The sequence below is a fragment of the Streptomyces sp. NPDC005141 genome, assembly GCF_053599975.1.
Genome location: NZ_JBSFYW010000038.1, coordinates 1 through 56,484, shown reverse-complemented (window position 1 = coordinate 56,484; position 56,484 = coordinate 1). Strand labels below are relative to the sequence as shown.

Here is a 56,484-nt window from a genome sequence, read left to right as displayed (position 1 = left end):
CGATGGAGCCTTCCAGGGCGTACACGGCGGGGCTGTCGCCGAACTGGTAGGCCACGGTGGTCAGCAGACCGTGCTGCGAACGGACCAGCTCCGTACCGGTGTTGAGCACCAGGAAGTTGCCGGTGCCGTAGGTGTTCTTGGCTTCGCCGGGCGCGTAACAGACCTGTCCGACGGTGGCCGCCTGCTGGTCGCCGAGCACCCCGGTGATGGGGATGGAGGCGCGCAGGGGCCGGGAGGTGCGCGTCGTACCGAACGCCTCGGGGTGGGACGAGGGGTTGATGCTGGGCAGCATGGCCCGGGGGACACCGAAGAAGCCCAGCAGCTCGTCGTCCCAGTCCAGGGTCTCGAGGTCCATCAGCATGGTGCGGCTGGCGTTGGTCACGTCGGTGGCGTGGATGCCGCCGTCGGGACCGCCGGTCAGGTTCCACAGGACCCAGGCGTCCGTGTTGCCGAAGAGGGCGTGTCCTTGTTCCGCCGCTTCGCGGACGCCGTCGACGTTCTCCAGGATCCACTGGATCTTGCCGCCGGAGAAGTACGTCGCCGGAGGCAGCCCCGCCTTGCGGCGGATGACGTCGCCCTGGCCGGAACGCTCCAGGGCGGCGGCGATGGAATCGGTCCGGGTGTCCTGCCAGACGATGGCGTTGTAGTACGGACGGCCGTTGCGCGGATCCCAGACGACGGTGGTCTCCCGCTGGTTGGTGATGCCGATCGCCGCCAGGTCCTCCGCGGTCAGGTTCTTGTGCCGCAGAGCGTTCTGGATCACCGAGTTGGTGCGTTCCCAGATCTCCACCGGGTCGTGCTCGACCCACCCGGAGCGCGGAAGGATCTGGGCGTGTTCCATCTGATGCTTCGCCACCTCGTTGCCGGCGTGGTCGAAGATCATGAATCGGGTGCTGGTGGTCCCTTGGTCCACCGCGCCCACGAAATCAGCCATGGGTTGCCGCCTCTGCTGTGGGGGTTGTGGGCGTCAGGGCTTGGAGGGCGGGATGCGTCCCGCGGGTTCGGCCTCCGCCGTGGGCAGGAACCGGCCGACGAAGAGCTTGTACACGCCGGCGCCGAGCACGCCACCGATCAGCGGACCGATGATCGGCACCCAGAAGTAGATGTTTCCGTACTGATCTCGCCAGGCCCCTCCGTATCCCGTGATGAAGCTGGCCAGTCGGGGACCGAAGTCACGTGCCGGGTTGATCGCGTAGCCCGCGAGGGTGCCCCACGCCATACCGATGCCGACGACGAGCAGGCCGATGATGAACGGGCCCATGTTCGCGCCGGGAGGGGTGTTGAGCAGGTCCGTGACAGCCATGATCACCAGCAGCAGAATGGCGGTGCCGATGATCTGGTCGCGGAACGCGCCCCACTCGTGGACCGGCAGGTTCGGGTTGCCGTTGGCGGGCAGCGTCGAGAACACGCCCTGGGTCTTGATGGTGTGGCCGGGGTCGGCCTTCGCGAGCGCGTCCGTGTAGTTCCAGCGCACGATGAGCGCCGCCACGAAGGCGCCGATCGTCTGGGCCACCACATAGGGTGCCACCTTGCGCCAGGGGAATCCCTTGAACGTGGCCAGGGCGAGGGTCACGGCGGGGTTGAGGTGCGCGCCGCTCAGGCGTGCGGCGACGTAGACACCCATCGTGACGCCGATGCCCCATGCCCACGCGATGCTGTCGTGGTCTCCCAGACCGCCCGGTGGTGTCGTGAGTGCTCCGCCGGCGACCACCTGGGCCACCACGCCGCACCCGAAGAGGATGAGAATCATCGTGCCGAGGAACTCGGCGGACATTTCGCCGATCAGCCCCGACTTGAACCGCTCAACCATGGAAGCCCGCTTCCCGCCGGTCCAGAACCGGCCGTCTACATGCCACCTGAGCCTTTCCTCACATCAGCATAGGATGATCAAGAGATAACCGCATCAAAAGTGAAATATTCGCTTCCATCCCCTTGGTGTCGGTTGGGTAGATTGTGTCGGCATGGGCACGGGACGCGTCAGGCCGGGACCGTGACGATGCCGAGCGGCTCACTGGTGGGCTGCCGCGATCCACCCGCGGGCTCGGCCGTGATTCCTACGGCGCTGACGTCGTCCAGGGAACCCTGGAGCACCTGGGCGTGCGCGCCGCCGGAGCCGGGGAGCAGGCCCGCCGGGCGAAGGTCGCCGGATTTCGCGGCGTACCAGAGTTCGTAGACCTGGTCGTCGCCGAGGCGCGGCAGGTCCGAGGCGATGAAGGCCGCCCGGCCCTGCGTGCGGGAAGCGACCACGCTGATGTCGGCTCCGTCCGGCAGCTTCCGCGTGCTGATCGTGGCGTCCCGGGCGGTGAGGATGTCGGTGAGGGCGGAGGCCCGCGCCTGCGCGTGAGCGACTTCCGTACGCGCGTCGTCCGCCTGGGTGTGCTGCCACGCGGCGAGGCCGCCGAGCGCGGCCGCGAGGACGAGACACGCGGCCAGGACCAGGCGCAGCGCCCGCCGGCGGACCGGAACCCTCCCGGGGAGCCGCTCCTGACGGGTGTGGGCGATCCGGTCGAGGACGTGTCGGCGCAGCTCGGGGGAGGGGGTCGCGTCCTGGTCCGAGGCGAGTCGCAGGGTGACGGCGGACAGCTCGGCCACCTCCTCCCGGCACGCGGCACACCCGGCCAGGTGGTTCTCGAAGGAGGCTTCCTCCGCTGCCGGAAGGGCGTGCAGCACGTACGCGCCCACGGACTGGTGCGGGTCTTCGGCGGCGTTCATGACCTGGCCTCCAGACAGGTGCGGAGCCGGCGCAGCCCGGAGCGCATCCTGGACTTCACGGTCCCCGCCGGAGTGGCCAGGCAGGCGGCCACCTCCAGATAGGTCATGCCCTGGTAGTAGGCGAGCACCAGCGGCACGCGTTGATGCCGTTCCAGGGCGGCGAGACAGCGTCGGACGCGATGGTGATCCTCGTGCCGCTCCACCGCCTCGGCCACCTCGTCGAAGGGGCGGTCCTCCGCGAGCAGCGCGCTGCGCCGCTCGCGTGCGGTGCTGGCCTGGACGTGCCGGACCCGGTCGACGGCCCGTCGGTGCGCCAGGGCGAGTACCCATGCCCGGGCGCCACCGAGTTCGGGGCGAAAGCGGTCCGCGGTCCGCCAGATCTCCACCATCACGTCCTGTGCCACCTCCTCCGACTGCGCCTCGTCCCGCAGCACACGGCAGATCAGGCCCTTGACCGGCCGCGCGAGGGTGTCATAGACGTCGGCGAACGCGTCCTGGTCGCCCTCTGCCGCACGCTTGAGCCGGGCGTCCAGCCACTCCTCGGGCGAGGAGTGCCGTCGCGCGCCGTGTCCGTCCTGGCCGCTCTTGGACATCGCTCAGAGAATCCGTCCGTCGCTTCCTTCTCGTCTGGCTCGACTCTCCGTCCCGGCGGGCTCCTTCGCAGCGCGAGAGGGCCGTTCGCCGACGGGGTGCACACCGGTCGCCGCGCCGCCAGGGCCGCGCCGAACGGCGTCGTCACCGCCCGCCGTCGCGTACGGAGCGGATGTCGTCACCCTGTATTCGTAGACACCCGGCCCCGCGTATGAGCAGGGGGCGCCGCGATGTCGTCGCACCCGGCGACGAGTCCCGGCGCGGGGCGACCGGCCACGGTCCTCTCCTCTCGAAAACTCGCACCAAAAATTTATGCGGGTCTATCCTCATACGTACCTTTCATGGCTCCGAATACCTTGTGTTCCGCACATCGTGAGCCTCGGAACGTACCGACAGGTTCGGCGCGAACACCCGTGACACCGGCTCCCGTTGTGCATGTCCATCACGTTTTCGAGGGAGGTGAGTCCGATGACCACACGCATCAGCGTCCGGCGGCTGCTGGCCGGGGCGGCCGCGACGGGTCTGCTGGCCGGCGGTGCCGCACTGGGCATGTCCGGTACGGCCGCCGCGGCTCCGGCACCGGCGTCCGCGCCTTCAGTGGTGACCGGTGACCACCATGATCACCACGACCGCTGCGAGTGGAAGAAGGGCCACTGGGAGAAGAAGTGGGTTCCGGGGCACTGGGAGAAGAAGTGGGTCCACCACGACACCTGGCGCCACGGCCATCACAGCCACGAGTGGAAGGCCAAGTGGGTCTACGTTCCCGCCCACTGGGACCACGTGTGGGTCAAGGGCCACTGGGACTGCCACCACCACTGAGTGCTCCGCACGGGGAGTGAGGACGGACCGGGCGCGACCACTCCGCTCCCGGTCCGCACCGTGCCAGCTTCCGCTGGTGCTCCGCCCCGTGCCGGTTTCCGCTGACGGCGACCCCGCCGGAAACGAGGTGGAACCCGGTGTTCCCGCTGGTTAGGCTCGCCCGATGACCACACGCACTTTCCGTATCACCGTTCGCGGAGTCTTCGACGGGCTCACCGCCGACCAGCGCGCGGACCTTCTGGCCCGCGCCTTGGAGCATGACGTCCTGCAGGCGTCCTTCACCCCCGAGGGGCACCTCAGCTACGACCTGGCCGCCCGGCCGGCCTTCACCTTCCGCTTCCTGGACTCCGGAGAAGCGGAGGAGGACATCCTGGAGGCGGTCGAACGCGCCGAAACAGCGGCGACCGGCTGGCTGACCGAGCGGGGCTACGGCTTCAAGAGGCTCAGGTCCCAGGGCGAGGACCTCTCCCAGGCACCCCTCGGCAAACGGCAGCGGCGGGCCATCGCCCAGAGCGTCCAGAACACCCCCTGACCCCTCGTACCTCATCGGCGACTCATGCTCCCGATATGCTTGAGTGGTCAAGGAGGTGTCAATGAGTAGTGAACTGGACGCGGCACTGCGCCTGGTCAGGGCGCAGGCCACCCTGGTGAAGCGGTTCGACGCGAGCCTCGGCGGGCTGCACGGGGTGAGCCTGGCCGATTTCACGATGCTGCTGCGTCTGTCCCAGGCCCCGGGCGACCGCATGCGCCGGGTGGACCTGGCCGAGGCGCTGGGGCTGACGGCCTCCGGTGTCACCCGAGGGCTCGTACCCCTGGAGCGCATCGGGCTCGTCAGGCGGGACGCGGACGCCCGTGACGCCAGGGTGGCCTACGCGGCGCTGACGGAGACCGGCCGGGAGCGGCTGGCGGAGATGCTCGTCACCGCCGATCACGTCGCCGAGGAGATCTTCGCCGAGCCGCCGTGGACCAAGGAGGAGGCGGCCCGGCTCGCCGGGCTCCTCGGCCGCCTCGGCGGCACCGGCCTCGCCCGCCACGAGACCGGCGGCGGCTGAGTCTCCGGCCGCCGCCGGTCTCGACCGGATCACCCGCGGCCGGGAGGCGAGGGACCGCCGGAAGGGCGGTGTGTCCGGTGACGCCTTGCCTGTCTCGTGACCTCGGCGCACGCTGGTGGCATGGGAGCTCGCGACGGCCCGACGCTCATCACATCCGTTCAGCGGGCCTTCCGCCTCATGGAGGCGGTGAGCGCACACGAGAACGGCGCGCCCGCCAAGCAGCTGGCACGCGAGACGGACCTGCCTCTGGCCACCGCCTATCACCTGCTGCGGACCCTGGTCCACGACGGCTACATACGCAAGCTCGACGACGGCGGATTCATCCTGGGCGACAAGGTGCAGACGCTGCACACCCGGGGCCGCGATCAGGCGCTGCTCAGCCGTGTCCGCCCCGCACTCGCCGCTCTGCGTGACGAACTCGCGACCGCCGCCTACCTCACCTTCTACGAGGAGGGCGAGATCAGGGTCGCCGAGATCGTCGACGGCCCCCGGGCACCCAGGGTCGACCTCTGGGTCGGATTCGAGGACGCGGGCCACGCCACCGCGCTGGGCAAGTCCGTCCTGCGAGAACTGGACGAGGAATCCCGCAACGACTACCTCGCCCGGCACGCCCTGCCCGACCTGACGCCGCGCACCATCACCAGCCGTCCGGAACTGCTGCGGCGGCTGGCCTCCTCGCCCGTGGCCCCGGCCGTCACGGACCTGGAGGAGTACGCTCTCGGCACGGTCTGCGTCGCCGTGCCCGTCTACAGCGGCGACACACTCGGCTCGCTCGGTGTCTCGCTCCCCGCCGATCGGCTGCCCCGGCTCGAGGCGGTCCTGACCCGGCTGATCCCCACCGCGAATCGCGTGACGAGGGGCCTGTCGCTCACTATCTGAAATCCCTGTGCTTGTGGTGCCCGCCTCGAACGTCTTTCCTGAGTAAATCGGACATTTCAGGGATGAACCCAGGTGAGGACTGCGGACGAACATGAGTCAGGCCCGAGAGCACGGTAGCGAGCACTGGCGGAAACGGACGTTCTGGAACCGGAGCGTCGGTTCCGGGGCGGCGGGCCGCAAGCGCGCCGCCGCCCATCTCGCCTTCGGTACCCCCGTACTGCCCTTACTGATCGTCGGCGCCATCGTGCTGGTCGACCTGGCCGGCGGAGCGGGCGTGGTCTGGCTGCCGCTGCTCGCGGCGGGGCCCGCGCTGGCGGCCACCACCAGCAGGCCGTACGGAGTCCTCTGTGTCGGCCTCCTGGCCGCGGCGCTGAGCGTGATGCTCGGAACCCGGGACGGCGTCCCGGGTGACGAGCTCGCTGCCGTTCTGTCCGCGCTGGCGGCCGTGACCCTGGCGAGTGCCCTGGCCAGTGCGCTGCGCTGGCGTCGGGAGCGGGTCCTCGCCGCTGTCCGTTCGGTCGCCGAGGCGGCCCAGCATGCGCTCCTCGCGCCCATACCGTCGAGTGTCGGGCCGTTCCAGGTGGCCGTCCGCTACAGCGCCGCCGCGGCGGAGGCCCGGATCGGCGGGGATCTCTACGCGCTGGTGCCCACGCCCTACGGAGTCCGAATGATCATCGGCGATGTCCGCGGCAAGGGGCTGCCGGCCGTGGGCACGGCCGCGCTCGTGCTCGGCGTCTTCCGCGAGGCCGCCTACGACGAGCCCGATCTCCTCGCCGTCGTCGCGAGGATCGAGCGGAGTCTGGCGCGCAACCTGGGGTACGACGACTTCGTCACCGCCGTGGTCGCCGGGTACCCGGAGCCGGGCCGGCTGGAGGTCGTCAACTGCGGACACGCACCGCCGCTCCATGTGCGCGCGTCCGGAAGCGTCTCCTCGGTGGACCCCGTCCACCCCGCTCCGCCTCTCGGGCTGCGGGCCCTCACGGGTGAGACCCCGAGCCTCCAGGTACTGCCCCTGGCCGACGGTGATCAGCTCCTGCTCTACACCGACGGGGTCACCGAGGCACGCGACCACGGCCGCGAGTTCTACGCCCTCGCCGAAGGACTGGCCCGGCATGTGTCCGACGAGCCTGCGTCCACCCTCGCCGCGCTCGAAGCCGAGCTCCAGAGCCATGTGGGCGGCCGCCTGCACGACGACGCGGCTCTGCTCCTGCTCCGCAAGCCGGCCGCTCCCGACCGGGCACCCGAGGTCGTCACGGGCAACGCCGTCACGGGCAAGGTCGTCACGGCCAGTGGTTCCGTCACCCTCCCCTCCCCGCCTCGGCCGCCTTCGGCCGGCGCGGGTGTGGGCTGCGGCCAGAACGCGGAGTAGCCCGTCCGGAACGGTTCAGTGCCGGGCGAACTGGAGCCGGGTCGGTTGAACGGTGTCGGGTCGCACCGCCAACCCGCCGACGGTCAGGCGTTCACCGTAGATGTCGGTGATCCTGATCGTGCCCCCACATCCGGCTCCGTCCTCGGCGAGGAAGTAGTTGTAGTCGGTTCGGGGCAGCCGTCGCCATCCGTCAGCGGTGCGGAGCTCGAGCCGGGCCACCGGATTCCGGTGGCCGATCGCTTGGATCGCGCACCACCAGCGGCTGGACCCGCTCTTGTACCGGACCGCGATCGTGCCGGAGACGCTGGGGCTCAGCAGCTTCCACGTGATCGGGATCCGGCCCGCCGAAGGACTGGCGAGTTCGGCGAAGGCCTCGGCGCTGAGGTCGAGCTGCCCGGGGGCGCAGGGCAGGGGGCATTCGTTGGTGATCCGGACCGTGACGGACGCTCCGCCGGCCGCGCGGACGAGGACGTACGCTCCGCACGCCTTGGACGTCTCGTAGTCGGTGTGGTTCATCGCCGCGGTCATGACGTCGGCGCTCGGGCCGAACGAGCAGGCGCCGTCGCCGTTCCCGGCGTCGTACGTGGTGGCCACTCCCCGGTAGCCGACCCCGGGGCGAATCCGTCCCGCCCGCGATGCCACGGAGGCCGCGGTCCGGGAGGTGGCCGAGGCCGGCGGCCGCGCCGGCGCGCCGCTGGCACCGGCCGCCGCGGACGGGGAAGCCGTCGCACTCGGCGACCGGGGCGCCGTCGGGGACGCCGGCCCGGACGGTGCCCCCCGCTCGGACGTGGCGGTCCCTCGGGAACCGGTGGCGGTCGCGTCCGCGGCGTGCCCCGCATCGGCCTGGTGGCCTGGGCGGACCGCCACGACCAGGAAGACGAGAGCGGCCGCCGCGATCACTGCCACCGGGGTGACGGTCAACAACCGGAGCCGGTGCCTGCGGCGGCGCGCGGCCTGCCTCGTTTCCTTCATGCGTGTCCGTTCGGAGGATCGAGCCGATGGTGTGCCCATCAGTGGCCGCGGGAAGCGAAAAGGTTGCCGCCCGATTCCCGTTCGTTCCGGGCCGGGAGAGTGTCGCAGGAGAACACGCACGGCTCTGTGCGCCGACAGTCCGCCTCGGCCTTGTGGCGCGTCATGTCTCCTACGGAAGACGCGCCGATGTGGTCACGACTGCCGTATCCGGCGGACCCCCTTTCGGCCCCGGGCCCGGCCCGGCGCTTCGATCCGGCGATGAGTCACCACGGACAGCGGCAACAGCACGGCGAAGAACGCCGCTTCGAGTACGAGACTGTCCCGCCGCCACCGGCCGATCGTGCTGTCGCTCACCGCCAGCAGTACCGGATGCACCAGGTAGACCGAGTAACTGATCGTTCCCAGTCCCGTCAGCCAGCGCGGGAACCGGAGGCGGCGCAACGCCAGACCGGCACCGAAGGTGAGCACGGCCAGCAGGAAGGCCGCGATCCAGCCGCGCCGCGCGAAATGGGCCCCGTCGCCGTGCCCGTACCCGCTTCCCACCGCGCAGATCAGCACGACGACGGCCGTGAAGGCCGTGCCCAGCCAGGTGCTCTCACCCCGTTCCGCCCGATGGACGGCGCTGCCGAGGAACATCACCGCGAGGATCACCAGGCCTTCCCAGAGGGGAACCGTGCCGTTGAACGTAACCAGGACCAGCGCCAGGACGCCCCCCGCCATGCCTCCGAACACCCGAAGCGCGGGCGACCCCGAACTCGCGCAGCAGATGGCGATCACCAGGACCGTCGTGGCGAGCGCGACCAGCGGGCCGGCGCCGACCGCGGCGGACAGCGCGGAGGCCGGCGGCACGACCCCCGCCGCCACGCTCACGGCGGCCAGCACGCCCAGGCCGACGGCGACGGTGGCCGAACACCGGTGCAGACGGACCGTGAAGAGGGCGACGACCAGCAGATAGAAGGCCATCTCGTACGAGAGCGTCCACAGGACGAGAACGACACTGGGCGTTCCGAGCAGCTCCTGGAGCAGGGTCACATGGGCGAAGGCCACGGTCGCGGGATTCAGCCCGGCGAAACGCGCGTGCTGGTCCGCGATGCCCAGCAGGGCGAGGGCCATGACCGAGCCGACGACGGCGGCCCACAGCGGGTAGATGCGGAAGAACCGTCCGACCCAGAAGGTCCGGACGCAGCCCCGGCGTTCGAGCGACGCGGGGATGACGTAGCCGCTCACGAGGAAGAACACCATGACGCCGTACCGGCCGATGTTCACTTCGGGCATCACCTGCCCGCGGAGTTCCGCCATGAAGGCGTACGACGAGTGGTCGAACGCGACGAGAAGTGCGGCGATGCCGCGCAGCGCGTCCAGCCAGCCCGACCGCGACGGAGCGGCGGGCCCGTCGGACGCGGAGGGATGCGACGGAACGGAGGGGCGCCGCTCCAGCGGCGGAGGAACGGGAAGTGCGGGTTCCATGGAGTTCCATACCTGGACCGAGTCCTGTGTGGTGAGGGGTTCGTAAGGCCGGCCGTGAGGCGGGCATGTGGAGGGCATGCAGGGGTCACGCACATGCGCGGGGCATGCGGGGAAGAGGACATGAAGAGGACATATGGAGGGAGGAGGCGGGTCCGGTGGTCCGTCCGGGTTCGCGAAGCCTTCGCTGTGCCCATCGAAGTGCGGCCGCGGGGCGGCGGAACAAGGGACACGCGCTGATGAGGCGGCTTTCGCCGGGATTGACTACACGCTGATCAGCGGTTGTGCGTAGTGGGCGGGCCGCGGTCGTCCTCGACATGGCGAGGACGACCGCGACGACCGGCTCCCGACGTGACCGTCCGCCGTATGCCGTGCGGCGCCCGCTGTCCGCCGTCCGCCGTGTGCCGTCCGCCGTGTGCCGTCCGCCGTGCGGCTCGCGCCGTACTTCGGCCGATCGGGCGGCGAACCCCGATCGCGGAGGGCTCGCTAGTCGTTCCGCGGCGCGGCGGGCCTCACCGGGACGCAGGGCTTGATCTCGCCCTTGGCCGTGTAGGCCTTGACCCTGTGCGGCCGGGCCGAGCCGCTGAGGTTCACGAGGACCAGCGCGTTGCCCGGGTGCAGGGTCATCTCCCGGTTCCACTGAAGGGTGAGGACGGGAACCCGGTCGCCCTGGTCGTCGACCCCCCCCAGACCACCGTGTCGTGCTCGCAGGCGTAGCCGGGAGCGAGGACGGTGACGGTGACGTCGATCTCGTTCGGGCGCAGTGCCCGTGCCGGCTCGCGCTGTGGGCACGTTCCGGTGGCAGAGCTCAGCGGAACTGCCCTTCTCGTGTGGGGCAGTTCGGCACCCGCTCCAGGATTCAGGCGTCGTTCCGTGCCCGGGTGCCCGCCGTGCCGCGCGCGCTGCCGGTGCTTCCGGGAAGGAGCGCCGCCGCCGTGAGTCCGATGACCCCGAGCACGGCGAGGGTGACCATGGCCGCGGCGTACGAGCGGGTGGTGAACCCGGCCACGAGGATCGTGCCGGCGACGGCGGTGCCCAGCGAGGAGCCGAGGTTCGACACACTGCGGGACAGGCCGGAGATCTCGCCCTGACGGTCCTCCGTGAAGCTCGACTGGACGATGTTGACCGACGGGGTCAGCATCACGCCGAGGCCCAGTCCGAGCAGGAGGAGCCCGGGAGCGAAGGACCAGGGGCTGGAGAAGCTGTTGACCATGGCGATCAGGACGACGACGCCGGCGATCGAGACGGCGAAGCCCGCGATGATCAGGGTGCGTTGGGGGTACCGCCGGGCGAGTCGTTCGGCGGCCAGGGAGGTGGCGAGCAGACCGAGCGTGGCGGCCGTGAAGATGACACCGGTCGCGATGGCGTCGTAACCGCGCACCGCTTGGAGGTAGGCGGCCACGGTGAACGACGATCCCATGAGCAACAGCCATTGGATGTTCTGGGTGATGAGGCCGAGGTTGGAAGTGCGGTTGCGGAACAGGCTGGTGGACAGCAGCGGTTCCTTGCCGGCCGACTCGCGGGCACGCACGGAGCGGAAGAACCACAGCAGGGTCAGCGCTCCGAGGGCGAGCAGGCCGGTCATCAGCCAGACGTTGTTGTCGGCGGCCAGGATGCCCATGACGATGAGGACCAGGCCGGTGGCCGACAGGACGGCTCCGACGGTGTCGAAGGGGCGTGTCGGATCCGGGGACAGCGGGTCCTCGAGGTGGCGGCTCAGCACGATGATCAGGGCGATGATCAGGGCCTGGAACACGAAGGCGGCCCGCCAGCTGATCCACGAGGTGATGAGCCCGCCGATGAGCGGACCCGCCGCCGCACCGATGCCGCCCAGCGCCATGATTGCGCCGAAGGCGCGGGCGCGGGAGTTCATGTCGTTGAAGAGAAGAGTCGTGAGGATGTAGACGGGCGGGATGAGCAGCGCCGTTCCGACGCCTTCGAGAATCGAGTTGCCGAGGATGAGAACACCCAGGCCGGGGGAGACGGCACTCAGCAACGCGCCGATCCCGTACACCGTCAGGCCGGCGAGGAAGCAGCGTTTGCGGCCGTAGCGGTCCGTCAGCTTGCCGCCGGGAATCATCAGCGCGGCCATGACGAGCAGGAAGATCGTGATCGCGATCTGCACACCCTGCACGGTGGTGTCGAGGTCCTCGCTGATGTCGTTGATCATCACGTTCATGTTGGAGCCGGCGAAGCTGCAGATGAACTGTGCGAGGGCGAGCGGGGCGAGAATCCTGCGCTGCGCCACCGACGGCGGTGTCGACGCGCCTGTGTCAGCCATCGCCATTCCTTATGACCGCCGGACGTGTGGTCTGGGTGTAGCTCTCCTACGCTCATAGACTGCGCCGAACGTCGGCGGACCGCACGTGGACGCGGGCAGACCGGTGGACCGTCCCGGCCGGCGCTCTGTGCGGCGGGCAGGCGAGGTCTCCGGGGAAGACCGTTGACCAGGGCCGGGAGTGGACCTCGACCCTGAAGGGCGCGGGCGTCGTACTGACCCCACGCGGCTGAACGGTCCGGACACCGGGCCCCAGCGACCGGTTCCCCGTTCAGCCGGACGGGTGAGCAGGCCGCTCACCCGGCCGGACGGGCCTTACGGACTCCTCACCGCCGCCGGGCGCTGCCTCCGCCCCGGAAGGCGGGGTGGTCGCCCAGACGGCGTACGTAGTCCAGGAGCCGGGGGAACGAGCGGAGGGTTCCCTCAGGGTCCAGTTGACTGAGGGCCACCCACACGTCAACGTCCGCCGCCGTCAGGGTCTCGCCCAGAACATGGGGCCGCGAGGCGAGTTGGCAGTCCAGCAACTCCAGGGCCGCGGAGAGTTCCGAGGGCTGGGCGGACGGGGTGACGTCGCGGTCCAGCAGGTCGCGGAGAGCCTCGATGTCCGCGGCGAGGGCCGGCGGGCGCAGCGTCGAAGGGCAACCCGCGCCGTGACCGGAGAGCAGACCCGCGAGATCGCGGAGGATGTCGGGGGTATGGTTGCTGACGATGCGTCCGCTCCACCGGTCGCACAGCGCGGGCGCCGTCAGCGGTCCGTCGTAGTGGTGCTCGGTGGCCTCGTAGGCACGGCGCAGCGAGGTGAAGGCGTCAGGTGTCTCGGTGGGGCGCGTCAGGAGCGTGGTGGCCACGGAGTCCTTCAGACCGAGCAGGTCGAGGGTGATCGCGATGCGCAGCGAGAGCGGACAACTCTCCGACAGATACAGCTCGTAGCGGTGCGGTGCGGGGTAGAAGCCGCCGGCCAGGCCGACGCCGATGCGGCTGTCGACACGGTGGGGGCGGGCGGAGGATGTCGCCACCTCGATGCGAAGCTCCGAGGGGGACGAAACCTGGTCACAGGGACGTGAGTTGGCCGTGCTGGAAGTGCGCGAAGCTGTCTCGGGCATGACTCTCCCTTGGGGAACGAGGAAGCCACCGCCGCCTTGTGGGCACCAGCGGCCGAATGCGGAACGACTGCGCTCGTCGCACCGGTCCGGATCGAACGGACCGGCTGCGGATCAGTAAGCGCTGGAGACACGCAACAGATCGATGTGCAGGCGCCTCGTCAAGCCGTTCTTGGGCATTCCCCACCGGTCCTACTCCGGGGCTCGCGAGACGCGAGACCACGCTTGCCCCGCCGCGCCGGCGGGACCCGGTCGTCACCCGGGGCACCCCGTCGCGGTGGAAGGGTTGCCTGTCAGCGGGCCGGGGCCGATGACCACAGGAGCGGGACGAACCCGCACCGTGGGCGCTGACAATCGTGACCGTCCACGCCAGTCTCGGTGCGCTCTGTGATGCCGTCAAGAAGGCCGGGCACGCGGTCTCACCTGGTGGGCACCCGCATTGACATTCTTTTCGGGGCGGGCCTAACGTGCGGCCCACAACGGAATGCCCCAGGACCGGAGAAACGATGGTGACGGCGATGCACGCAGCTGATGGGACGACCGCATGGCGGCGCCTCGGCCGCGTGGTGCTGTGCGCCGACCGCTCCGTCGACCTGCTGCGTGTCAACAGCGCGCTGTGTACGGCCGTGTGTCGCACCCTCTGTCAAGGCTGACGGCTCTTCCGCTGAACCGCTGACGACCACCGCTGTAGCGGTGTGCCCCTTCTCCGTCCAGCCCCCGTTTCCCTGTGCGCCCGTGCCCTCGTGTCGTGCCGAGCCGTTCCGGCTGCGCGTCACGCTGCCGTTCGCCGTGGTCCGGGGTGTCCGAATCCGCTGGAGCTCTCCATGAGTGAATCTCCGGGCATAGCTGTGTCCTCCGGATCAGCGCCGCCCGCCGAGGCGATCCCCCGTCCCGACGTCCCCGCCGCTCCGAAGCCCCTCGCGGCTCAGCGGGTCCTTCCGCTCCGGCGCCCCGGCCGCTGGATCATCACGGCCGTCGTGCTCGTGCTGGTCGCCCAGATCACCCACGGCCTGGTGACCAACCCCTTCTACCAGTGGGACCGCTTCCAGTACTGGTTCCTGCGCCCGACGATCCTCGACGGCCTGCTCATCACCCTCGAAGTCGCCATCTACAGTGCGGTGTTGGGCTTGCTGGGTGGCGTCCTGCTGGCGCTGGCCCGGCTCTCCCCGAGTCCGGTGCTGCGCGCGGTGAGCTGGGTCTACACCTGGCTGTTCCGCTCGGTACCGCTCATCGTCGTCCTGCTGTTCCTGTACAACTTCAGCGCGCTGTACCAGACGTTGAGCGTCGGTGTGCCGTTCGGTCCGGCCTTCTTCACCTTCGACGAGTCCCGCCTGGCCACCGACATGGCGGTCGCCGTCATCGGACTGAGCCTGAACGAAGCGGCGTACGCCTCCGAAGTGGTGCGCGGCGGAATCCTCTCCGTCGACCAGGGCCAGCACGAGGCGGCCTCCGCCCTCGGCCTGCCGAAGCGCTACCAGTTCGCGAGGATCGTCCTCCCGCAGGCGCTGCGCTCCATCACCCCCAACTACGTCAACCAGTTGATCGGCCTGATCAAGGGCACCTCGCTGGTCTTCTACGTGTCCCTGCTGGACCTGTTCGGCTCTGTGCAGACCATGGGCAGCACCTACCCAGGTGACATCGTGCCGCTGCTCCTCGTCGCCACCGCCTGGTACCTGATCCTCACCAGCGTCGTGTCCGTCATCCAGTTCTACGTCGAGCGGCACTACTCGCGGGGCGCGCTGCGCACCCTGCCGCCGACCCCACTGCAGAAGGTACGGAACGGTCTGCGCGACGTGCGGGCCCGGGTCCGGAGGGAGACGGCGATATGACCGGCGAAGCCCGTCGGACGACGGTGAAGACCAGGACGGTCCCGGAGGACCAGGTGGCCGACACGGCGGCGGCCGAGATCATCGGAGCGCTCGACATCCAACCCGCCGCGGTCGAGGTGCACGACGTCCACAAGTGGTACGGCGCCCACCAGGTCCTGGACGGTGTGGAGTTGACGATGCGTCCCGGAGAGGTCACGGTCATCCTCGGACCGTCCGGATCCGGCAAGTCCACTCTCCTTCGGGTGATCAACCATCTGGAGAAGCCCGAGATCGGTCACGTCAGCCTGAACGGTGAGCTGATCGGCGTGCGCCGGCACGGCGAGCGTCTCAAGGAGTTGAGCGAGCGGGCCATCCTGGGACAGCGCAGCCGGATCGGGTTCGTCTTCCAGAACTTCAATCTCTTCCCGCACCTGACCGTGCTGGACAACGTGGCCGCGGCCCCGGTTGCCACCGGAAAGCTGTCCAAGCCGGAGGCTCAGGAACTGGCCCGGGATCTGCTCGGCCGCGTGGGGCTGGCGGACAGGACCGGCGCCTACCCGCGGCAGTTGTCGGGCGGTCAGCAGCAGCGCGTCGCCATCGCCCGCGCCCTCGCCCTGCGGCCGGGCGTCATCCTCTTCGACGAGCCGACCTCGGCGCTCGACCCCGAACTGGTCGGTGAGGTACTCGAAGTCATCAAGGACCTGGCCAGGAGCGGCACCACCCTCGTCATCGTCACGCACGAGATCGGCTTCGCCCGAGAGATCGCCGACCGGGTCGTGTTCATGGACGACGGCCGGATCGTCGAACAGGGTCCGCCCGCAAAGGTGTTGGACCATCCGCAGCAGGAGCGCACCAGGGACTTCCTGAGCAAGGTCCTCTGACCCACGGGCCGACGGGCGGACAGCGCGGCCCGTCAGCACCGGCCTGCGCCCAAGCCGCCGGCGGTGGACGAGGCCGCATCGCCCGGCACCGACCTCCGAACTCGCGCTCCATCGTGCGCCGTCACGCACGTCCACCGATTTCGCGGCCCGCAGGGACCGCGCCCCCCACACCCTCACCGCACCCACCCGACAAGGAAAGCCATGCGCACCCTCACCCTGAACAGCAGAATTCTTCGCGGCGTCACCGCCACCGCGGCCGTCGCCTCCCTCGCCGCCGGGCTCGCCGCGTGCGGGGGTGACAGCGACGCCGCCACCCGGACCGAGGGCGCCTCGGCCGGATCGGTCACGGTCGGCGCGCTCTCCAACGGCGCAGGAGAGGAGACCGAGTTGAAGGTCGCCGAGGTGAAATCGATCAGCGCCGAGCTGCCCAAGTCCGTCGCCAAGAGCGGCACGCTGCGGATCGGCGTCGGCGCCCTGCCCGCGGGGTTCGCGCCGCTGGCCTTCGTGGGCGATGACCAGAAGACGCTGACCGGCGCCGAACCCGACCTCGGCCGGCTGGTGGCCGCGGTCCTCGGGCTGAAGCCGGAGGTGAAGAACTCGACCTGGGAGAACCTGTTCGTCGGCATCGACAGCGGCAAGGTCGACGTGGCCTTCTCCAACGTCACCGACACCGAGGAGCGCAAGAAGAAGTACGAGTTCGCCTCCTACCGGCAGGACAACCTCGGCTTCGAGGTCCCGAAGAAGAGCACCTGGAACTTCGACGACGACTACCGGAACCTGGCCGGCAAGACCGTCGCGGTGAGCGCCGGCACCAACCAGGAGAAGATCCTCCTGGAGTGGAAGACGAAGCTGGCCAAGGAAGGCAAGAAGCTCAACCTCAAGTACTACCAGGACAACAACGCCACGGCCCTGGCGCTGTCCAGCGGAAAGATCGACGTCTCCTTCGGCCCCAACCCCGGTATCGCCTACCACATCACCCAGACCGCCAAGACCCCCAACCCGACGCGCAACGCGGGCAAGTTCTCCGGCGCCGGCGCGACGCTCCAGGGCTTGATAGCCGCCACCTCGAAGAAGGACAGCGGGCTCGCCAAGCCGGTCGCCGACGCGATCAACTACCTGATCAAGAACGGCCAGTACGGCAAGTGGCTGGACGCCTGGAACCTCTCCAACGAGGCCGTCGACACCTCCCAGGTCAACCCGCCCGGCCTGCCGCTCGACAACTCCTGAACCACCGCCCCACCTCAAGGGACTCCGCCGCGCCGCGGCGGAGTCCCGGGGCGCGTCCGGCCGCGTTCCAGATACGGAGAACCCGCACCGCCATGTCCACCAGCGTCCACCCCGGACCCTCCCCGAGCCCGACCGCACCGCACATCCTCGACAACGCGGCCTGGGCCGCGCTGACGGGTCCGCACACCCACCTCGCCGAGCGCCTCGGCCGGGCCGCCCGCTACCCCACGGACGTGTCCCCGTTCACCGCCCTCGCCGACCCCGCCGACCCCCGCTCGTGGGACGACCTGGCCGAACTCGTCGGACCGGGCCGGGTCACCCCGGTCACCGCGGTCCAGGACGTGCCCGACGGCTGGACGATCGAACAGAGCGGCTACGGGGTCCAGTTGACCGCCACCGCGCTGGACAGTGAGCCCGCGCCCGAAGCCGTACGGCTCGGCCTCGCCGACGTGCCCGAGATCCTCGACCTGATCGCCCTCACCCGGCCGGGCCCCTTCCTGCCCCGCACCGTCGAACTCGGCACCTACCTGGGCATCCGGGAGGGCGGCAGGCTGATCGCCCTGGCCGGCGAACGACTCCGCCCGCCGGGCTGGACCGAGATCAGCGCGGTGTGCACCCACCCCGACCACCGAGGCCGAGGCCTGGCCACCCGCCTGGTCCGCGCGGTCGCGGCGGGCATCAGGGAACGCGGGGACATCCCCTTCCTCCACGCCGCCGCCGACAACACGAACGCGATCCGGCTCTACGAGTCGATCGGGTTCACCCTGCGCCGCCGCACACGGTTCGTGCTCGTCCGCACCCCCGGCGCACAACAGGCCGAGCGAACGGGGCAAGAAGAGGCCGGGCAGCCGGAAGAAAGGGCATAGCCGTGCGGTTGTCCTTGTTCAGGACCGCGTGGCGCCCCGTCGGGGACTCGCGAGGGCCGGGCCGACGACGAACCCCGGAGCACCGGGCCGAGAGGGCGGAGGTGAGGCACATGCGTCGCGTGCCCCGCCGCCGCGTGCCGAGGCCCCTGTCGCCCCGCCGCCTGCACCTGTACGGCCGGCCGCACATCGATCTGCTGCGGGTCGCTGGCGCGCTCTGTCGCCCCTGACCTGTTTCCCCGCAGCCGCGCCCGCTCGCCGGGGCGGGCTTCCCCGTACGGTCGATCAGGAAGGCACCTCCCGTGTCCTCGTCACCCACATCTCTGCACCTCGCCGTCGCGCTGGACGGCGCGGGCTGGCACCCGGCCGCCTGGCGCGAGCCCGTGTCCCGCCCCCGCGAACTGCTGACCGCCGCCTACTGGACCGATCTGGTCAGCGAGGCCGAGCGCGGTCTCCTCGACTTCGTGACCATCGAGGACGGGCTCGGCCTTCAGTCCTCGTCACCCACCGGACCGGACGGGCGCACCGACCAGGTCCGCGGCCGCCTGGACGCCGTCCTCATCGCCTCGCGGATCGCGCCGCTGACCCGCCACATAGGAGTGGTGCCGACTGTGGTCGCCACACACACGGAGCCGTTCCATATATCCAAGGCGATCGCCACCCTCGACTACGTGAGCTCCGGCCGAGCGGGCCTGCGCGTCCAGATCACGGCACGCCAGAACGAGGCCGCGCACTTCGGACGCCGCACGTTCCCGCCGTTCCGCTTCGAGGACTACAACACCCCCGCGGCACAGGAAGTCGTGGCCGACGTCTTCGACGAAGCCGCCGACCATGTCGAGGCCGTGCGCCGGCTCTGGGACAGCTGGGAGGACGACGCGGAGATCCGGGACACCGTCACCGGCCGCTTCATCGACCGCGACAAGCTGCACTACATCGACTTCGAGGGCAGGCACTTCGGCGTCAAGGGCCCCTCGATCACCCCCCGGCCGCCCCAGGGGCAGCCGGTCGTCACCGCCCTGGCTCACGCCACGATCCCGTACCGGCTGGTGGCCAGGTCCGCCGACGTCGGCTACGTCACCCCGCACGATGTCGACCAGGCCCGTGCCATCGTCCAGGAGATCCGCGCCGAACAGACCGCGGCCGGCCGGGCCGACGACACCGTTCACGTCTTCGGTGACCTCGTGGTCTTCCTGGACGACGACCCCGGGGCCGCCGAGGCCCGCCGGGAGCGACTGGACGCGGAGGCGGGTGAGCCGTACACCAGCGACGCCCGCATCTTCGCCGGGACGCCCTCCGAGCTCGCCGATCTCCTCCAGGAGCTGGCCGCCGAGGGGCTCTCCGGCTTCCGGCTGCGACCCGCCGTCGTGGGACACGACCTCCCCGCGATCACCCGCGGCCTCGTGCCCGAACTCCAGCGCCGGGGCGTCTTCCGAAACGCCTACGAGGCCGACACCCTGCGCGGACTGCTCGGGCTCTCCCGCCCCGCGAACCGCTACGCCCCCAAGCTCGCCGAGCAGGGTGCACCCCAAGCCACGACCGCCTGAGCCGGAAGGACCCCCGACCATGAGCAAGCCGCTCAAGCAGATCCATCTCGCGGCGCACTTCCCCGGCGTCAACAACACCACCGTGTGGAGCGACCCCGAGGCCGGCAGCCACATCGAGTTCAGCTCCTTCGCGCACTTCGCGCGGACCGCCGAGCGCGCCAAGTTCGACTTCCTGTTCCTCGCCGAAGGCCTGCGTCTGCGCGAACAGGGCGGAAAGATCTACGACTTGGACGTCGTGGGACGGCCCGACACCTTCGCCATCCTCGCCGCGCTCGCCGCCGTCACCGAACACCTCGGCCTGACCGGCACCATCAACTCCACCTTCAACGAGCCCTACGAGGTGGCCCGGCAGTTCGCGAGCCTCGACCACCTCTCCGGCGGACGCGCCGCCTGGAACGTCGTCACCTCCTGGGACGCCTTCACCGGCGAGAACTTCCGCCGCGGCGGCTTCCTGCCCCAGGAGGAGCGCTACTCCCGGGCCAAGGAGTTCCTGACCACGGCGAACGAACTCTTCGACTCCTGGCGCGGGGACGAGATCGTCGCCGACCAGGAGACCGGCACCTTCCTGAACGACGCCAAGGCCGGAGCCTTCGTCCACCAGGGACAGCACTTCGACATCGAGGGGCAGTTCAACGTCCCGCGGTCCCCGCAGGGCCGCCCGGTGATCTTCCAGGCCGGTGACTCCGAGGAGGGCCGCGAGTTCGGCGCGTCCGGCGCCGACGCGATCTTCAGCCGGTACGCCACCCTCAAGGAGGGTCAGGCCTTCTACACGGACGTCAAGAGCCGCCTCGCCCGGTACGGCCGCCGCCACGACCAGCTGTTGATCCTGCCCGCCGCGACCTTCGTGCTCGGGGACACCGCCGCCGAGGCCGAGGAGCGCGCCCGCGCGGTCCGGCGTGCCCAGGTCAGCGGCGCCACCGCCATCAAGCACCTGGAGTTCGTCTGGAACCGCGACCTGTCCGCGTACGACCCGGACGGCCCGCTGCCCGACATCGACCCGGACCTCGGTGAGCACACCATCGCCCGCGGCCGCGCCCAGGTCCGGATGTACCGCGACCCGCTGGCCACCGCCCGCGAATGGCGGGAGCGGGCGGCCGCCAACAACTGGTCCATCCGCGACCTCGTCATCGAGACCGGAAACCGGCAGGCCTTCGTCGGCACCCCCGCCACCGTCGCCGAGACGATCAACGACTTCGTCCAGGCCGACGCCTCGGACGGCTTCATTCTCGTCCCGCACATCACGCCGGGCGGCCTGGACTCCTTCGCGGACACCGTCGTCCCGCTCCTCCAGGAACGCGGCGTCTACCGCACCGACTACGAGGGCAGCACCCTGCGCGACCACCTCGGCCTGGCCCACCCCGACGCCGAGGCGGCGGCCGACCGGGCGGCGTCATGAAGTTCCTGGCGATCACCCTGATCGTGCACGCCCCCCACCCGGTCACCGGAATCCAGAAACCGACCAACGACCGCTTCCGCGAGGTGATCGACAACGCGCTGCTCGCCGAGGAACTGGGCTTCGACGGCTTCGGCGTGGGGGAGCGGCACGAGCGTCCGTTCATCTCCTCCTCGCCCCCCGTGGTCCTCAGCCACATCGCCGCGCTCACCTCGCGGATCCGGCTGTTCACCGCGGTCACCACACTCAGCCTCCTCGACCCGGTCCGCGCGTACGAGGACTACGCGACGCTCGACCATCTGTCCGGCGGACGCCTGGAGCTGATCGTCGGCAAGGGGAACGGCGCCGCACAACGGGAGTTGTTCCAGGTCACCACCGAGGATCAGTGGGACCGCAACGCCGAGAGCTTTGAGGTGTTCCGCCGGATCTGGCGGGAGGACAAGGTCACCGCGGCGACCCGCTTCCGTCCGGAACTCAAGGACGCAGAAGTGTGGCCCCGCCCCCTCCAAACGCCCGTCCGGGTCTGGCACGGCAGCGCCACCAGCAAGGAGTCGGTCGATCTGGCCGCACGTTACGGCGACCCGCTCTTCTCCGCGAACGTCACCAACCCCATCGAACCGTATGCCGAGTTGATCCGCTACTACCGCGAGCGCTGGGTGCACTACGGCCACGATCCGGCGGCCATCGCGGTCGGCGCCGGCACGGCGGGCTTCTACGCGGCCCGTACCTCCCAGGAGGCACTCGCCGTCTACCGGCCGGTGTTCGAAGGCAACCTGGCGTTCCAGAAACGTCTGGGCCTGGAGCCGGTGTTCTCGACGCTGGAGGACTACGTGGAGCGCAGCTCGGCGCTGATCGGCAGCCCCCAGCAGATCATCGAGAAGGTGCACCGCTATCACGAGCAGTTCGGGCACAGCGTGCTGCATCTGCACGCGGACGCCGGCGGACTGACCGACCGTCAGCACCGGGACGCGCTGGAGCTCTTCCAGTCGGACGTCGCACCAGTGCTGCGCCGCGAGATCCCCGACCCGCCGTTCGCGTGGGGTCCCGTCCTCCCGCAGCCTGCCGCCCCCGTCCCCACCCCCGCACCCGTGCCCGCCGACCGCTGAGGAGCCCCGACCCGCATGTCCGACATCCCTCTCGGCGTCCTCGACCTGGTCCCGATCTCGTCCGGTTCCACCGCCGCCGATGCGCTGCGCAACTCCATCGAACTGGCCCGGCGGGCCGAGCACCTCGGGTACACCCGGTACTGGTTCGCCGAACACCATCTCAACCCGGGCGTGGCCGGTACCTCACCAGCGGTACTCCTCGCCCTGACCGCCTCCGCGACCTCGACCATCCGGCTCGGCTCCGGTGCCGTACAACTCGGCCACCGCACCGCCCTGTCCACGGTCGAGGAGTTCGGCCTGGTCGACGCGCTGCACCCCGGGCGTCTCGACCTGGGCCTCGGACGCTCCGGCGGCCGCCCGCCCGGCAGGCCCTCCGCCCCGCTGCCGACCGCGACACCCGTGGTCGACGGCCGCGCCCCGAACGGCCTCCGCATACCGCCCCGCTTCTCCTTCGAGCACCTGCTCGGCTCACCACGGGTCGCCCTGCAACGCAGGCTCCTCCAGCAGCCGAACGCCGAGTCGCAGGACTACGGCGAGCAGATCGACGACATCCTCGCGCTGCTCGCGGGCACCTACCGTTCCGCCGACGGCATCGAGGCGCGGGCCGTCCCGGGCGAGGGCGCGGACCTGGAACTCTGGATCCTGGGCAGCAGCGGCGGACAGAGCGCGGAGGTCGCCGGCCGCGGCGGACTCCGGTTCGCGGCGAACTACCACGTCAGTCCGGCCACGGTCCTGGAGGCGGTGGACGGGTACCGCGCGGCCTTCCAGCCCTCCGACGTCCTCGACAAGCCGTATGTCAGCGTGTCCGCCGACGTCGTGGTCGCCGAGGACGACGAGACCGCCCGCGAACTCGCGACGGGATACGGCCTGTGGGTCCGCAGCATCCGCACGGCCGAGGGGGCCATCGAGTTCCCCGCTCCGGACGAGGCACGCGCCCACGTCTGGTCCGACGCCGACCGGGCACTGGTCCAGGACCGCCTCGACACGCAGTTCGTCGGTTCCCCGGGCCGGGTGGCGGACCAGCTGGCGCAGCTCCAAGAGGCCACCGGGGCGGACGAATTGCTGATCACCACGATCACCCACAGGCACGCGGACCGGCTGCGGTCGTACGAACTGCTCGCCGAGGAATGGCGTAGCCGCTGAACCGGCACCGGGGGCGACGCCCGAGGCGATCGCCCGGGCCGCTCCCGGGCGCGCGGCACTCGGCATTCGGCATTCGGCAAAGGACGGAACACACCTCGGCCGGAACCCGGTGAGCCCCGGAATCGAACCGAACACGGGCGATGGGGGAGAACCGCCCGCTCCCAAAAGGTGCCGCTCTCCGAGCGTGAGCCTGTGCACGGTGAGGCAGGATCCCGTCATGACGACCACTGATCCTGAATTGCAGACCGCACTGGCGACGTTGAAGTCGGCCGCGAAGGCCGCACCGCCCGGGACGGTGGCCGTATGGGCGGACATCTGGGCTGTCGCGGTCCGTGGGCTCGAGGCGGCGCTGGACGCGGATGTCCAGGCGTTCGCCGCCGGTGGCATGGAGCTTTCCCGGCTTCCCTCAGCTGATCAGTTCGTCGAGACAGCGAGGGCTCAGGCTTCGGTGCTCGCCGACCTGGCCAGTCTGGCGACGGAGGAGGAGATCGAGGGAACGTGGGGTGTCGGCGTTCCCACCAGGCCGGCGGTCTTCGGAGGCGGGGAGGGTTCCGGGGACGGGCAGCTCCACTGCGTGTTCCACCTCTTCCAGGCTGCTGAAGCCGTCCTGACCGACGATCACGGCGCTTCGGCCACCCGAGGGGAGCTGGTCGCTGACAGCACCCACTATCTCGACCTTGCTCGCCATTACCTCGAACTGATGGCAGCCGAGCCCGCGTGAGCGCCGCTCGCATCCGACCTGGAACGGCCCACCGGACCGGGGCATCTCGGTTCCCGGCCGGGTGGGCCTCGCCGGCCAGGAGGGTCACATCTGCGGGTCGGGCTTCAGCAGGGCGAACGCCGCGCCGAAGGGGTCCGCGATCCAGGCGATCCGGCCGACATCAGGGATGTCCGCCGCCGGCATGAGCACGGACCCGCCGTTGGACTGTGCCGCGGTAACCGTGGCGTCGACGTCCTCCGAGTGGAAGTACGGCACCCACCGGGGCTGCTCGACCCCGCCGCCGGCGCCGTCGCCCATCGGCGCGACCCCGCCGAAGGAGGCTTCCTGCTGGTCGCCGTCCTTGGTGCTCAGCACCCTGTACGTCATGCCGGGCGCCGGCATTTCCTGGCTGCGCCAGCCGAAGAGGCTTTGGTAGAAGCCGATGTCCGCGACGGGGTCGGGGACGTGCAGCTCCGCCCAGAGCAGTGTGTTCGGGGCGGAGGCGATGTCCAGCCCGGCGGTCTTGCCGGGCTGCCAGAGGGCGAACTCGGCGCCCTGCGGGTCGGTCGCCTGTGCCAGCCAGCCCTCGCCCATGACGTCGGTGGGTTCCATCCGGACGGTGCCGCCTGCGGCCGTGACGGCCGAGACGGTGGCCTGGATGTCATCGGCCTTGAAATGGATCATCCAGGCGGAGCTCGCCCCTTCCTCGGTGAGCGGCCCGATGGCGGCGACGGTCTTCCCGTCGACCTGGAAGAACCCGTACCCGCCCGCCTCGGGCCCGGCGGAGGCGAACCGCCAGCCGAAGACGGCGCCGTAGAACGCGGCGGACGCCTCGGTGTCGGGGCTGCCGAGGTCGAGCCAGTTGGGCGATCCGGTAGTGAAGTCTGTACCGAGCATGAGGAGTCCTCCAGGATGTCGGTCGATCGGACTGGGGGCAACGATGCCGACCCTGCCCCGGAGGGGGCCACCAGTGACCACCGGCGGGCCACCGGCTTCACTCGTACGGAGTAGCCCGAGCGCTGGGTCGCGCGCCGAAGGCACGACCATCCCGCTCCTGCCGGGCCCCGTATCCCTGCCCTGAGACAAGCCTTCGCGTCGGAGACCGCCCGCGCCGCCGCGCTTCGGCCCCCGCGTCCCGATCGCCTTCGGCCTGACGCTGATGGGCGTGGAGATGGCGGTAGTCACCACCTCGGCGACCATCGCGCCGGTCGGGTCGGGCGCCACCCCGATGGTCCCCGTCGGCGTCGGCGTCGGCGTCGGCGTCGGCCTCGGCGGGGCCCAGGCCATGCCCTCGTCTCTGACCGCCCTGCCCGTACTTCACGGCACCACCCTGCCATCGGAAGCCGGTGTGCCCGTGGGGTGTGACGATGTCGCCGGCCGAGTTCAGCCGGTGGACGCGAGCGCGGTCGTACGGCCTCCCAGCGCGGCGGAGAAGTGGTCCGTCACCTGCTCCAGTGCCTGCGCCGCGGCCGGTGCGATGACCGGTGCGCCGTCGTCGCCGAGGGTGACGTCCTTGTCGAGCGTGAACCAGCCGGGCACGATGTGCGACGCGCCCATGGAGCTCAGCACCGGACGCAACGCGTAGTCGATCGCGAGGACATGGGCCGTGCTGCCGCCCGTGGCGAGGGGCAGCACGGTCTTGCCGGTCAGCGCGTACTGCGGGAGCAGGTCGAGGAGCGACTTCAGCAGGCCGGAGTAGGCCGCCTTGTACACGGGCGTGCCGATCACCACGCCGTCCGCCCGCTCGAAGAGGGCCGCGGCCTCGACGATCGCCGGATGCCGGAAGTCGGCTCCGAGCAGCGCGTGGGCGGGGAGCGTACGGACCTCCAGCGGCGTCACCTCGTGGCCCTGGCGGCGCAGCCGGTCCTCCAGGTGGCGCAGGAGTCGTGTGGTGCGGGATGTGGGGGAGGGGCTTCCGGAGACGGACACGATCGTGGCCATGGCGAACCTTCCGGGTCGGGACGCGGATGCGTGAAGCGGGCGGGTGGTGAACGGAGAGGGGAGTGCGCGGTGATCGGGAGCGGGCGGGTCCGTCACGGAGCCGCCGCGAGCGCGGGCGGCACCCGGTGCGCGCGGGGCGTGGGCTGTGCGCATGGCGCCGCGCCGGGCGGCCCGGAGTCGTCGGCGGACGGCCGTGGACGTCCGTGGAGGTGCGGGCGACGGGTCCTCACCAGGCGCTGGACCGCACCGTGATCAGGGGCCGCAACGCGTTGCCGAGTGTTTCGAGGAAGGTGACGACCTCGGCCGCCACCGAGCGGTGCTGGAGGTCGTTGAGGACGTCGTGATGGGCGCCGTGGACGGCCGAAAGGCGTGCTTGGGGGAGTGACTTGGCCACACGTGCGAGCGCCTCGTGGTCGGCCAGCGGATCGGAGTCGCCGACGAGCAGCAGCGTGGGCGGGAGGGCTTCGCTGTCGTAGGCCGCGCCCAGTACGGCGTCCGGGATCGCGTCGTCGAGAGACCCGCGCCGCACCTGCGGATCCTGGGTGAGGATGCCTCGGTGGGCGGGGCACGAGGTGCGGACGTCGAGCTCGTGGTCCCATGTGTCGGCGACGGCGCCGATCGAGCCGGACGGGCCGGGGAGGCCTGCGAGGACGAGGGCGTCGGGCCGCGGAGCCGGCGAGGTCTCCGCCCGGCCGAGCAGCGCGGCGAGCGCGGCGGCCCCCGAGTCCGCCCCGACGAGGACGAGCGGCCGCACGACACCGTCCTCGGACACCGTGCCGTCGACCGCGGCGGCGAGTTCGGCGGCGAAGCCGGTCAGGGACACGGCAGGGTTCTCGGCGTCGAGCGCCGGGGGGTCGATCACCCGGACGCGGTAGGCGTCGGCCGCGAGCCGCCGGCCGAAGCGCGCGTAGGCCGACCTGGTCTCGCCGCGGCCGGGAACCACGATGACCGTGCCGCGGATTCGGAGGCCTTCGGGCCCGTGGTGGTCGCTGTACTGGGTCATCTCATACTCCTGCGGATGCGGACTCGACGGATGCGGACTCGACGGATGCGGGCTCGACGGATGCGGGCTCGACGGGGGCCGGCTCGGCCGTGTGCGCCGGCTTCCAGCCCAGGGCGGGTGCCACCTCGGTCGCGATGAGTTCGAGGGCACGCACGGCGGCGCCGTGGTCGGGGACGGCGGGGTTGAACTGCGTGATCAGGTCGGTCGCGACGGGCAGGACCTTCTCCTGGCGCAGGGCTTCGACGATCTCGTCGGGATGGCCGTAGAAGGTGTGGAAGCGGCGCAGCGCCTCGTCCGCGCCGAGGCCCCGGGGGAACGCGCCGCTCTCCGCCATCCGCAACGCCGCACGGTGCACGTCGTCGCCGATCGCGCGGAGCGCCGTACGCCGGTCCTTGGCCGGAAAGACGAAGCGGGACAGGCCGATGCGTGGGCGGTGCGGCTGGTTCCAGGCCGCGAGGAAGGCGTCGGCCCAGGCGCGCTGCACCTCGTCGGTGGGGGCGTCGAATCCGTAGGCCGCCCGGTTGAGCAGCAGGTTCGATCCGAGGCTCGCGGCGTAGGCGGCTCCCTGTGCGCTGAACACGCCCTGCCAGACGCGGCGGCCGAAGTCGCCGGGCCGGGGCTGGATGCGGAAGTCGGGCGTGCCCACATCACGCTGGGCCAGGGCCTGGCGCAGCACGTCGAGGTTCTCGCTGGTCAGTTCACGCTTGCGGGCGACGTCCTTGCCGAACGCGGCGTACTCCAGGCTGCTCGATCCGCTGCCCACGCCGATCTCGACGCGGCCGCCGCTGAGGGTGTCGACGGTGGCGATGTCCTCGGCGAGACGGACGGGGTCCTCCAGCGGAAGGACGGTGACGGCGGTGCCCAGCCGGATGCGGGTGGTCCGGGCCGCGGCGTGGGCGAGGAAGGTCCAGGGCGAGGACAGACCGCCGCCGCCGAGGGCGACGTGGTGCTGGGCGACCCAGCCGACGTCGAAGCCGAGTTCGTCCGCCACGACGAACAGTTCCTGCGCGTTGCGGTAGGTACGGGCGATGTCGTGGTCGCGTCCCTGGACATGAGTGAGGAAGCCGAGCCTGAAGCGTGGTTGTTCGCTCGTCATGGGGTGGTGGCCTTTCGGGGTCGAGCCCGCCGCGCCGGCCGGCGTCGGGGTGAGCCGGCCGGGGTGGCCGTAGGCGCGAAGGCGTGCCCGACCGGTCGTCGTGGCGGGATCCTCAGTCGTTCACGAGCTGGGGCTCGCGGGCGTGGCGGTTGGCCGGGGCGGGCAGACCGAGGTTGCCGCGCAGAGTGTCGGCCGCGTACGCGGTGCGGAACAGTCCGCGCTTCTGGAGGATCGGGACGACGCCGTCCACGAAGAGGTTCAGTTCGTCCTCGGTGCGGAAGGCGAGGTTGATGCCGTCGAAGGTGCCTGCGTCGAACCACTTCTCGATGGTGTCGGCGACGGTCTCCGGCGCTCCGACGAAGGGCGAGCTGCGGAACTGATTGACGGACTCGACGACTTGGCGGAGTGTCAGATTCTCCGTCCGGGCCCGCTCGATGAGGTTCGCCGCTCCGGTGCGGCCGCCCTTCTCGGCGAGGTGTGCGACGTCGGGGAAAGGCGCGTCCAGGCCGTGCACGCTGAAGTCGTAGGCGCCGAAGGAGCGGCCGAGCAGGGCGAGATTGCGGTCGAAGTCGTTGTCCTCCTCGAAGATCTCCCGCTCGCGGCGCCGGGCCGCCTCGTCGGTGGCGGCGACGACGGGGCCCCCGTGGATGAAGATCTTGATGTGCTCGGGGTCGCGGCCGTAGGAGGCGGTGCGCTTCTTGATGTCGGCGTAGTACTCCTGCGCCTGCTGGAGGCTGCCGCCGGGCGCGTAGATGCCCTCGGCGACCTGTGCGGCGAGGTCGCGGCCCTCCTCGGACACCCCGGCCTGGAAGATCACGGGCTGGCCCTGCGGGGAGCGGGAGAGGTTCAGCGGTCCCGCCACCTTGAAATGCTCGCCCACGTGGTCGAGCGCGTGCAGCTTGGCCGGGTCGAGGAAGACACCCCGGTCCACGTCCGCCGGGAAGGCGTCGTCCTCGTAGGAGTCCCACAGGCCCCGGGCGACCTGGACGAACTCCAGGGCACGGCCGTAGCGGGTGGTGTAGTCGAGGTGCTCGTCGAGGCCGAAGTTCCTGGACGTGCCGGTGTCGAAGCTGGTGACGACGTTCCAGCCGGCCCTGCCGCCGCTGATGTGGTCGAGGGAGGCGAAGCGGCGGGCCAGGTTGAACGGCGAGTTGTACGTCGAACTCGCCGTGCCGACCAGGCCGATGTGCCGGGTGTGGGTGGCGACCGCGGACAACAGGGTCAGCGGTTCGAGGCGGTTGAGGTAGTGCGCCGGGTAGGTGTCGTTGATGAACTGGCTGTCGACGATGAACAGCGCGTCGAAGAGGGCGTGTTCGGCGGCCTTCGCCAGCCGGATGTAGTAGTCGATGTCGATGCTGGCGTTCTTCGCGACGCGCGGGTCCTTCCACAGTCCGTGCTGGCCGGGACCTCCGACGCCGTAGGGGTGCAGGGCGAGATGGATCGTGCGGGGCATGGCTTTGCTTCCTGTCTCTCGGGGGTTCAGGCGTTCAGGAGAGCGCGCAGGGCCGCGCGTTCGGCCCGGTCGGCCGGCGCGGAGTGCAGCGTGGGCGCGGAACGGACCAGCAGACGTGTGTAGGCGTGCCGGGGCCGGGCGATGACGTCGTGCGCGGTGCCGGCCTCGACCAGCTCGCCCTGGTACAGCACGGCGATGCGGTCGGCGATCCCGGCGACGGAGCCCAGGTCGTGGGAGATGAAGACGAGGGCCACACCGTCGTCGCGGAGTTCCTTGAGGATCTGCAGGATCTGGACGCGGTTGGCGGAGTCCAGGGCGCTGACCGGCTCGTCGAGGATGACGAGGCGGGGTTCGGTGACCAACGCCCGGGCGACCGCGACGCGTTGGCGCTGGCCGCCGGAGAGCTCACCGGGCAGCCGGTCGAGCAGGTCCTCGGAGAGCCGGACCCGGGAGAGGAACGCGCGGATCCGGGTGGCCGCCGTGTCGCGGGACTCGCCCCGGACGAGGAGCGGTTCGGCGAGGGAGGCCTCGACGGTGAGATCGGGATCGAGGCTGCGCAGCGGGTCCTGGAAGACGTACTGGATCACACCGCGGCGGCGCAGGGAGCGCCACTGACGTCCGCTGTAGGCGCTGACGTCCTCGCCGTCGACGGCCACGGACCCCGCCGAGGTGCGCACCAGACCGAGCACGGCCCGCGCCAGGGTGGACTTGCCCGAGCCCGTCTCGCCGATGATGCCGAGGGTCTCGCCCGGCGCGAGGCTCAGGGAGACGCCGTGCAGGGCGCGTCGGCGCCGTCGGCGCAGCCCGTAGTGCACTTCGAGGTCTTTGACCTCCAGGACCGGGCGCGCGGGCTCCTCGGGGGCGGCGGACTCCAGGTCCTTACCGGTGATCACGGCCTCGGTGCTCATGCGTCCTCCTTGGGCGCGAGGATCTTCTCCAGGCCGTACTGCTCGTGCTCGGCGATCAGCAGCCGGGTGTACTCGTGTTGCGGACGGTGGAGTACGTCCCGGGTCGGGCCCTGCTCGACCACCTCGCCCTGGCGCATGACGAGGACCTCGTCGCACAGCTGGGCGACGACGGCCAGGTCGTGGGAGACCACGAGGAGAGCGAGTCCGGTCCGCTCGCGCAGGTCGGCCAGCAGGTCGAGGATCTCCGCCTGGACGGTGACGTCGAGCGCGGTGGTGGCCTCGTCGGCGATGAGGATCCGCGGGCCGGCGGCGATCGCCGTGGCGATGAGGACCCGTTGGAGCATGCCGCCGGACAGCTCGTAGGGGTACTGGCCGTGCACGAGCTCCGGGTTCCGCAGCTGGACGGCGCGCAGCAGTTCGATCGCCCGGCGGTGTGCCGCGCGCCGCTTCAGCCCCTTCTTGACCCTGAGGACCTCGGCGATCTGGGCGCCGACCCGGATCGACGGGTTCAGATACGACGCCGGATCCTGGAAGACCGCGCTGATCGTGGCGCCTCGCAGGTCCGTCCACTGCGCGGGGGACAGGCCGGCGATATCGGTGCCGTCGATCTCCACCGAGCCGCCGGTGATCTCGAAGTGATGGGGCAGGATGCCCAGCGCGGCACGGCAGGTGAGGGTCTTTCCGCTGCCGGACTCGCCGACGATGCCGACGGTCCTGCCGGGGGTGAGCGCGAAGCTCACGCCGTGGACGATCTCCCGGCCGCCGGCCCGGTCACTGATCCGTACGTCGCGCACGGCCAGCACCGGCGACGGCGGGTCGGCCGGCTGCCCGGGATCGGGCTCGCCGAACTCCTCGGCCTCGGTGAGGAGTTTCTCGGACAGAGTGGTCATCACACACCTCCTGCGGGAGCGGGGCCGGCCTCGGCGCGGCGGTTGGCGCGGGCCTTGCGGTTGTTGACCAGGGCGCGGCCCGCTTCGCCGGAGACGTCGCGGATCGCGTCGGCGAGGAGGTTGCAGGCCCAGACGGTGACCATGATCAGCAGGGCGGGGGTGAGCGGTGCCCACGGCTGGTGGCTGAGGTAGCCGAGATCCGAGGCGAGCAGGCCGCCCCAGGTGGGCGCGGGAGGCTGGACGCCGATTCCGAGGAAGGTCAGGCTCGACACGATGACGAAGCCGACGCCGATGGTCTGGGCGAGCGCGACCGCGATCGGCGGGAGCACCTTGGCCCAGACGTGGCGGCGTACGATCCAGCCGATCGAGGCACCGGAGACGATCGCGGCCTCCACGTACGGCGAGCGGGCCACGGCCAGGGTGGCCGCGCGGGCCACGCGGTAGAACAGCGGGGACACCAGCACGCCAGTGACCAGCATCGCCTGGGTGAGGCCGTTGCCGAGCAGTGCGATGACGGCGACGGCGAACAGCAGGAACGGCAGGGCCACCAAGGTGTCGGTGAGCCGGAGGGTGACCCATTCGAAGACCCGGCCGAGGTAGACCGACAGGATGCCGGGGACGGCTCCTGTGGCCAGGGCCGTGAGGGCGACCTCCAGGGCGCCGAGGATGCTGACGCGGGAGCCGTCGAGCAGCCGGCTCAGCACGTCACGGCCGAGGTAGTCGGTGCCCAGCCAGTGGGCCCCGGAGGCGGCGGCGAGCGTGTGGTCGCTGGTGGCCAGGGGGTTCTGGGGAGCGAGCAGCGGCCCGAACAGGGCGAGCAGGGCGATCGCGGCGAGGACGGCCACGGCGATCCGGCCCGTGGTGAGGGAGAGTACGCGGCGCACCATGGTCACACCCCCCGCTGAGAGGCCGGCGTGACGCGCGCCAGCACCAGGTTGACGATCAGGTTGAAGGCGACGACCAGGACGATCGACACCACGAGGACGCCCTGCACGGCCGGTACGTCGCCGGCCTGCGCGGAGTCGTTGGCGAACCGTCCGAAGCCCTGGAGCCCGAAGATCCATTCCGTGACGACGGAGGCGCCGACCAGGGCGGGGAACTTCAGGCCCAGCGTGGCGAGCGCGGGCCCGAGGCCGTTGCGCAGCACGTGGGCGAAGAAGATCCTGCGCGGACTGAGGCCGCGGACCACCGCCCCGGTCACGTAGTTCTCGCGGTAGGCCGCGACGAGGCTGCCGCGCAGTTGCCGGGCGACGTCGGCGACTACATCGAAGCTCAGCGCGATGGCCGGGAGTGTGATGTGGGCGAGCCAGGGCCCGAACCCCTGCTCCGCCGGGACGTATCCCGCCGACGGGAACAGGTGCAGTCCCACCGCGAAGACCGCGACCAGCACGATGCCGACGACGAAGGCAGGCATCACGGAGATCACCGTGACGAAGCCCGTGATCGCGCGGTCGACCCAGGTGGTGCGGCGTACGGCCGCGACCGTGCCGAGGGCGAAGCCCGCGACCACGCCGATGAGCAGCGCGAACGTCGCGACCGACAGGCTCACGCCCAGGCCGAGGCCGATGAGGGTGGAGATGTCGGCGCCGTTGGTCCAGCTCGCGCCGAGCTGCCCGTGCAGCACACCGCCGAACCAGTCCCCGTACTGGACGAGGAAGGGCCGGTCGAGGCCCCAGTGGGCCTCGACGCGGGCGACCGCTTCGGGTGTCGCTTCCTCGCCCAGCTGGATACGCGCCGGGCTGAGCCCGCTCAGCGACCGCAGTGCGAAGGTCACGAAGGTCGCGACAAGGAAGACGGGCACGAAGATGGTGACCGACCGGGCGAGGGTGGCCAGGACGCGGCCCAGCGTGTGCCGTGTCCTGGCCGCGGCGGCCGGGAGACGGACGTCGGGTGCGGCCGGTGCCTCCGTCGTCGTCATGGGTTGCCCCCTCTCTGTGATCGACGGAGGTGTCAGTTGCCGCCGGCGATGGTCACGCCGGTCCAGTCGATGTGGGCCGGGTTCTTCGGCAGGTCGGAGATGGACTTGCTCTTGGCGATGAGGTTGGGCGAGGCGTACGTGAAGACCAGCGCCTTGCTCTTCAGGCCGGCCCGGGTCGCCGCCTGGAGGACCTTCGTGTAGTCGGGCGAGTCCAGCGGGGTCTGGCGGACCTTGGCGATGGCCGCCTCGAAGCCGGCCGGCTCATAGGGCGAGCTGAGGTTGAGCGGGCCGTTCGGGCCGAAGTGCGCGGTGAGGGTCTGCGCCGCCGAGTCACGCCCCGTGGTGCCGTACAGCGAGAACGTCAGGTCCTTGGCGAAGAACGGTGTGGCCCAGTTCTTGTCGATCTTGATGGTGACGGTGATGCCGACCTTCGCCAACTGCGCCTGGACGATCTCGGCCTGGGGGTCCTCGGCCGGGATGACCAGTTTGAGCTTGATGCCGCCGGACTTGTAACCGGCCTCGCCGAGCAGCTTCTTCGCCTTCGCCGGGTCGTAGGCGTAGTCGTTCTCCGACTGCGGGTCGAAGGCGACATAGCCCTTGGGGAAGGGCTGGTTGGTCACCGAGCCGTAGCCGAAGGTCAGCTTGTCGACGAACTCCTGACGGTTGACGGCGTAGCGGACCGCGTCGACGACCTTGTCGTTGTCGAACGGCGCCTTGTTGGTGTTGAGGCTGAGGTTGGAGGCGTTGAAACCGGGCTGCACGAAGACGTCGAGTCCGGCCTTCTTGGCGGCGTCGGCCTGACTGGGCGCGATGTCGGCGAAGTTGTAGACCCCGGTCTGGAGACCGGAGACGACGGTGGAGGCGTCGGGGGCGGAGGTCAGCTCGACGTCGTCGATGTGGATGTTCTTGGCGTCCCAGTAGTCCGGGTTCTTCTTCAGGACGGCCTTGGTGCCGGGGACGAGCTGGGTGACGGTGAACGGACCGGCGCCGACCGGCTTCTGGTCGAGCTTGTCGGGGGAGGCGGCCGCCTTGGGGCTGGCGATCTGCAGGACGCGCTCGCCGAGCAGTTGGGGGATCTGGTAGTCGACCTGGCTGAGGTGGATCACCGCGTCGAGGCCCTTGGCCTCCACTGACTTGATCGAGGTCAGGTCGCCGAAGAGAGCGGAGTTCTTCTGCTTCTGGGCTCGTTCGATGGCGGCCTTGACGGCGGCACCGTCGACCGGCTCACCGTCACTGAACTTCAGGTGGGGACGCAGGTGGAAGGTGATCACATCGCCCTTGCCGTTGTACTCCCAGCTCTTGGCCAGGTCCGGCACGGCCTTGCCGTCCTCGTCGGTACGGGTCAACGAGGCGTATACCAGGGCGAGTTCACGGAACTGGGCGCCACTGCCGCTGACGACCGGGTCCCAGTGGGCGGGGAAGTACGAGGAGGTCCACTTCAGCGCGGCGCCGCCCGCGGACGACGACGCCTCGTCGCCGCAGGCGCCGAGCGCGGGGACGAGCACGGTGGCCAGGGCGGTTCCCAGGGCGGCGGTGCGCAGCCGGCCGGGGCGCCGGGGGGAGTGGAGGGCCGCTGCGGGGTTGCGGGGCGTGAGTCGTCCGGACATCTGTTTTCTTTCTGCGAGGGCTCCCGCCCGCGCCGGGGCAGCGGAAGGGGAGCAAGGGCGGCAGGCCCCTCCGACGGACGCCTCGCAGGCCGGAGCGGGCATGCCTGTGTGGGCTTCGGTGCACACGTGGGCATGCCGCGCTCAGGGCATGAGGCGTCGGCGGATCGCGGGGAGCGCCAGGAGGTGAAGGGAGGGGAAGCGACGAAACGCTGGGAGAGCGGCGCGCGATGACGGGGGCCGGGCGGCGGAACGGCGTATGGCCGGTGCCGGCGGGGAGGGCGTCAGGCGCCTGGAGGCCGCGGTTGGCGGACGGTCAGCGACAGAGAGCGCTGCAGGTGCGCCGCAGGTCCACGTAGCGGCACACCACGCCGGGGTGCGTCGTAAGCATGGTGCACATCCTGGGGCCGGTTCTCAGCCGCTGTCAATGGACACCAATTGGTGTCTCATTGGGCGGGACGGGCCCTGACCGCTGATCAGAAGCCCATCAGGGCGCGGCGGGAGCGCCGCGGCCACCGGCCGGGTGCACCGCGGCCTCCTCCGGATCCAGCCACAGCGGGCCGTTGCCGGTCTCCACGCGGACGGCGTCCGCGGGAGGCCATGGACCGTCGGTCAGCAGTTCGCGCTCCGGACCGGTCAGACTCCGGTAGAGCGCGAGCGCCTCCGCGGGAGCCGGCCGCACGGGTGCCGGCAGCAGCCCGGGGCTCAACTCGTCGAACGCCGACGCGTACTCCTCGTACCGGCGCCAGCCGGGTACGACGCGACACCCCGCGGGAGCGCGGACCAGCAGGGTCGGCAGCGCGTAGCGGTACCCGCCGTCGGCGGTCTCCTTGGCGGCGCCGGGATGCGGCGACCCGCCGCGCACCGACAGCACCTCGCGGACCGGCCGACGCGCCTCGGCACGGTCGGCACGCACCGCCTCCAGTACGGCCGCCGACGCCGCGTCGGAGGCCAGCCGCTCATGGTCCAGGCCGGGCACGCCCCGGACCGCGGACAGCGCGAGCGCATCGGTGTCCGCGGGCTCCCCGAGCACGAAGACGCTCTCCCGCAGCCGCCGCAGCACCCGTTCGGCGACCTCGCCGCCCTGCCGTTCGGCGGCCTTGGCGACCAGCGAGGACGGCCACGAACTCGCGGCGACCCGGCTCAGCCGCAGCGCCCGCGGCGCCCGCGTGTGGGCACCGATGTCCTCGACATAGCGCGCGTACCAGGCGGTCTCCGCCGCCGGATCGGGCGGCGGGTCGTCGTCGTGGTCGAACAGGACGCAGTACGCGCGGCGCCAGCGGACCCGTCCGGTGAGCGCGGTGCGGAGCCGCCGGAACACCGGCTCCGAGCCCCAGGCCCAGGGACACAACGGGTCGGTGTACTCCACCACCTCCACCGCGGGCCGGTCCGGCGGGGCCGTCACGCGGCCCCCTTCCGGCTCAGCTCTTGGCCCGCCTCGGCGGGCAGCAGCGCGGCCAGGGTCGTGCCGCCCAGAACCGCGGCGGCATCCGCCTCGATACGACGCCACACGTCCGGCAGTCCGGAGGCGGGACCCGGGTAGTCGAGCCCGGTCAGCGGCTCGCCCCGCAAGGTGATCAGGTCACCGTCCACGGCGCGCACGACATCCAGCAGGGTGATCTCGTCGGCGGGCCGGCCGAGCCAGTAGCCGCCCTCGCAGCCACGCTGACTGCGGACCAGGCCGGCTCGGCGCAACTCGCCCACCACGGACTTCAGGAACCGGAACGGGACCTGCTGCGAGGAGGCGATCGCCTCGCAGGTGAGGGGGCGGGCCGGCTCGCGGGCGAGCTCCAGCAGAGCCCGAGTGGCGTAGTCCGCCTTCGCGGAGATATGCATGCGCACATGATGCCCGACACCGCGTCCCTCACGAGGGCTTCCACCGGTTCCTCACGTACATTGCGGGAACGTTGCCGCAGGTGAAGGGCAATGGACACCTCTTGACATCCTTTTCCTGGCCGCTCTAGCGTCCCCATCCATGAGCGAGCCGTTGACGACCCCCGGCGAAGGTTTCCACCCCCATCTCCACGACACCGCAGGGGAGTCGGTAGCACCCCTGCGCACCCGCCTGCACCACATCCGTGCCGGCGCTCTCGACGGCGACACGGCGCAGACCGGAGGCATGCGCAGATTCGCGGCCGTCAGCGGAAACACCGTCGGCTCCGAGAAACTGTGGATGGGCCAGACCCACGTCGCCCCCTCCACCGCCTCCTCCGACCACCACCACGGAGCGTCCGAGACCGCCATCTACGTGGTCAGCGGGCACCCCGAATTCGTCTTCCTCGACGACTCGGGGACACAGTCCGAGGAGGTACGGCTGCGCACCTCTCCCGGCGACTACATCTTCGTGCCCCCGTTCGTCCCGCACCGCGAGGAGAACCCGGACCCCGCCGAGGAGGCGGTCGTCGTCATCGCCCGCAGCACCCAGGAGGCGATCGTGGTCAACCTGCCGCAGCTGTACGTGTTGCGGCCCGGGGAGGAAGCCTGACGGGACGTCCTCCGGGCCCGTCACCCACCGCCCGCCGCCCGCGACCGGGTGCGGCGCCGGTCGCGATGATGTGCCGAGGGTCCCGCGCTGTTACGCTCGCCGAGCCTCCCGTGGGGGAAGTCCGGTGAGAATCCGGCGCTGACCCGCAACGGTGTGCGTGGCGACCCGGTGGTCCGTCGCGCGAGTCCGATCGCCCGCGGGGAGCACGCGACCCGTTGACTGCTCGCCGTGGAATGCGACAGGGGACCGCACGGCCGGCGCGCTGTACGGGCTTTCCTCCTGCTCGGGTTCATCAGGCGGCCCCAGGCGAAGGACCGCCGCCGTGCGCACCATCACGACCCCGGTACCCGGTCGAGGCCGGACCCGGGACCAAGGCCGCAGCCGCAGCCGGATACCCCTGGCGCCGCTCCTCGTCGGCCTCGCGCTCCTGCTCCTGGTGTCCCTCGGATGCGGCGTCGGCATGGGCGCGGCGGGGATCGGGACGGCCGACGTCCTCCGCTTCTTGTGGGCCGGTGCCACCGGCGGGACCGTGCACGCCTCCGACGCCGCCGCGTACACCATCGTCTGGGAGATCCGGCTGCCACGGGTCGTGCTCGGCGCCGTCGTCGGAGCCGGGCTCGCGGCCGTCGGCGTGGCCGTCCAGGCCATGGTCCGCAACGCGCTCGCCGATCCCTTCGTGCTGGGCATCTCCTCGGTGTCGGCGGTCGGCGCCAACGCCTCATCCTGTTCGGCGCGTTCGCCGGACTGGGGGTGTGGGCGCTGTCGGTGTCGGCGTTCACCTCCGCCCTCGCGGCCATGGTCCTCGTGTACGCGGTGGCACGATCGCCCCACGGCCTCACCCCGCTCCGGCTGATCCTGACCGGCACCGCCCTGGCGTACGGCTTCGAGGCGCTCACCACCGTGATGGTGTTCGGCGCCGCCCGGGGCGAGGCGGCCCGGTCGGCGATGATGTGGCTGCTGGGGAGCCTGGGCGGCGCGACCTGGGCCCAGGTGCCCGTGGCCGCCGTGACCGTGGCGCTCGGCTGGGCATGGCTCCGGCTGCGGGCCGAATCGCTCAACGCGCTCGCCATGGGGGAAGAGACGTCCGCCGCGCTCGGTGTCCAACCCGGGCGCCTGCGCCGCGAGTTGTTCCTCGCCACGGCCGCCGTGACCGGGACCGTGGTCGCCGTCAGCGGAGCCATCGGGTTCGTCGGGCTGATGGTGCCGCACGTCGTACGGATGCTGGTGGGCGCCGACCACCGCCGGGTCCTCGCGGTCGCGCCCCTGGCCGGAGCGGTGCTGCTGGTGTGGGCCGACGTGCTGTCCCGGCTGCTGCTCGCTCCGGCGGAACTTCCGGTCGGGGTGATCACGGCGGTCGTCGGAGTGCCCGCCTTCCTGCTGCTCATGCGGCGTGGCGGCTACGCGTTCGGAGGTCGCTGATGCGGCTCGACATCGAGGGACTGTCGGTCGGCGCGGGTACGGTGCGGCTCGTCGACGACATCCGGCTCGCCGTGGACAGCGGTGCCTTCGTCGGACTCGTCGGGCCCAACGGCAGCGGCAAGTCGACCCTGTTGAGGTGCGTGTACCGGGCGCTGCGGCCGGCCGCAGGAGTGGTGCGGCTCGACGGGGGCGATGTGCACGCCATGACGCCAAGACCTCGGCCGTCACCCTCACCAACTGCGGCCGGACGATCACGTACGACAAGGTCCCGCGACGCGTGGTCACCAACGACGTCGGCATCACCGAGATCATGTTCGCCCTCGGCCTGGAGGACCGCATGGCCGGGTTCGCCATGCCCGACGACAAGGGCGATCTGACCGGCGTGCCGTGGAAGGACGGCTACGACAAGGTGAAGTGGCTCTCGAAGGACCAACTCACCAAGGAGAACGTCCTCGACGCCGGCGCCGACCTCGTGTTCGCCGGCTGGAACTACGGTTTCCGCGAGGACGGCGGCTTCACACCCGACGCTCTCAAGAAGCTCGGCATCCCCTCCTACGTGCTCACGGAGTCCTGCCGCAACGGCCGTTCCAAGTCCGCGCGCGGCATCATGCCGCCTCTCGACGCGCTCTACGCCGACCTCACGAACCTCGGGAAGCTGTTCGGCGTGGAGAAGCGGGCGGCCGCGCTGATCGCCGGCTTCAAGAAGCGGATCGCCGCAGTGCGGGCGAAGGCGCCGCGGGGTGCCGACCGGCCCAAGGTCTTCCTCTACGACAGCGGCCAGGACACCCCCTTCACCTCCGGCCGTTACGCCGCGCCCGAGCAGATCATCACCGAGGCCGGCGGGACCAACGTCATGCACGACGTCCAGGACTCCTGGACCACCGTCGGCTGGGAGACGGTCGTCGAGCGGAACCCGGACACCATCGTGATCTGCGACTACGGCGACACCAGCGCCGAGCAGAAGAGGAAATTCCTTCTGAACCACCCGCCGTTGCGCGGCGTGTCCGCCGTGAAGCACCGGCGCATCTTCGTCCTCGACTATGTCGACCTTGTCGAGAGCCCCCGCAACCCGTCTGCCATCGCCCGTCTCGGCGCGTACCTGCGCACGGCGGCGACGCCCTGACGGGCCGCGCGGCGCGTGCGGTGCCGACGGGGCCGCGTGAGGCCTCGAGGCCGGTGTTCCGCAGGCTCCGCACCCGCGCGTCGTGCAGCCGTGGTCCGGCACGGACACGACCTGCGTGGCGACGGAGCGTGCCTCGCACCGGGGCGAAGGCCGTGGCACCCGGTGAGTACGGTGGCGAGAGGATCGCGCGTGGACCGCGCATCCGGCAGACCCTGGAAGGAACCGAGAGATCATGCGTGTCATCGTGGCCCGTGACCTGACGGAGGCGACCGGATGAGCGGCACCGAGGAACACGCCGCCGAGGAATCCGTACTGCTGCACACCGCCGGACGAGCCGCCCATCTCACCCTCAACCGGCCGAGGTCCCTGAACGCCCTGAACCACGCGATGGTCCGCCGGATCGACCAGGCGCTCACGGCCTGGGAGCACGACCCGGCCGTCGAGACCGTGGTCATCACCGGCGCCGGGGAGCGCGGACTGTGCGCGGGCGGCGACATCCGGGTCGTCCACGACGACGCGCGTGACGGGGACGGCACCGCGTCCGCCGCGTTCTGGCGCGACGAGTACCACCTCAACGCCCGCATCGCCCGCTATCCCAAGCCGTACGTGGCGGTCATGGACGGCATCGTCATGGGCGGCGGGGTCGGCGTCTCCGCGCACGGCAGCGTCCGGGTCGTCACCGAGCGCTCACGGATCGCCATGCCCGAGACCGGCATCGGCTTCGTTCCCGACGTGGGAGGCACCCATCTGCTCGCCCTCGCACCGGGCGAACTGGGTACGCATCTCGCCCTGACGGGTGCCTCGATCGGCGCCGGTGACGCCCTGCTGTGCGGCCTCGCCGACCACTACGTACCGTCTTCGTCGCTCCGGCGGTTCGTCTCCGACCTCGCCGACCGGTCCGTACGGGAAGCGCTGGCCGGTCATGCGCAGCCACCGCCCCCGGCCGAGCTGGCGGAGCGGCGGGAGTGGATCGACGCCTGCTACGCCGCGGACACGGCGGAGGAGATCGTGCGGCGGTTGCTCGCGGTCGGCGAGCCGGCGGCCAAGGAGACGGCGGAGATCATCCTCGGCAACTCGCCCACCGTCGTGAAGGTCACGCTCGCCGCCCTGCGTCGCGCCCGCCGCCTCGGCGGCCTGGAGCCCGTACTGGACCAGGAGTACCGCGTCTCCTGCGCGGCCCTGTCGGCCCCCGACCTGGTGGAGGGCGTCCGGGCCCGGATCATCGACAAGGACCGCGACCCGCACTGGTCCCCGGCCACCCTCGGCGAGGTCACCGACGCCGAGGTCGAGCGCTTCTTCGCACCCTTGGGCGAGCGCGAACTCGGGCTCGCCCGACCCGGCACCGCGACGGACGGAGCAGGCTGAGAGCGGGGCCGCCGCGCGCACCGGGCCCGTGCCCGCGAGCGGTCCGTGTCCCGTTGGCGGAGTGCGCGTCGAACTCCGCCTGCCCACTGCCGAGTTGTACGCCGCCGATGCCGAACGCGGCGGGGCAGCGGACCACTTCTCCGGGGAGTGTCCGAAACGGCACCGGTGACCCACCGTGCACAAGGGACCCGCCACCTGGGACGAGAGGAAGATCACGGCAGGTGGTGCGGTCTTGGCCATGAACGCGCCACGCGGTACGGTCGGTCCGATATTGATGACGTCAAGACGGAAGCCGGTGGAAATCCGGCACGGTCGCGCCACTGTGAACGAGACGCTCCAGCCATGCTGGGCGCCGCGTGAGTCAGACCCGTAGGCGTCATCCTGTGCACCACCGAGATGGGACGCGAACTCCCGAGGAGGTCCTGCCATGGCGCAGACCGTCGCTCCGCCGACAGCCACCACCCCCGCTCTTCCCGCCAAGCTGCCGCTGACCGCGATCGCTCCCTGGGCGGTCTTCTTCGGCATCCTGATGCTGGTCCTGCTGTACTTCGTCGGCGCCGAACAGGGCGCCACCGCCGTCGTCTCCGGCGAGGACGTCCACGAGTGGGTGCACGACGCCCGCCACCTGCTCGGTTTCCCCTGCCACTGACGCGAGGGACAGCGCACACTCATGAACTCCGCAACGGTAAGAAACCTGCTCGTGCGAGGCATGCTCGCCGGCCTCGCCGCCGGCCTGCTCGCCCTGGTCGTCGCCTACTTCCTCGGTGAACCGAGCGTCGACAGCGCGATCGGCTTCGAGGAAGCGCACGCCTCCGGGCACGATCACGAGGTCGAACTCGTCTCCCGCAGCCTCCAGTCCACCGCCGGCCTCGCCACCGGCGTCCTGATCTACGGCATCGCGTTCGGCGGCATCGCCGCCCTCGCCTACTGCTTCGCACTCGGCCGAGTGGGCCGCTTCAGCGCCCGCGCGACCGCGCTGCTGCTCTCGGGCACCGCACTGCTCGCCGTGTACGTCGTGCCGTTCCTGAAGTACCCGGCCAATCCGCCGTCGGTCGGCGACCCCGACACCATCGGCAAGCGGACCACCCTGTACTTCCTGATGATGGTGCTCAGCGTGCTCCTCGCGGTCGGCGCCACCATCCTCGGCAAGCGCCTGGCGCCCGGCCTGGGCACCTGGTACGCGACGATCGCCGCGGTGGCCGCCTTCGCGGTCGCGATCGGCCTGGCGTACGCGTTCCTGCCCACGATCAACGAGGTGCCGGGGGACTTCCCCGCCACCCTGCTGTGGCGGTTCCGGATCTCCGCCCTGGCCATCCAGGCCACCCTGTGGGGTGGATTCGGCCTTGTCTTCGGCGAGTTGGCCGAGCGCATGCTGAACCCCAAGCCCGCGGCGGTCCCGTCAGGGCGATCGGTGCCGGCCGCGCACTGAATCCCGCGGAACGCGAGAGGGCCCCTCGGAACCACCGGGGGCCCTCTCGCGTTGTGCGGGACCTCACCACGCAGGGCACAGGTACGTGGTCATCGCTCCCTCGAAGCGGGGAGCCGGGGCGCCAGGGAGCCGGAGAGGCAGCTGGAGGCTGCCTCCCCGGCCGACCGGTCCCGGTGTCAGGCGCCGGGGAGTTCCTCACGGACCACCCGGGCGGCGGCGACCAGGTTCTCCAGCGAGGCGCGGGTCTCGGGCCAGCCCCGGGTCTTCAGACCGCAGTCGGGGTTCACCCACAGCCGCTCCGGGGGAATGGCCTTCAGCCCGGCCCGCAGCAGTGCGACGGCCTCCTCCGTGCTCGGAACGCGCGGGGAGTGGATGTCGTACACGCCGGGTCCCGCCTCGCGCGGGTAGCCGTGCGCGGCGAGTTCGCGGGCGACCTGCATATGGGAGCGGGCGGCCTCCAGGCTGATGACGTCGGCGTCGAGGTCGTCGATGGCCTGGACGATGTCCCCGAACTCGGCGTAGCACATGTGGGTGTGGATCTGCGTGTCCGGACGCACGCCGCTCGTGCTGAGCCGGAACGCCTCCGTGGCCCATGCCAGGTAGGCCGGTCGGTCGGCCGTGCGCAGCGGAAGCGTCTCGCGCAGCGCGGGCTCGTCGACCTGGATCACCGAACTCCCGGCCGTCTCCAGGTCGTTCACCTCGTCCCGCAGGGCCAGGGCGACCTGGCGGGCGGTGTCACCGAGGGGCTGGTCGTCGCGGACGAAGGACCAGGCGAGCATGGTGACCGGCCCGGTGAGCATGCCCTTGACCGGGCGATCGGTCAGGGACTGGGCGTACGTCGTCCAGCGCACCGTCATCGGCTCGGGCCGCGTGATGTCGCCGGCCAGGATCGGCGGGCGGACGTAGCGGGTGCCGTAGGACTGCACCCAGCCGTGCTGCGTGGCCAGGTAACCGGTGAGCTGTTCGGCGAAGTACTGCACCATGTCGTTGCGTTCGGCCTCGCCGTGCACCAGGACATCCAGGCCGGCCTTCTCCTGGAAGGAGATCACCTCCTGGATCTCGGCCTGGACGCGCTCCTCGTAGCCGGCCGTGTCGATGTGGCCGGTGCGGAGATCGGCGCGGGCGGTGCGCAGTTCACCGGTCTGCGGGAAGGAGCCGATGGTGGTGGTCGGCAGCAGAGGGAGACCGAGGTGGGCCCGCTGGGCCGCGGCCCGCTCGCCGTACGGCTGGGACCGGCGGGCGTCGGCCTCCGTGACGGCGGCGGCGCGGGCCCGGACGGCGGGGTCGTGCGTGATCGGCGAGTTCGCGCGCGAGGCCAGGTCGGCGCGGTTGGCGGAGAGTTCGGCCGCGATGCCGCCGGTGCCCTGCGCGAGCCCCTTGGCCAGGGAGACGATCTCGGCCGTCTTCTGGCGGGCGAAGGCGAGCCAGCGCAGGATCTGCGGCTCGATGTCCCGCTCCGGCGCGGAGTCGAGCGGCACGTGGAGCAGGGAGCAGGAGGCCGCCACGTCGACCTGGTCGGCCAGACCCAGCAGGGTGCCGAGGGTGGCCAGGGACTTCTCCAGGTCGTTCACCCAGATGTTGCGGCCGTTGACCACCCCCGCGACCAGGCGCTTGCCCGGCAGGCCGCCCACGGCGGCCAGGGCCTCCAGATTGGCGGCGGCGGCCTCGGTGAAGTCCAGGGCGAGGCCCTCGACCGGAGCCTTGGCCAGCACCGGAAGGGCTTCGCCGAGCCGGTCGAAGTACGAGGCGACCAGGAGCTTCGGCCGGTCGGTGAGGCCGCCGAGCCCGTGGTAGGCGCGCGCGGCGGCGTTCAGCTCGGCCGGGGTGCGGTCCTGGACGAGCGCGGGCTCGTCCAGTTGCGCCCACTCCGCGCCCGCCGCGCGCAGGTCCGCGAGCACCTCGGTGTACACCGGCAGCAGCCGGTCGAGGAGGGTGAGCGGGTCGAAGTCCGCCGGTACGCCCGGGGCGGGCTTGGCCAGCAGGAGGTAGGTGACCGGCCCGACCAGCACCGGGCGGGCGCTCAGCCCGAGGGCGAGTGCCTCCTTCAGCTCCGTCACCTGCTGGGTGGAGTCGGAAGTGAAGACGGTGTCCGGGCCCAGTTCGGGCACCAGGTAGTGGTAGTTCGTGTCGAACCACTTCGTCATTTCCAGAGGCGCCACGTCCTGGGTGCCACGCGCCATGGCGAAGTAGCCGTCCAGGGCGTCCGCCTCGACGGCGGCGCGGTGGCGGGCGGGGATCGCACCGACCATGACGGTGGCGTCGAGGACGTGGTCGTAGCAGGAGAAGTCACCGGTCGGCACCTCGTCGACACCGGTCTCGGCCAGCTCCCGCCAGTTCGCGCGACGCAGTTGCGCGGCGATGGCGCGCAGGGCGTCGGCGGTGACGCGGCCCTTCCAGTAACCCTCGATCGCTTTCTTCAGTTCCCGGTTCGGGCCCTGGCGGGGGTAGCCGTACACGGTGGCCCGTGCTGCCGCGGCTGCGGGCTTGGTGGTCACGGAGATCTCCTTCGCGAGATGAATCCCTGAGATCCCGGCAACGGGACGAGAGCGCGAAGGGGTGACGAACCGGACGGATGACAGGCCCGCGGTACAGCGCGGACGTCCGCCCGATATGTACGCCGACCCGCCCACGAGGTCACCGGGATGTCCGCGCACGAGTCGGTCGTACGCGGGCAGTCGGCAGGTCTTCGGACTCGTGGACACGTCCCTTCGTACGGAGTTCGTACGAGACACCTACTGGCCGTCGCTTCCCAGGCCCTGTTCATCGGGCCCAGTGCGTATGACGGCGGTCGTTCCCACTCACCGCTGCGGGGCAGTCCCGGATTCCCACCGGGTTCCCTCTTACGACGCATTCCGCCTGGCGGACGGGGCGAACCAGCTGCATCGGCCAGCCTACGGGGTGACGGGCCGGAGGGGCGACACATCGGCCATCCGGATGGTGGGGGACCCCCGGGGTCCGGAACGCCACAGGGCGGGAAGCGCCGTACTCGCGCTCCCCGCCCTTCCCCCGTGACGCCGCCGGGACCCTCACCCCGGCGGCCGGGCGGGCCCCCCGGCCCGCCTCCCACCAGGTCCTCAGCCCTGGTCGTAGGTGTGGAACCCCCGGCCGGCCTTCCGCCCGAGCAGCCCCGCCTCCACCATCCGCTGGAGCAGCGGGGGAGGGGCGTAGAGGGGTTCCCTGAACTCGTCGTAGAGCGACTCGGCGATGGACGCCAGGGTGTCCAGGCCGATCAGGTCCGCCAGCTTCAGCGGGCCCATCGGATGGGCGCAGCCCAGTTCCATGCCCGTGTCGATGTCGGCCGCGGTGGCGAAGCCCGACTCCGCCATCCGGACGGCCGCCAGCAGATACGGGATCAGCAGGGCGTTGACGACGAACCCCGCCCGGTCCCTCGAGTGGATCACCGTCTTGCCGAGCGTGCGCGCGGCGAAGTCCTCCACGGCGGCGACGGTCTCCGGCGCCGTGTGCAGGGAGGCCACGAGCTCCACCAGGGGCAGCACGGGCACCGGGTTGAAGAAGTGCAGTCCCACCACACGGTCGGCGCGGCTCGTGGCCATGCCGAGCCGCATCACGGGCAGGGAGGACGTGTTCGTCGCGAACACCGCCGCCGGGTCTTCGACGATCTTGTCGAGGGCGGCGAACACCTCGGTCTTGGCGTCGGCGTTCTCGATGACGGCCTCGACGACGAGCTGCCGGTCCGCCAGGTCGTCCAGGCTGCCCGTGAAGACCATGCGGGCGAGAGCGTCCCGGGCCGCGCCCGGCTCCAGCCTGCCCCGCCGTAAGGCCCGGTCGAGGGAGGCGGCCACCCGTTCCCGGGCCGCGCGGGCGGCCGTCGCGTCGGCCTCGCACACCACCGTGTCCAGCCCGGCCCGCGCGCAGACCTCGGCGATCCCCGCGCCCATCTGGCCGGCGCCCACCACGCCGACGCGCCGGATGCCGCCGCTCATGAGCGGGGCTCCGCGTGGCGCACGAGGTGGCCGGCGTAGGCGTCCGGCGTGAAGAAGAGGGGCAACTCACCGCTGAGGGCGGTGCGTTCGAAGAGTCCGCGCACCTCGTCGAGGTCCGCCCACGGATACTCGGCGCCGAGCGCGGCGAGTTCCTCGTCGAGCATGTCGAGCACGGTCAGCCGGTCGATCACCCGGTGCCGCAGCCACTGCCAGATCTGCACACGGGCGATCTCGGCGGTCGCCGCGTCCTCCATGAGGCCGTGGAGGGCGACCGCTCCCTGGCCTCGCATCCAGGCGGAGAAGTACCGCAGGGCCACCGCGATGTTGGTGCGCACGCCCTCGGGCGTGGGCGGTCCGCTGATCCGGCGCACCGACAGCAGGTCCGCGCCGGTGACGAACACGTCGTCCCGGGTGCGGTCGATCTGATCGGGCCGGTCCCTCAGCACGCCGTCGAACACCTCACGGCACACCGGCACGAGCCCGGGGTGGGCGACCCAGGAACCGTCGAACCCGTCCTCGGCCTCGCGCTCCTTGTCCAGCCGCACCTTGGCGAGCGCCGCCTCGTGGGCGGCCGGGTCCTTGCCCGGCACCTGGGCCGCCATGCCGCCGATGGCATGAGCGCCCCGTTTGTGGCAGGTGCGCACGAGCAGTTCGGTGTAGGCCCGGAGGAAGGGCGCGGTCATGGTGACCTTCGCCCGGTCGGGCAGCAGGAAGTCGGTTCGGTGGCCGAGGGTCTTGATCAGGCTGAACAGGTAGTCCCAGCGGCCCGCGTTGAGACCGGAGCTGTGCTCGCGCAGTTCGTAGAGGATCTCCTCCATCTCGAAGGCCGCGGTGATCGTCTCGATGAGGACGGTGGCCCGGACCGTGCCCCGGGGGATCCCCAGGAGTTCCTGCGCGGTGACGAAGACGTCGTTCCACAGCCGCGCCTCGTACCGGTTCTCCAGCTTCGGCAGATAGAAGTACGGCCCGTGCCCGGCGTCGATCTGACGGCGCGCGCAGTGGAAGAAGTACAGCCCGAAGTCGACGAGGGCGGCGGGCACCGGTGCGCCGTCGAACTCCAGGTGCTCCTCGGTGAGATGCCAGCCGCGCGGCCGGACGACGATGGTGGCGAGCCGGTCACGGCCGGCCAGCCGGTACTCCTTGCCGTCCTCGGTGGTGAAGTCGATGCGGCGCTCGAGCGCGTCGAGCAGGGTGAGCTGGCCGCCGATGACGTTGTCCCAGGTCGGTGCCGTGGCGTCCTCGAAGTCCGCCATCCACACCCGTGCACCGGAGTTGAGGGCGTTGATCGCCATACGGCGGTCCGGTGGTCCGGTGATCTCGACGCGCCGGTCGGTCAGGCCCGGTGCCGCGGGCGCGACGCGCCAGGTGGGGTCGGCGCGGACGGCGGAGGTGGCGATGGGGAAGTCGAGCGGGGAGCCGGCGGCGATGCGCAGGGCCTGTCGCCTGCGCTCCTTCAGCAACTCCCTTCTGCGCTCGCCGAACGCGGCGACGAGGCTGCCGAGGAAGTCCAGCGCGGCGGGAGTGAGGATCTCGTCGTGCCGGTCGCCCGGTGCCGCGAGGACACGGAGGCGGTGGGTCAGTGCGGTGGTGGACATCGGGTTCTCCAGAAGGAAGGAGGGAGCGGGGGTCGGACGGGGAAGGTCGTACGACCCCAGCTCGGCCGGGGCGAGCGGTCGGCGCCCGAAGGCGGGGGCGAGCGGTCGGCGCCCCGGGGGGCGGGTCCTAGTGGAACTGCTCTTCCTCGGTGGACCCCGTCAGGGCGGTCGTGGAGGAGGCCGGGTTGACGGTCGTGGAGACCAGGTCGAAGTAGCCGGTGCCGACCTCGCGCTGGTGCCGGACGGCGGTGAAGCCGTCGGCCTGGGCCGCGAACTCCTTCTCCTGGAGATCGACGTAGGCGGTCATGCCGTGTTCGGCGTAGCCGCGGGCCAGGTCGAACATGCCGTGGTTGAGCGAGTGGAACCCGGCCAGGGTGATGAACTGGAAGCGGTAGCCCATCGCGCCCAGCTCCCGCTGGAACTTGGCGATCCGGTCGTCGTCCAGGGCGGCCTTCCAGTTGAAGGACGGCGAGCAGTTGTAGGCGAGCATCTGGTCCGGGTACCGCGCGTGGATCGCCTCGGCGAACTCACGGGCCTGGGCGAGGTCGGGGGTGCCGGTCTCGACCCAGATAAGGTCGGCGTGCGGCGCGTACGCCAGGCCGCGGGCGATGACGGGCGCCATACCGTTCCGCACCCGGTAGAAGCCCTCGGCCGTCCGCTCGCCCGTCACGAACCGGGCGTCGCGCTCGTCCACGTCGCTGGTGAGCAGGTTGGCGGCGAGAGCGTCCGTGCGGGCGACGATGACGGTCGGGACGTCGGCGATGTCGGCGGCGAGGCGGGCGGCGTTGAGGGTGCGGATGTGCTGCGAGGTCGGAACGAGGACCTTGCCGCCGAGGTGGCCGCACTTCTTCTCGGAGGCGAGCTGGTCCTCGTAGTGGATACCGGCCGCGCCGGCCGCGATCATCGCCTTGGTCAGTTCGAACGCGTTGAGCGGGCCGCCGAACCCGGCCTCCGCGTCCGCGACGATCGGCGCGAGCCAGTCGGTGGTGTCCGTGCCGCCTTCGGCCGTGGCGATCTGGTCGGCGCGCAGCAGCGCGTTGTTGATCCGGCGGACCACCTGCGGCACCGAGTTGACCGGGTACAGGCTCTGGTCGGGGTAGGTGTGGCCGGCCTGGTTGGCGTCGGCGGCGACCTGCCAGCCGGACAGGTAGATGGCCTGGAGGCCCGCCCTGACCTGCTGGACGGCCTGGCCGCCGGTGAGCGCGCCGAGCGCGTGGATGTAGTCCCGTTCGTGGAGTTGGCGCCACAGGCGCTCGGCACCGCGCCGGGCCAGGGTGTGCTCCTCACGGACGCTGCCGGACAGCCGGACCACGTCCCCGGCGCCGTAGGTGCGCTCGATGCCCTTCCACCGGGGGTCGGTGGCCCAGCGCCGTGCGAGTTCCTCGACCGCCTGCGTCGTCGCCTCTGCCATGACTGTCACCGTCTCCTCGTTCTGTACGGATTGCCAACCCCGGTGTTCTGGCGAACACAGGTGGCACTGTGTGTCGTTCTGCTGGAGTGCGGCCCGCCGTCACGCAGGGTGGCGCGGGTGAGCGATGCTGCCGGTGCGAGGTGCCGCCCTTGCCGGGTTCTCCGACGTCAGGGCTGAATCGCGCCCCGGTTCCGGGCGGTGACCGCCGGGGTCCGGCGGGCCGCACTCAGACTCTGGCACTGGCACTGAGTGCCATCAACCGGGGATGCGTGCCAACTTTTGCGAATCTTCCAGCCGTCGTTTGCCAATGTTGCGAAGGGTGCGCGATCGGCGTGCTCGGGTAGGCTGACCGGGCCCGGAGCACGGAGGACACGCGGTGAGCAAGACCTATGCGGGAGCGCGCCTGCGACGGCTGCGCGAGGAACGCCGGATGAACCAGGCCGAGCTGGCCCGCCTCCTGGGCATCTCGCCGAGCTATCTGAACCAGATGGAGCACGACTCGCGGCCGCTGACCGTTCCGGTCCTGCTCAGGCTCACCGAGGCGTTCGGGGTGGACCCCGGCTTTTTCTCCGAGCGCGACACCACCCGGCTGCTGGCGGACCTGCGGGAGACGCTGGCGGGGGAGATCACCGAAGCCAGAGTGTCCCCGTCCGACCTCGCCGAACTGGCCTCGCGGATGCCGGGGGTGGCGAACGTCCTGCTGGATCTGGGCCGCCGCAACCAGCTCCTGGCCGAACGGCTCACCGGTGCCTCGGACGGCCGGGACGGCGAGCACGAGACGCCCCGTTCGCCCCATGAGGAGATCCGGGACTTCTTCTACCGCCGCCAGAACTACCTGCACGACAGCGACCTCGCCGCGGAGGACCTGGCGGAGCGCATCGGCATCCGGCCCGGCGACGTCGTCCGCGCCCTGACGGCACGGCTCGCCGAAGGGCACGGCGTACGGACGGCGGGCGCGGCCGGAGACCGCCTGCACCACTTCGACCGGGGGACCCGCACTCTCCATCTGTCCGGCAGACTGCGCCCCGGGCAACGCGCCTTCCGCATGGCGACCCAACTGGCCATGCTCGAGTACGGCGATGAACTCGACCACCGGGCCGCCGAGGACTTCGAGCCCGGTTCACCCGCCCACGACCTGGCCCGCATCGGCATCGCGAACTACTTCGCCGCGGCGCTGATCCTGCCGTACCGCAGCTTCCACGCGGCCGCGGAGGAGGCGCGCTACGACATCGAGCGCCTCACCGACCGCTACGGCCTCGGATACGAGACCGTCTGCCACCGGCTGAGCACGCTCCAGCGTCCGAGGCTGCGCGGGGTGCCCTTCTCCTTCGTCCGGGTCGACCGGGCCGGGAACATGTCCAAGCGGCAGTCGGCCACCGGCTTTCACTTCTCCCGGGCCGGCGGAACCTGCCCGCTGTGGAACGTCTACGAGGCGTTCGCGGTCCCCGGCCGCATCCACGTCCAGATCGCCGAAATGCCCGATGGACAGCGCTACTTGTGGACCGCGCGGGCGATCACCCGGCACCGCGGCGGCTGGGGCGAACCCGGCAAGACCTTCGCCATCGGCCTCGGCTGCGAGATCCGGCACGCCCGGCGACTGGTCTACTCCGACGGCCTCGATCTCGGCAACGCCGCCGCGGCCACGCGCATCGGCATGGGCTGCCGCGTCTGCGAGCGACTCGACTGCCCCCAGCGTGCCGCCCCGCCCCTCGGCAGCCCGCTGCGCATCGACCAGGACACCAGCACCTTCATCCCGTATCCGGTGGCCGACCGACCTGACCGGTGAACCGGGCCTGGGCGGGGGCCGGGGTGACACCCCGTCACCACGCGCGCGACTCAGTGGCCCGTGCCGCCGAACGCCTTCAGGATGCGCTCCGCCGCGAGGGTGGCCGTCAACCCGCCCTCCCGCACCTGCCGTTCGAGGCCGGGGGCGAGCGCCCGTACGGCCTGGTCGGCGTGCAGGCGGCCGAGGAGTTCGTCGCGGACCATGGTCCAGGTCCAGTCGACCTGCTGGTCACGGCGCTTGTCGGCGAGTCGGCCGGTCGAGTCGAGCAGGGTGCGGTGCTGCTCCAGGCGGTCCCACACGGTGTCCAGACCGGCCCCCTCGCGGGCACTGCAACTCAGCACCGGCGGCGTCCAGGCCGCGTCCTTGCCGTGCATCAGCCGCAGGGCGCCCGCCAGTTCACGCGCGGCGGACTGGGCGTCGCGCGCGTGCGGCCCGTCCGCCTTGTTGACGGCGATCACGTCGGCCAGTTCCAGGACACCCTTCTTGATGCCCTGCAACTGGTCCCCGGTGCGGGCCAGCGTCAGCAGGAGGAAGGAGTCGACCATGTTCGCGACGGCGGTCTCGGACTGGCCGACACCGACCGTCTCCACCAGCACCACGTCGTAGCCGGCCGCCTCCATCACCACGATCGACTCGCGGGTCGCCTTGGCCACCCCGCCCAGCGTGCCGGCGGTGGGGGAGGGGCGGATGAACGCGGCCGGGTCCACGGCCAGCCGCTCCATACGGGTCTTGTCGCCGAGGATCGAGCCGCCCGTACGGCTGGAGGACGGGTCGACTGCGAGGACCGCGACCCGGTGCCCGAGCGAGGTCAGCATGGTGCCGAACGCGTCGATGAACGTCGACTTGCCCACGCCCGGCACCCCGCTGATGCCGATCCGCCGCGCCTTCCCGCTGTGCGGGAGCAGCTCGGTCAGCAACTCCTGCGCCAGTGCCCGGTGCTGGGGCCGGGTGGACTCGACGAGCGTGATGGCGCGGGCGACGAGCGCCCGCTTGCCGTCGAGCACACCCTTGACGTAGGTGTCGAGTTCGATCACAGGGCGTGCCCGAGACCGGTGGAGAGCCGCTGGACGAGGTCGTACGCCGCGTCCGGGATCACCGTCCCGGGCGGGAACACGGCCGCCGCGCCCATCTCCAGCAGCGTCGGCACGTCCTGCGGCGGGATCACCCCGCCGACCACGATCATGATGTCCTCGCGGCCCTCCGCGGCCAGCTCCTCGCGCAGCGCCGGTACGAGGGTCAGATGCCCGGCGGCCAGCGACGAGACGCCCACGATGTGCACGTCCGCCTCCACCGCCTGGCGGGCGACCTCGCCCGGCGTCTGGAACAGCGGGCCGACGTCGACGTCGAAGCCGAGGTCGGCGAAGGCGGTCGCGATCACCTTCTGGCCGCGGTCGTGACCGTCCTGGCCCATCTTGGCGACCAGGATGCGCGGACGGCGGCCCTCGGCCTCCTCGAACGCGTCCACCAGCGTGCGGGTGCGGTCCACGGACGGGGACTCCCCTGCTTCGTTGCGGTACACCCCGGAGATCGTACGGATCTGGCCCGCGTGCCGCCCGTACACCTTTTCCAGGGCGTCGGAGATCTCCCCGACGGTGGCCATCGCCCGGGCCGCGCGCACCGCCAGCTCCAGCAGGTTGCCCTCACCGCCGGCCGCCCGCGTCAGGGCGTCCAGCGAGTCCTGGCAGACCCGCTCGTCGCGCTCGGCCCGCAGCCGTCGCAGCTTCTCGATCTGCTGCGTGCGGACGGAGGAGTTGTCGACCTTGAGGACGTCGATCTGCTCGTCGGTCTCCACGCGGTACTTGTTGACGCCGATGACCGGCTGGCGGCCGGAGTCGATGCGGGCCTGGGTGCGGGCCGCCGCCTCCTCGATCCGGAGCTTGGGGATGCCGGCGTCGATGGCCTGCGCCATGCCGCCCGCCGCCTCGACCTCCTCGATGTGCTGCCAGGCGCGGCGGGCGAGGTCGTACGTCAGCTTCTCCAGGTACGCGCTGCCGCCCCACGGGTCGATGACCCGCGTCGTACCGGACTCCTGCTGGATCAGCAGCTGCGTGTTGCGGGCGATCCGCGCGGAGAAGTCGGTGGGCAGGGCGAGGGCCTCGTCCAGGGCGTTGGTGTGCAGCGACTGGGTGTGGCCCTGTGTGGCGGCCATGGCCTCCACACACGTACGCGTCACATTGTTGAACACGTCCTGCGCGGTCAGCGACCAGCCGGACGTCTGCGAATGGGTGCGCAGGGAGAGCGACTTGGCGTTCTGCGGGTCGAACTGCTTCACCATCTTCGCCCACAGCAGGCGCGCCGCCCGCATCTTGGCGATCTCCATGAAGAAGTTCATGCCGATCGCCCAGAAGAAGGACAGCCGCGGCGCGAACGCGTCCACGTCCAGCCCGGCCTCCCGGCCCGCCCGGATGTACTCCACACCGTCCGCGAGCGTGTACGCCAGCTCCAGGTCGGCCGTCGCGCCCGCCTCCTGGATGTGGTAGCCGGAGATGGAGATGGAGTTGTAGCGCGGCATGCGCTGCGAGGTGTACGCGAAGATGTCGGAGATGATCCGCATCGACGGCTTCGGCGGGTAGATGTAGGTGTTGCGGACCATGAACTCTTTGAGGATGTCGTTCTGGATGGTCCCGGCCAGCTTCTCGGGCGGCACGCCCTGTTCCTCGGCCGCCACGATGTACAGCGCGAGGACGGGCAGCACGGCGCCGTTCATCGTCATCGACACGGTCATCTTGTCCAGCGGGATGCCGTCGAAGAGCTGCCGCATGTCGTAGATGGAGTCGATGGCCACGCCCGCCATGCCGACGTCGCCCGTCACGCGCGGGTGGTCGCTGTCGTAACCGCGATGCGTGGGCAGGTCGAAGGCGATCGACAGGCCCTTCTGGCCGGCCGCCAGGTTGCGGCGGTAGAACGCGTTGGACTCCTCGGCGGTGGAGAAGCCCGCGTACTGGCGGATCGTCCAGGGCTGGTTGACGTACATGGTCGGGTACGGACCGCGCAGATACGGTGCCTTGCCCGGGTACGTGTCCAGGAAGTCCAGGCCTTCCACGTCACGGCCGGTGTACAGCGGCTTGACCGCGATGCCCTCCGGGGTCTCCCAGAACGCCTCGCTCCCGCCCGTGGCCTTCTCTGCGGCGGCACTCCACTCGTCGGCGCTGCCTTCGGTGGTGGGCGTCCCCAGTTCGATTCCGGAGAAGTCGGGGATTCCCATCAGGACACTCCCATGCGGTCGAGGGTGGCGGAGAGGACGGCGACGGCGTCGCAGCCCGCGAAGACATAGGCGTCGACACCGGCGTACTGCCCGGGACGGCCGGCCAGGAAGACGTGCCGGGCCCCGGCCGCCGCGAGGGCTTCGGCCGTGCTCGCGGCCTGCTCCTCGTAGAGGGCGTCACTGGAGCACACGCAGGCCTCGGTGGCGCCGCTGTCCTCGAAGGTGCCGTCCGTGACGGGCTCGATGCCACCGGCCTGGAACAGGTTCGCGACGAACGTCGACCGCGCGGTGTGCGCGGCGGCCGGGCCGATCGTGGCCAGGTAGACCCGCGGTCGGGCGCCGGTGGCGGCCAGGTGTGCGTCGGAGCGGGCCCGCAGCTCCTCGTACGCCTCGTCGCGCCGTACCCGCGGCAGGCCGCCGGACGGTGACGCGGGAGCGGGCACACGCTCCACCTGGCGCTCGGCGAGATGCGGGAACTCGCTGACGCCGGTGATGGGCTCGCGGCGCTTGGCGAGCTTCGCCGAGCGTGCCGCCCAGGTGGCCGCCAGGTCCTGGCCGAGGCGGCCCGACCGCAGTGCGGCGGCCTGACCGCCGTTCTGCTCGATCCCCTGGAAGAACTCCCAGCCCGCGTGCGCGAGTTCGTCGGTCAGCTTCTCCACGTACCAGGAGCCGCCCGCCGGGTCGATCACCCGGGACAGATGCGACTCCTCGATGAGGATCGTCGAGGTGTTGCGGGCGATGCGCCGCGCGAAGGCGTCCGGCAGGCCGAGCGCGTGGTCGAACGGAAGGACGGTGACGGCGTCGGCGCCGCCGACCCCGGCCGCCAGCGTGGCGACCGTCGTGCGCAGCATGTTCACCCACGGGTCGCGGCGCGACATCATCACCGGTGAGGTGACGGCGTGCTGCACCTGAGCACCCGCGCCCGGCGCCCCGCACACCTCCGCGACCCGCGCCCAGAGCCTGCGCGCCGCCCGGAACTTGGCGATCGTCAGGAACTGGTCGGCGGTCGCGGCGTACCGGAACTCGATCTGCGCACAGGCCTGTTCGACGGACAGCCCCGCACCCGTCAGCTCCCGCAGATAGGCGACACCGGTCGCCAGGGAGGCGCCCAGCTCCTGCGCGGCAGAGCCACCGGCCTCGTGGTACGGCAGCGCGTCCACGGTCACCGCCCGCAGCCCGGGATACTCGTCGACGCACCGCAGGGCGAGCGAGGCGGCCGGGGCGAAGTCCATGGCGGCACCCGTGCGGGCCTCGTGGCCGAGGGGGTCGGCGCCGAGGTTGCCGCGTACCTCACTCGGTACGACGCCGCGTTCCTCGTACAGCCGGAACAGCTCCCGGGCCGCTGACTCGACGTCACGTCCCGCGTCGAGGGCGACGGGCGCCAGATCGAGGTAGACGCCCGCGAGGACCTTCTCGAGCGAGGAGACCGGGATGCCGCCCTCCCCGACGGCGAGCCACAGAGAGGTGACGCCGTTCTCCAGGTCCCCGAGCACCAGGGCGTTGTCGGCCTCTGTGTGCCGCTGCCGTACGTCCCAGCCGCCGACGGTGTTGCCCTCGGGGCGGCCGGCTCGGACGAAGGGGGCGAATCCGGGGAAACCGGGATCGGTGGCCGTGTCGCGCGCGGTGTACAGGGGCCTGGTGGCGAGCCCGTCCTCCAGCGCGGTGGACAGCGCGTCCTCGGCTGTCGCGCTCGAGACCTCCCTGCCCGATTTGCGCAGCACGCCTTCTACCAGGAGCTGCCACTGGTCATGGGTCGCGGAAGGGAACTCGGCGGCCAGCGCGAGCCCGTCATTGGGCAGGACTGTCATGCTCGGATGCTAGGTCAGAGTCCCGCGGCGACAGCAGAGGTGACGCCTGTGACCTTGACCTCTTGCTGTCGGTGATCCAGATCTCAGCGGTCGGCCCGACGCTGTGCGGGTGGTGCGGCCGGGGCGGGGGGGGGTGGGGGGCCCGGCGACCCAGCGCCCCCCCCCCCCCCGGGTGGGGGCGGCTTTTTTTGTTTTGTGGC

General features: G+C 71.1%; 50 protein-coding genes, 2 pseudogenes and 3 riboswitches (1 of these 55 only partly in view). Of the genes and pseudogenes, 23 read left to right on the top strand and 29 right to left on the bottom strand.

The window, feature by feature from the left end:
- From glpK to sigK, 4 genes are all read right to left on the bottom strand, one after another.
- Window positions 1-934, bottom strand: partial view of a glycerol kinase GlpK gene (glpK, locus tag ACWD68_RS26690; RefSeq protein WP_451808993.1) — the 5' portion only. It extends 584 nt beyond the left edge of the window; only the first 934 of its 1,518 coding nucleotides appear in the window; it begins with the start codon at window positions 932-934; the stop codon falls past the left edge of the window.
- A gap of 33 nt (window positions 935-967) precedes the next feature.
- Window positions 968-1,810: an MIP/aquaporin family protein gene (locus tag ACWD68_RS26685; protein ID WP_451808992.1), complete on the bottom strand. Its 843-nt coding sequence runs from the start codon at window positions 1,808-1,810 to the stop codon at window positions 968-970.
- Between the two features lie 167 nt (window positions 1,811-1,977).
- The gene (locus ACWD68_RS26680; protein WP_451808991.1) at window positions 1,978-2,712 is read right to left on the bottom strand and encodes an anti-sigma factor; all 735 of its coding nucleotides are present in this window, start codon (window positions 2,710-2,712) and stop codon (window positions 1,978-1,980) included.
- The gene (gene sigK, locus ACWD68_RS26675) at window positions 2,709-3,305 is read right to left on the bottom strand and encodes an ECF RNA polymerase sigma factor SigK (RefSeq protein WP_451808990.1); all 597 of its coding nucleotides are present in this window, start codon (window positions 3,303-3,305) and stop codon (window positions 2,709-2,711) included. The genes ACWD68_RS26680 and sigK overlap by 4 nt, the downstream gene beginning before the upstream one ends.
- Window positions 3,306-3,771: 466 nt before the next feature.
- On the opposite strand from sigK, the gene ACWD68_RS26670 reads away from it, so the two are divergent.
- The 5 genes from ACWD68_RS26670 (at window position 3,772) to ACWD68_RS26650 (ending at window position 7,422) form a co-directional block, all read left to right on the top strand.
- Window positions 3,772-4,122 (top strand): hypothetical protein, encoded by a 351-nt coding sequence (locus ACWD68_RS26670; protein WP_451808989.1) that lies wholly within the window; start codon window positions 3,772-3,774, stop codon window positions 4,120-4,122.
- 163 nt (window positions 4,123-4,285) lie between these two features.
- The gene (locus tag ACWD68_RS26665) at window positions 4,286-4,654 is read left to right on the top strand and encodes a DUF6204 family protein (protein WP_451808988.1); all 369 of its coding nucleotides are present in this window, start codon (window positions 4,286-4,288) and stop codon (window positions 4,652-4,654) included.
- A gap of 61 nt (window positions 4,655-4,715) precedes the next feature.
- Window positions 4,716-5,174, top strand: a complete 459-nt coding sequence (locus ACWD68_RS26660) for a MarR family transcriptional regulator (protein WP_451808987.1) — start codon at window positions 4,716-4,718, stop codon at window positions 5,172-5,174.
- Between the two features lie 120 nt (window positions 5,175-5,294).
- Complete coding sequence (locus tag ACWD68_RS26655) at window positions 5,295-6,053, top strand: IclR family transcriptional regulator (RefSeq protein ID WP_451808986.1); 759 nt, start codon at window positions 5,295-5,297, stop codon at window positions 6,051-6,053.
- 91 nt (window positions 6,054-6,144) lie between these two features.
- Window positions 6,145-7,422, top strand: a complete 1,278-nt coding sequence (locus ACWD68_RS26650) for a PP2C family protein-serine/threonine phosphatase (protein ID WP_451808985.1) — start codon at window positions 6,145-6,147, stop codon at window positions 7,420-7,422.
- A gap of 15 nt (window positions 7,423-7,437) precedes the next feature.
- On the opposite strand, the gene ACWD68_RS26645 is transcribed toward ACWD68_RS26650, so the two are convergent.
- The 6 genes from ACWD68_RS26645 to ACWD68_RS26620 form a co-directional block, all read right to left on the bottom strand.
- On the bottom strand, window positions 7,438-8,394 hold the full coding sequence (locus ACWD68_RS26645; RefSeq protein WP_451808984.1) for an expansin EXLX1 family cellulose-binding protein: 957 nt from the start codon (window positions 8,392-8,394) through the stop codon (window positions 7,438-7,440).
- A 192-nt stretch (window positions 8,395-8,586) separates the two neighbouring features.
- Entirely contained in the window at window positions 8,587-9,861 is a 1,275-nt protein-coding gene (locus tag ACWD68_RS26640; RefSeq protein ID WP_451808983.1) for an acyltransferase family protein, read from the bottom strand.
- 483 nt (window positions 9,862-10,344) lie between these two features.
- The gene (locus tag ACWD68_RS26635) at window positions 10,345-10,485 is read right to left on the bottom strand and encodes a hypothetical protein (RefSeq protein ID WP_451808982.1); all 141 of its coding nucleotides are present in this window, start codon (window positions 10,483-10,485) and stop codon (window positions 10,345-10,347) included.
- Window positions 10,486-10,717: 232 nt separating this feature from the next.
- Window positions 10,718-12,139, bottom strand: coding sequence for an MFS transporter (locus tag ACWD68_RS26630; RefSeq protein ID WP_451808981.1), 1,422 nt, complete (start codon window positions 12,137-12,139; stop codon window positions 10,718-10,720).
- 323 nt (window positions 12,140-12,462) lie between these two features.
- A complete protein-coding gene (locus ACWD68_RS26625) occupies window positions 12,463-13,152 on the bottom strand; it encodes a glutathione S-transferase C-terminal domain-containing protein (RefSeq protein ID WP_451808980.1) in 690 nt (229 codons plus the stop codon).
- 198 nt (window positions 13,153-13,350) lie between these two features.
- Window positions 13,351-13,416, bottom strand: a complete 66-nt coding sequence (locus ACWD68_RS26620; protein ID WP_376231329.1) for a putative leader peptide — start codon at window positions 13,414-13,416, stop codon at window positions 13,351-13,353.
- A gap of 36 nt (window positions 13,417-13,452) precedes the next feature.
- Window positions 13,453-13,598: riboswitch (SAM riboswitch) on the bottom strand.
- A gap of 462 nt (window positions 13,599-14,060) precedes the next feature.
- Here ACWD68_RS26620 and ACWD68_RS26615 point away from each other — a divergent pair.
- The 10 genes from ACWD68_RS26615 (at window position 14,061) to ACWD68_RS26570 (ending at window position 23,922) form a co-directional block, all read left to right on the top strand.
- Window positions 14,061-15,065: an amino acid ABC transporter permease gene (locus ACWD68_RS26615; protein ID WP_451808979.1), complete on the top strand. Its 1,005-nt coding sequence runs from the start codon at window positions 14,061-14,063 to the stop codon at window positions 15,063-15,065.
- A 95-nt stretch (window positions 15,066-15,160) separates the two neighbouring features.
- Window positions 15,161-15,925, top strand: coding sequence for an amino acid ABC transporter ATP-binding protein (locus tag ACWD68_RS26610; RefSeq protein ID WP_451809015.1), 765 nt, complete (start codon window positions 15,161-15,163; stop codon window positions 15,923-15,925).
- A 201-nt stretch (window positions 15,926-16,126) separates the two neighbouring features.
- The gene (locus tag ACWD68_RS26605) at window positions 16,127-17,152 is read left to right on the top strand and encodes an ABC transporter substrate-binding protein (protein WP_451808978.1); all 1,026 of its coding nucleotides are present in this window, start codon (window positions 16,127-16,129) and stop codon (window positions 17,150-17,152) included.
- A 92-nt stretch (window positions 17,153-17,244) separates the two neighbouring features.
- Window positions 17,245-18,018 (top strand): GNAT family N-acetyltransferase, encoded by a 774-nt coding sequence (locus tag ACWD68_RS26600; protein ID WP_451808977.1) that lies wholly within the window; start codon window positions 17,245-17,247, stop codon window positions 18,016-18,018.
- Between the two features lie 110 nt (window positions 18,019-18,128).
- Entirely contained in the window at window positions 18,129-18,245 is a 117-nt protein-coding gene (locus ACWD68_RS26595; RefSeq protein ID WP_451808976.1) for a putative leader peptide, read from the top strand.
- Window positions 18,246-18,317: 72 nt separating this feature from the next.
- Entirely contained in the window at window positions 18,318-19,559 is a 1,242-nt protein-coding gene (locus tag ACWD68_RS26590) for an LLM class flavin-dependent oxidoreductase (protein ID WP_451808975.1), read from the top strand.
- A gap of 19 nt (window positions 19,560-19,578) precedes the next feature.
- Window positions 19,579-20,955: an NtaA/DmoA family FMN-dependent monooxygenase gene (locus tag ACWD68_RS26585; protein WP_451808974.1), complete on the top strand. Its 1,377-nt coding sequence runs from the start codon at window positions 19,579-19,581 to the stop codon at window positions 20,953-20,955.
- Entirely contained in the window at window positions 20,952-22,058 is a 1,107-nt protein-coding gene (locus ACWD68_RS26580; RefSeq protein ID WP_451808973.1) for an LLM class flavin-dependent oxidoreductase, read from the top strand. Before ACWD68_RS26585 ends, ACWD68_RS26580 begins: the two co-directional genes overlap by 4 nt.
- Window positions 22,059-22,073: 15 nt before the next feature.
- A complete protein-coding gene (locus ACWD68_RS26575; RefSeq protein WP_451808972.1) occupies window positions 22,074-23,201 on the top strand; it encodes an LLM class flavin-dependent oxidoreductase in 1,128 nt (375 codons plus the stop codon).
- A gap of 217 nt (window positions 23,202-23,418) precedes the next feature.
- Window positions 23,419-23,922: a hypothetical protein gene (locus ACWD68_RS26570; protein ID WP_451808971.1), complete on the top strand. Its 504-nt coding sequence runs from the start codon at window positions 23,419-23,421 to the stop codon at window positions 23,920-23,922.
- A gap of 84 nt (window positions 23,923-24,006) precedes the next feature.
- Here ACWD68_RS26570 and ACWD68_RS26565 read toward each other — a convergent pair whose 3' ends face one another.
- The 12 genes from ACWD68_RS26565 to ACWD68_RS26510 all read right to left on the bottom strand — a co-directional run bounded on the left by ACWD68_RS26565 (window position 24,007) and on the right by ACWD68_RS26510 (window position 36,550).
- Window positions 24,007-24,798 carry a VOC family protein gene (locus ACWD68_RS26565; protein WP_451808970.1) on the bottom strand — a complete coding sequence of 264 codons (792 nt, stop codon included), beginning with the start codon at window positions 24,796-24,798 and terminating at the stop codon, window positions 24,007-24,009.
- 486 nt (window positions 24,799-25,284) lie between these two features.
- Window positions 25,285-25,842, bottom strand: coding sequence for an NADPH-dependent FMN reductase (ssuE, locus tag ACWD68_RS26560; RefSeq protein WP_451808969.1), 558 nt, complete (start codon window positions 25,840-25,842; stop codon window positions 25,285-25,287).
- Between the two features lie 226 nt (window positions 25,843-26,068).
- Window positions 26,069-26,845, bottom strand: coding sequence for an alpha/beta hydrolase (locus ACWD68_RS26555; RefSeq protein WP_451808968.1), 777 nt, complete (start codon window positions 26,843-26,845; stop codon window positions 26,069-26,071).
- A 1-nt stretch (window position 26,846) separates the two neighbouring features.
- Window positions 26,847-27,941, bottom strand: coding sequence for an LLM class flavin-dependent oxidoreductase (locus ACWD68_RS26550; protein ID WP_451808967.1), 1,095 nt, complete (start codon window positions 27,939-27,941; stop codon window positions 26,847-26,849).
- A gap of 112 nt (window positions 27,942-28,053) precedes the next feature.
- On the bottom strand, window positions 28,054-29,394 hold the full coding sequence (locus ACWD68_RS26545; RefSeq protein ID WP_451808966.1) for an LLM class flavin-dependent oxidoreductase: 1,341 nt from the start codon (window positions 29,392-29,394) through the stop codon (window positions 28,054-28,056).
- Between the two features lie 26 nt (window positions 29,395-29,420).
- Window positions 29,421-30,302 (bottom strand): ABC transporter ATP-binding protein, encoded by an 882-nt coding sequence (locus tag ACWD68_RS26540; RefSeq protein WP_451808965.1) that lies wholly within the window; start codon window positions 30,300-30,302, stop codon window positions 29,421-29,423.
- Window positions 30,299-31,192 carry an ABC transporter ATP-binding protein gene (locus ACWD68_RS26535; RefSeq protein WP_451808964.1) on the bottom strand — a complete coding sequence of 298 codons (894 nt, stop codon included), beginning with the start codon at window positions 31,190-31,192 and terminating at the stop codon, window positions 30,299-30,301. The genes ACWD68_RS26540 and ACWD68_RS26535 overlap by 4 nt, the downstream gene beginning before the upstream one ends.
- On the bottom strand, window positions 31,192-32,079 hold the full coding sequence (locus ACWD68_RS26530) for an ABC transporter permease (protein ID WP_451808963.1): 888 nt from the start codon (window positions 32,077-32,079) through the stop codon (window positions 31,192-31,194). The genes ACWD68_RS26535 and ACWD68_RS26530 overlap by 1 nt, the downstream gene beginning before the upstream one ends.
- 2 nt (window positions 32,080-32,081) lie before the next feature.
- Window positions 32,082-33,110, bottom strand: coding sequence for an ABC transporter permease (locus tag ACWD68_RS26525; RefSeq protein ID WP_451808962.1), 1,029 nt, complete (start codon window positions 33,108-33,110; stop codon window positions 32,082-32,084).
- Window positions 33,111-33,142: 32 nt separating this feature from the next.
- Window positions 33,143-34,717, bottom strand: a complete 1,575-nt coding sequence (locus ACWD68_RS26520; RefSeq protein WP_451808961.1) for an ABC transporter substrate-binding protein — start codon at window positions 34,715-34,717, stop codon at window positions 33,143-33,145.
- 484 nt (window positions 34,718-35,201) lie between these two features.
- Window positions 35,202-36,119, bottom strand: coding sequence for a DsbA family oxidoreductase (locus ACWD68_RS26515; protein ID WP_451808960.1), 918 nt, complete (start codon window positions 36,117-36,119; stop codon window positions 35,202-35,204).
- The gene (locus ACWD68_RS26510; RefSeq protein WP_451808959.1) at window positions 36,116-36,550 is read right to left on the bottom strand and encodes an RrF2 family transcriptional regulator; all 435 of its coding nucleotides are present in this window, start codon (window positions 36,548-36,550) and stop codon (window positions 36,116-36,118) included. Before ACWD68_RS26510 ends, ACWD68_RS26515 begins: the two co-directional genes overlap by 4 nt.
- A 139-nt stretch (window positions 36,551-36,689) precedes the next feature.
- On the opposite strand from ACWD68_RS26510, the gene ACWD68_RS26505 reads away from it, so the two are divergent.
- The 7 genes and pseudogenes from ACWD68_RS26505 to ACWD68_RS26475 all read left to right on the top strand — a co-directional run bounded on the left by ACWD68_RS26505 (window position 36,690) and on the right by ACWD68_RS26475 (window position 42,535).
- Window positions 36,690-37,199 (top strand): cupin domain-containing protein, encoded by a 510-nt coding sequence (locus tag ACWD68_RS26505; protein ID WP_451808958.1) that lies wholly within the window; start codon window positions 36,690-36,692, stop codon window positions 37,197-37,199.
- Between the two features lie 460 nt (window positions 37,200-37,659).
- Window positions 37,660-38,618 (top strand): annotated as a pseudogene (locus ACWD68_RS26500) (FecCD family ABC transporter permease).
- A pseudogene (locus ACWD68_RS26495) lies at window positions 38,618-38,833 on the top strand (ATP-binding cassette domain-containing protein); the annotation flags it as partial. The pseudogenes ACWD68_RS26500 and ACWD68_RS26495, both read left to right, overlap by 1 nt.
- On the top strand, window positions 38,755-39,741 hold the full coding sequence (locus tag ACWD68_RS26490) for an ABC transporter substrate-binding protein (protein ID WP_451808957.1): 987 nt from the start codon (window positions 38,755-38,757) through the stop codon (window positions 39,739-39,741). The pseudogene ACWD68_RS26495 and the gene ACWD68_RS26490, both read left to right, overlap by 79 nt.
- A 273-nt stretch (window positions 39,742-40,014) precedes the next feature.
- Window positions 40,015-41,106 carry an enoyl-CoA hydratase/isomerase family protein gene (locus tag ACWD68_RS26485; RefSeq protein WP_451808956.1) on the top strand — a complete coding sequence of 364 codons (1,092 nt, stop codon included), beginning with the start codon at window positions 40,015-40,017 and terminating at the stop codon, window positions 41,104-41,106.
- A gap of 235 nt (window positions 41,107-41,341) precedes the next feature.
- Window positions 41,342-41,477: riboswitch (cobalamin riboswitch) on the top strand.
- Between the two features lie 56 nt (window positions 41,478-41,533).
- Window positions 41,534-41,755 carry a CbtB domain-containing protein gene (locus ACWD68_RS26480; RefSeq protein WP_451808955.1) on the top strand — a complete coding sequence of 74 codons (222 nt, stop codon included), beginning with the start codon at window positions 41,534-41,536 and terminating at the stop codon, window positions 41,753-41,755.
- A 21-nt stretch (window positions 41,756-41,776) separates the two neighbouring features.
- Window positions 41,777-42,535 carry a CbtA family protein gene (locus ACWD68_RS26475; protein WP_451808954.1) on the top strand — a complete coding sequence of 253 codons (759 nt, stop codon included), beginning with the start codon at window positions 41,777-41,779 and terminating at the stop codon, window positions 42,533-42,535.
- 176 nt (window positions 42,536-42,711) lie between these two features.
- On the opposite strand, the gene metE is transcribed toward ACWD68_RS26475, so the two are convergent.
- The 4 genes from metE to aceA form a co-directional block, all read right to left on the bottom strand.
- Window positions 42,712-45,030 carry a 5-methyltetrahydropteroyltriglutamate--homocysteine S-methyltransferase gene (metE, locus tag ACWD68_RS26470; protein WP_451808953.1) on the bottom strand — a complete coding sequence of 773 codons (2,319 nt, stop codon included), beginning with the start codon at window positions 45,028-45,030 and terminating at the stop codon, window positions 42,712-42,714.
- A gap of 165 nt (window positions 45,031-45,195) precedes the next feature.
- A riboswitch (cobalamin riboswitch) is annotated at window positions 45,196-45,415 on the bottom strand.
- 194 nt (window positions 45,416-45,609) lie between these two features.
- On the bottom strand, window positions 45,610-46,479 hold the full coding sequence (locus ACWD68_RS26465) for a 3-hydroxybutyryl-CoA dehydrogenase (protein WP_451808952.1): 870 nt from the start codon (window positions 46,477-46,479) through the stop codon (window positions 45,610-45,612).
- Window positions 46,476-48,074, bottom strand: a complete 1,599-nt coding sequence (gene aceB, locus ACWD68_RS26460) for a malate synthase A (RefSeq protein ID WP_451808951.1) — start codon at window positions 48,072-48,074, stop codon at window positions 46,476-46,478. The genes ACWD68_RS26465 and aceB overlap by 4 nt, the downstream gene beginning before the upstream one ends.
- Before the next feature lie 127 nt (window positions 48,075-48,201).
- Window positions 48,202-49,485: an isocitrate lyase gene (aceA, locus tag ACWD68_RS26455; protein ID WP_451808950.1), complete on the bottom strand. Its 1,284-nt coding sequence runs from the start codon at window positions 49,483-49,485 to the stop codon at window positions 48,202-48,204.
- 376 nt (window positions 49,486-49,861) lie between these two features.
- On the opposite strand from aceA, the gene ACWD68_RS26450 reads away from it, so the two are divergent.
- Window positions 49,862-51,271, top strand: a complete 1,410-nt coding sequence (locus ACWD68_RS26450) for a short-chain fatty acyl-CoA regulator family protein (protein ID WP_451808949.1) — start codon at window positions 49,862-49,864, stop codon at window positions 51,269-51,271.
- A gap of 50 nt (window positions 51,272-51,321) precedes the next feature.
- On the opposite strand, the gene meaB is transcribed toward ACWD68_RS26450, so the two are convergent.
- Genes meaB through ACWD68_RS26435 form a run of 3 tightly spaced genes read right to left on the bottom strand, consistent with a single transcriptional unit; the run spans window position 51,322 to window position 56,284 of the window.
- Window positions 51,322-52,305: a methylmalonyl Co-A mutase-associated GTPase MeaB gene (gene meaB, locus ACWD68_RS26445; RefSeq protein ID WP_451808948.1), complete on the bottom strand. Its 984-nt coding sequence runs from the start codon at window positions 52,303-52,305 to the stop codon at window positions 51,322-51,324.
- Window positions 52,302-54,476, bottom strand: coding sequence for a methylmalonyl-CoA mutase (gene scpA, locus ACWD68_RS26440; RefSeq protein WP_451808947.1), 2,175 nt, complete (start codon window positions 54,474-54,476; stop codon window positions 52,302-52,304). The genes meaB and scpA overlap by 4 nt, the downstream gene beginning before the upstream one ends.
- Window positions 54,476-56,284: a methylmalonyl-CoA mutase family protein gene (locus ACWD68_RS26435; protein ID WP_451808946.1), complete on the bottom strand. Its 1,809-nt coding sequence runs from the start codon at window positions 56,282-56,284 to the stop codon at window positions 54,476-54,478. Before ACWD68_RS26435 ends, scpA begins: the two co-directional genes overlap by 1 nt.
- Between the last annotated feature and the right edge of the window lie 200 nt (window positions 56,285-56,484).

Coding starts and splice junctions, on each gene's coding strand:
- ACWD68_RS26685 (WP_451808992.1), bottom strand. CDS start 1,810: ATGGTTGAGCGGTTCAAGTCGGGGCTGATCGGCGAAATGTCCGCCGAG.
- ACWD68_RS26680 (WP_451808991.1), bottom strand. CDS start 2,712: ATGAACGCCGCCGAAGACCCGCACCAGTCCGTGGGCGCGTACGTGCTG.
- sigK (WP_451808990.1), bottom strand. CDS start 3,305: ATGTCCAAGAGCGGCCAGGACGGACACGGCGCGCGACGGCACTCCTCG.
- ACWD68_RS26670 (WP_451808989.1), top strand. CDS start 3,772: ATGACCACACGCATCAGCGTCCGGCGGCTGCTGGCCGGGGCGGCCGCG.
- ACWD68_RS26665 (WP_451808988.1), top strand. CDS start 4,286: ATGACCACACGCACTTTCCGTATCACCGTTCGCGGAGTCTTCGACGGG.
- ACWD68_RS26660 (WP_451808987.1), top strand. CDS start 4,716: ATGAGTAGTGAACTGGACGCGGCACTGCGCCTGGTCAGGGCGCAGGCC.
- ACWD68_RS26655 (WP_451808986.1), top strand. CDS start 5,295: ATGGGAGCTCGCGACGGCCCGACGCTCATCACATCCGTTCAGCGGGCC.
- ACWD68_RS26650 (WP_451808985.1), top strand. CDS start 6,145: ATGAGTCAGGCCCGAGAGCACGGTAGCGAGCACTGGCGGAAACGGACG.
- ACWD68_RS26645 (WP_451808984.1), bottom strand. CDS start 8,394: ATGAAGGAAACGAGGCAGGCCGCGCGCCGCCGCAGGCACCGGCTCCGG.
- ACWD68_RS26640 (WP_451808983.1), bottom strand. CDS start 9,861: ATGGAACCCGCACTTCCCGTTCCTCCGCCGCTGGAGCGGCGCCCCTCC.
- ACWD68_RS26635 (WP_451808982.1), bottom strand. CDS start 10,485: ATGACCCTGCACCCGGGCAACGCGCTGGTCCTCGTGAACCTCAGCGGC.
- ACWD68_RS26630 (WP_451808981.1), bottom strand. CDS start 12,139: ATGGCTGACACAGGCGCGTCGACACCGCCGTCGGTGGCGCAGCGCAGG.
- ACWD68_RS26615 (WP_451808979.1), top strand. CDS start 14,061: ATGAGTGAATCTCCGGGCATAGCTGTGTCCTCCGGATCAGCGCCGCCC.
- ACWD68_RS26605 (WP_451808978.1), top strand. CDS start 16,127: ATGCGCACCCTCACCCTGAACAGCAGAATTCTTCGCGGCGTCACCGCC.
- ACWD68_RS26600 (WP_451808977.1), top strand. CDS start 17,245: ATGTCCACCAGCGTCCACCCCGGACCCTCCCCGAGCCCGACCGCACCG.
- ACWD68_RS26595 (WP_451808976.1), top strand. CDS start 18,129: ATGCGTCGCGTGCCCCGCCGCCGCGTGCCGAGGCCCCTGTCGCCCCGC.
- ACWD68_RS26585 (WP_451808974.1), top strand. CDS start 19,579: ATGAGCAAGCCGCTCAAGCAGATCCATCTCGCGGCGCACTTCCCCGGC.
- ACWD68_RS26580 (WP_451808973.1), top strand. CDS start 20,952: ATGAAGTTCCTGGCGATCACCCTGATCGTGCACGCCCCCCACCCGGTC.
- ACWD68_RS26575 (WP_451808972.1), top strand. CDS start 22,074: ATGTCCGACATCCCTCTCGGCGTCCTCGACCTGGTCCCGATCTCGTCC.
- ACWD68_RS26570 (WP_451808971.1), top strand. CDS start 23,419: ATGACGACCACTGATCCTGAATTGCAGACCGCACTGGCGACGTTGAAG.
- ACWD68_RS26565 (WP_451808970.1), bottom strand. CDS start 24,798: ATGCTCGGTACAGACTTCACTACCGGATCGCCCAACTGGCTCGACCTC.
- ssuE (WP_451808969.1), bottom strand. CDS start 25,842: ATGGCCACGATCGTGTCCGTCTCCGGAAGCCCCTCCCCCACATCCCGC.
- ACWD68_RS26555 (WP_451808968.1), bottom strand. CDS start 26,845: ATGACCCAGTACAGCGACCACCACGGGCCCGAAGGCCTCCGAATCCGC.
- ACWD68_RS26550 (WP_451808967.1), bottom strand. CDS start 27,941: ATGACGAGCGAACAACCACGCTTCAGGCTCGGCTTCCTCACTCATGTC.
- ACWD68_RS26545 (WP_451808966.1), bottom strand. CDS start 29,394: ATGCCCCGCACGATCCATCTCGCCCTGCACCCCTACGGCGTCGGAGGT.
- ACWD68_RS26540 (WP_451808965.1), bottom strand. CDS start 30,302: ATGAGCACCGAGGCCGTGATCACCGGTAAGGACCTGGAGTCCGCCGCC.
- ACWD68_RS26535 (WP_451808964.1), bottom strand. CDS start 31,192: ATGACCACTCTGTCCGAGAAACTCCTCACCGAGGCCGAGGAGTTCGGC.
- ACWD68_RS26530 (WP_451808963.1), bottom strand. CDS start 32,079: ATGGTGCGCCGCGTACTCTCCCTCACCACGGGCCGGATCGCCGTGGCC.
- ACWD68_RS26525 (WP_451808962.1), bottom strand. CDS start 33,110: ATGACGACGACGGAGGCACCGGCCGCACCCGACGTCCGTCTCCCGGCC.
- ACWD68_RS26520 (WP_451808961.1), bottom strand. CDS start 34,717: ATGTCCGGACGACTCACGCCCCGCAACCCCGCAGCGGCCCTCCACTCC.
- ACWD68_RS26510 (WP_451808959.1), bottom strand. CDS start 36,550: ATGCATATCTCCGCGAAGGCGGACTACGCCACTCGGGCTCTGCTGGAG.
- ACWD68_RS26505 (WP_451808958.1), top strand. CDS start 36,690: ATGAGCGAGCCGTTGACGACCCCCGGCGAAGGTTTCCACCCCCATCTC.
- ACWD68_RS26485 (WP_451808956.1), top strand. CDS start 40,015: ATGAGCGGCACCGAGGAACACGCCGCCGAGGAATCCGTACTGCTGCAC.
- ACWD68_RS26480 (WP_451808955.1), top strand. CDS start 41,534: ATGGCGCAGACCGTCGCTCCGCCGACAGCCACCACCCCCGCTCTTCCC.
- ACWD68_RS26475 (WP_451808954.1), top strand. CDS start 41,777: ATGAACTCCGCAACGGTAAGAAACCTGCTCGTGCGAGGCATGCTCGCC.
- ACWD68_RS26465 (WP_451808952.1), bottom strand. CDS start 46,479: ATGAGCGGCGGCATCCGGCGCGTCGGCGTGGTGGGCGCCGGCCAGATG.
- aceB (WP_451808951.1), bottom strand. CDS start 48,074: ATGTCCACCACCGCACTGACCCACCGCCTCCGTGTCCTCGCGGCACCG.
- aceA (WP_451808950.1), bottom strand. CDS start 49,485: ATGGCAGAGGCGACGACGCAGGCGGTCGAGGAACTCGCACGGCGCTGG.
- scpA (WP_451808947.1), bottom strand. CDS start 54,476: ATGGGAATCCCCGACTTCTCCGGAATCGAACTGGGGACGCCCACCACC.
- ACWD68_RS26435 (WP_451808946.1), bottom strand. CDS start 56,284: ATGACAGTCCTGCCCAATGACGGGCTCGCGCTGGCCGCCGAGTTCCCT.